Origin of the sequence: Paraburkholderia ginsengiterrae (assembly GCF_001645125.1) — a bacterium.
GTDB lineage: Bacteria > Pseudomonadota > Gammaproteobacteria > Burkholderiales > Burkholderiaceae > Paraburkholderia > Paraburkholderia ginsengiterrae.
The window spans coordinates 1-57,671 of the sequence record NZ_LXKA01000254.1 but is presented as its reverse complement, the minus strand read 5'-3'; the positions used below and the strand labels follow the sequence as shown (position 1 = coordinate 57,671).

47 protein-coding genes and 3 pseudogenes (1 of these 50 running past the window's edge) are annotated in these 57,671 nt (G+C 62.4%); 14 read left to right on the top strand and 36 right to left on the bottom strand.

Annotation, left to right across the window (positions count from 1 at the left end; genetic code table 11):
* The 17 genes and pseudogenes from A6V37_RS19520 to A6V37_RS19440 form a co-directional block, all read right to left on the bottom strand.
* Positions 1 to 950, bottom strand: partial view of a nucleoside hydrolase gene (locus A6V37_RS19520; protein ID WP_064267339.1) — the 5' portion only. The gene continues 16 nt to the left of window position 1, outside the view; 950 of the gene's 966 nt are visible here — the first part of the coding sequence; its start codon is at positions 948 to 950; its stop codon lies off the left edge, out of view.
* Positions 947 to 1,336 (bottom strand): cytidine deaminase, encoded by a 390-nt coding sequence (locus A6V37_RS19515; protein WP_064267340.1) that lies wholly within the window; start codon positions 1,334 to 1,336, stop codon positions 947 to 949. The genes A6V37_RS19520 and A6V37_RS19515 overlap by 4 nt, the downstream gene beginning before the upstream one ends.
* Before the next feature lie 15 nt (positions 1,337 to 1,351).
* A complete protein-coding gene (locus A6V37_RS19510; protein WP_064267341.1) occupies positions 1,352 to 2,629 on the bottom strand; it encodes a NupC/NupG family nucleoside CNT transporter in 1,278 nt (425 codons plus the stop codon).
* Between the two features lie 205 nt (positions 2,630 to 2,834).
* Entirely contained in the window at positions 2,835 to 4,022 is a 1,188-nt protein-coding gene (locus tag A6V37_RS19505; RefSeq protein ID WP_064286233.1) for a thiolase family protein, read from the bottom strand.
* Between the two features lie 45 nt (positions 4,023 to 4,067).
* Positions 4,068 to 5,501 (bottom strand): annotated as a pseudogene (locus A6V37_RS19500) (efflux transporter outer membrane subunit).
* Positions 5,502 to 5,511: 10 nt separating this feature from the next.
* Positions 5,512 to 7,083 carry a DHA2 family efflux MFS transporter permease subunit gene (locus A6V37_RS19495; protein WP_064286232.1) on the bottom strand — a complete coding sequence of 524 codons (1,572 nt, stop codon included), beginning with the start codon at positions 7,081 to 7,083 and terminating at the stop codon, positions 5,512 to 5,514.
* 7 nt (positions 7,084 to 7,090) lie between these two features.
* On the bottom strand, positions 7,091 to 8,191 hold the full coding sequence (locus A6V37_RS19490) for an HlyD family secretion protein (protein ID WP_207547608.1): 1,101 nt from the start codon (positions 8,189 to 8,191) through the stop codon (positions 7,091 to 7,093).
* 97 nt (positions 8,192 to 8,288) lie between these two features.
* Entirely contained in the window at positions 8,289 to 8,705 is a 417-nt protein-coding gene (locus A6V37_RS19485) for a MarR family winged helix-turn-helix transcriptional regulator (protein WP_064267345.1), read from the bottom strand.
* 81 nt (positions 8,706 to 8,786) lie between these two features.
* Positions 8,787 to 9,209, bottom strand: a complete 423-nt coding sequence (locus A6V37_RS19480; protein ID WP_064267346.1) for a MarR family winged helix-turn-helix transcriptional regulator — start codon at positions 9,207 to 9,209, stop codon at positions 8,787 to 8,789.
* A gap of 152 nt (positions 9,210 to 9,361) precedes the next feature.
* Positions 9,362 to 10,330, bottom strand: a complete 969-nt coding sequence (gene hutG / locus A6V37_RS19475) for a formimidoylglutamase (protein WP_064267347.1) — start codon at positions 10,328 to 10,330, stop codon at positions 9,362 to 9,364.
* Positions 10,327 to 11,103: an amino acid ABC transporter ATP-binding protein gene (locus A6V37_RS19470; protein WP_064267348.1), complete on the bottom strand. Its 777-nt coding sequence runs from the start codon at positions 11,101 to 11,103 to the stop codon at positions 10,327 to 10,329. The genes hutG and A6V37_RS19470 overlap by 4 nt, the downstream gene beginning before the upstream one ends.
* Entirely contained in the window at positions 11,100 to 11,768 is a 669-nt protein-coding gene (locus tag A6V37_RS19465) for an amino acid ABC transporter permease (RefSeq protein WP_064267349.1), read from the bottom strand. Before A6V37_RS19465 ends, A6V37_RS19470 begins: the two co-directional genes overlap by 4 nt.
* A 17-nt stretch (positions 11,769 to 11,785) precedes the next feature.
* The gene (locus A6V37_RS19460; protein WP_064267350.1) at positions 11,786 to 12,541 is read right to left on the bottom strand and encodes a transporter substrate-binding domain-containing protein; all 756 of its coding nucleotides are present in this window, start codon (positions 12,539 to 12,541) and stop codon (positions 11,786 to 11,788) included.
* Positions 12,542 to 12,618: 77 nt separating this feature from the next.
* Positions 12,619 to 13,368, bottom strand: coding sequence for an IclR family transcriptional regulator (locus A6V37_RS19455; protein WP_064267351.1), 750 nt, complete (start codon positions 13,366 to 13,368; stop codon positions 12,619 to 12,621).
* 189 nt (positions 13,369 to 13,557) lie between these two features.
* Positions 13,558 to 14,448 (bottom strand): transglutaminase family protein, encoded by an 891-nt coding sequence (locus tag A6V37_RS19450; protein ID WP_064267352.1) that lies wholly within the window; start codon positions 14,446 to 14,448, stop codon positions 13,558 to 13,560.
* Entirely contained in the window at positions 14,445 to 17,132 is a 2,688-nt protein-coding gene (locus A6V37_RS19445; protein WP_064286231.1) for a circularly permuted type 2 ATP-grasp protein, read from the bottom strand. Before A6V37_RS19445 ends, A6V37_RS19450 begins: the two co-directional genes overlap by 4 nt.
* Positions 17,133 to 17,171: 39 nt before the next feature.
* Positions 17,172 to 20,645, bottom strand: coding sequence for a transglutaminase family protein (locus A6V37_RS19440; protein ID WP_064286230.1), 3,474 nt, complete (start codon positions 20,643 to 20,645; stop codon positions 17,172 to 17,174).
* Between the two features lie 335 nt (positions 20,646 to 20,980).
* Between A6V37_RS19440 and A6V37_RS19435 the strand changes: the two genes are divergently transcribed.
* Together A6V37_RS19435 and A6V37_RS19430 are read left to right on the top strand one after the other, a co-directional pair.
* Positions 20,981 to 22,066 (top strand): zinc-binding metallopeptidase family protein, encoded by a 1,086-nt coding sequence (locus A6V37_RS19435; protein WP_064267355.1) that lies wholly within the window; start codon positions 20,981 to 20,983, stop codon positions 22,064 to 22,066.
* Between the two features lie 211 nt (positions 22,067 to 22,277).
* Positions 22,278 to 24,125 (top strand): adhesin, encoded by a 1,848-nt coding sequence (locus A6V37_RS19430; RefSeq protein WP_100249378.1) that lies wholly within the window; start codon positions 22,278 to 22,280, stop codon positions 24,123 to 24,125.
* 95 nt (positions 24,126 to 24,220) lie between these two features.
* On the opposite strand, the gene A6V37_RS19425 is transcribed toward A6V37_RS19430, so the two are convergent.
* The 3 genes from A6V37_RS19425 to A6V37_RS19415 form a co-directional block, all read right to left on the bottom strand.
* Positions 24,221 to 25,501 carry a DUF3443 domain-containing protein gene (locus A6V37_RS19425; protein WP_064267356.1) on the bottom strand — a complete coding sequence of 427 codons (1,281 nt, stop codon included), beginning with the start codon at positions 25,499 to 25,501 and terminating at the stop codon, positions 24,221 to 24,223.
* 11 nt (positions 25,502 to 25,512) lie between these two features.
* Entirely contained in the window at positions 25,513 to 25,935 is a 423-nt protein-coding gene (locus A6V37_RS19420) for a DUF2844 domain-containing protein (RefSeq protein ID WP_207547610.1), read from the bottom strand.
* Between the two features lie 621 nt (positions 25,936 to 26,556).
* On the bottom strand, positions 26,557 to 26,982 hold the full coding sequence (locus A6V37_RS19415; protein ID WP_064267358.1) for a phasin family protein: 426 nt from the start codon (positions 26,980 to 26,982) through the stop codon (positions 26,557 to 26,559).
* A gap of 314 nt (positions 26,983 to 27,296) precedes the next feature.
* Between A6V37_RS19415 and A6V37_RS19410 the strand changes: the two genes are divergently transcribed.
* Positions 27,297 to 27,737 carry a tetratricopeptide repeat protein gene (locus A6V37_RS19410; RefSeq protein ID WP_064267359.1) on the top strand — a complete coding sequence of 147 codons (441 nt, stop codon included), beginning with the start codon at positions 27,297 to 27,299 and terminating at the stop codon, positions 27,735 to 27,737.
* 719 nt (positions 27,738 to 28,456) lie between these two features.
* Complete coding sequence (locus tag A6V37_RS19405) at positions 28,457 to 29,224, top strand: DUF4410 domain-containing protein (RefSeq protein WP_064267452.1); 768 nt, start codon at positions 28,457 to 28,459, stop codon at positions 29,222 to 29,224.
* Between the two features lie 129 nt (positions 29,225 to 29,353).
* On the opposite strand, the pseudogene A6V37_RS19400 reads toward A6V37_RS19405, so the two are convergent.
* The 5 genes and pseudogenes from A6V37_RS19400 to A6V37_RS19380 all read right to left on the bottom strand — a co-directional run.
* Positions 29,354 to 29,587: pseudogene (locus A6V37_RS19400) on the bottom strand (AMP-binding enzyme); the annotation flags it as partial.
* Between the two features lie 62 nt (positions 29,588 to 29,649).
* Positions 29,650 to 31,470, bottom strand: a complete 1,821-nt coding sequence (locus tag A6V37_RS19395; RefSeq protein WP_064286229.1) for an alkyl sulfatase dimerization domain-containing protein — start codon at positions 31,468 to 31,470, stop codon at positions 29,650 to 29,652.
* Positions 31,467 to 33,083, bottom strand: coding sequence for a GMC family oxidoreductase (locus A6V37_RS19390; RefSeq protein ID WP_064267362.1), 1,617 nt, complete (start codon positions 33,081 to 33,083; stop codon positions 31,467 to 31,469). Before A6V37_RS19390 ends, A6V37_RS19395 begins: the two co-directional genes overlap by 4 nt.
* An 88-nt stretch (positions 33,084 to 33,171) precedes the next feature.
* Positions 33,172 to 33,849 (bottom strand): TetR/AcrR family transcriptional regulator, encoded by a 678-nt coding sequence (locus tag A6V37_RS19385; RefSeq protein ID WP_082904863.1) that lies wholly within the window; start codon positions 33,847 to 33,849, stop codon positions 33,172 to 33,174.
* Between the two features lie 184 nt (positions 33,850 to 34,033).
* Complete coding sequence (locus A6V37_RS19380) at positions 34,034 to 34,957, bottom strand: LysR family transcriptional regulator (protein WP_165614427.1); 924 nt, start codon at positions 34,955 to 34,957, stop codon at positions 34,034 to 34,036.
* Positions 34,958 to 35,149: 192 nt separating this feature from the next.
* Between A6V37_RS19380 and A6V37_RS19375 the strand changes: the two genes are divergently transcribed.
* Positions 35,150 to 36,472, top strand: coding sequence for an MFS transporter (locus tag A6V37_RS19375; protein ID WP_082902670.1), 1,323 nt, complete (start codon positions 35,150 to 35,152; stop codon positions 36,470 to 36,472).
* A 117-nt stretch (positions 36,473 to 36,589) separates the two neighbouring features.
* Here the strand turns inward: A6V37_RS19375 and A6V37_RS19370 are convergent, their stop codons facing one another.
* A complete protein-coding gene (locus A6V37_RS19370) occupies positions 36,590 to 37,009 on the bottom strand; it encodes a hypothetical protein (RefSeq protein WP_064267364.1) in 420 nt (139 codons plus the stop codon).
* A 162-nt stretch (positions 37,010 to 37,171) separates the two neighbouring features.
* Here A6V37_RS19370 and A6V37_RS19365 point away from each other — a divergent pair, with 162 nt between their 5' ends.
* Complete coding sequence (locus A6V37_RS19365; RefSeq protein ID WP_064267365.1) at positions 37,172 to 37,753, top strand: TetR/AcrR family transcriptional regulator; 582 nt, start codon at positions 37,172 to 37,174, stop codon at positions 37,751 to 37,753.
* Here A6V37_RS19365 and A6V37_RS19360 read toward each other — a convergent pair.
* On the bottom strand, positions 37,750 to 38,868 hold the full coding sequence (locus tag A6V37_RS19360; RefSeq protein WP_064286227.1) for a porin: 1,119 nt from the start codon (positions 38,866 to 38,868) through the stop codon (positions 37,750 to 37,752). The two genes, A6V37_RS19365 and A6V37_RS19360, sit on opposite strands and share 4 nt — an antisense overlap.
* Before the next feature lie 537 nt (positions 38,869 to 39,405).
* Positions 39,406 to 40,086 (bottom strand): TetR/AcrR family transcriptional regulator, encoded by a 681-nt coding sequence (locus A6V37_RS19355; RefSeq protein ID WP_064267367.1) that lies wholly within the window; start codon positions 40,084 to 40,086, stop codon positions 39,406 to 39,408.
* Between the two features lie 150 nt (positions 40,087 to 40,236).
* Here A6V37_RS19355 and A6V37_RS19350 point away from each other — a divergent pair, with 150 nt between their 5' ends.
* Complete coding sequence (locus A6V37_RS19350) at positions 40,237 to 41,670, top strand: coniferyl aldehyde dehydrogenase (protein WP_064286226.1); 1,434 nt, start codon at positions 40,237 to 40,239, stop codon at positions 41,668 to 41,670.
* 28 nt (positions 41,671 to 41,698) lie between these two features.
* Here A6V37_RS19350 and A6V37_RS19345 read toward each other — a convergent pair whose 3' ends face one another.
* Positions 41,699 to 42,937 carry an alpha-hydroxy acid oxidase gene (locus A6V37_RS19345; RefSeq protein WP_064267369.1) on the bottom strand — a complete coding sequence of 413 codons (1,239 nt, stop codon included), beginning with the start codon at positions 42,935 to 42,937 and terminating at the stop codon, positions 41,699 to 41,701.
* Positions 42,938 to 43,024: 87 nt separating this feature from the next.
* On the bottom strand, positions 43,025 to 43,957 hold the full coding sequence (gene glaH, locus A6V37_RS19340) for a glutarate dioxygenase GlaH (protein WP_064267370.1): 933 nt from the start codon (positions 43,955 to 43,957) through the stop codon (positions 43,025 to 43,027).
* Positions 43,958 to 44,055: 98 nt separating this feature from the next.
* Between glaH and A6V37_RS19335 the strand changes: the two genes are divergently transcribed.
* Positions 44,056 to 44,967: a LysR family transcriptional regulator gene (locus A6V37_RS19335; protein ID WP_064267371.1), complete on the top strand. Its 912-nt coding sequence runs from the start codon at positions 44,056 to 44,058 to the stop codon at positions 44,965 to 44,967.
* 174 nt (positions 44,968 to 45,141) lie between these two features.
* A complete protein-coding gene (locus tag A6V37_RS19330) occupies positions 45,142 to 46,200 on the top strand; it encodes a beta-keto acid cleavage family enzyme (protein ID WP_064286225.1) in 1,059 nt (352 codons plus the stop codon).
* A gap of 76 nt (positions 46,201 to 46,276) precedes the next feature.
* Here the strand turns inward: A6V37_RS19330 and A6V37_RS19325 are convergent, their stop codons facing one another.
* From A6V37_RS19325 to A6V37_RS19310, 4 genes are all read right to left on the bottom strand, one after another.
* Complete coding sequence (locus A6V37_RS19325; RefSeq protein ID WP_064267373.1) at positions 46,277 to 47,305, bottom strand: AraC family transcriptional regulator; 1,029 nt, start codon at positions 47,303 to 47,305, stop codon at positions 46,277 to 46,279.
* A gap of 12 nt (positions 47,306 to 47,317) precedes the next feature.
* Complete coding sequence (locus A6V37_RS19320; RefSeq protein ID WP_064267374.1) at positions 47,318 to 48,160, bottom strand: TauD/TfdA dioxygenase family protein; 843 nt, start codon at positions 48,158 to 48,160, stop codon at positions 47,318 to 47,320.
* A gap of 191 nt (positions 48,161 to 48,351) precedes the next feature.
* On the bottom strand, positions 48,352 to 48,726 hold the full coding sequence (locus A6V37_RS19315) for a BON domain-containing protein (RefSeq protein ID WP_064267375.1): 375 nt from the start codon (positions 48,724 to 48,726) through the stop codon (positions 48,352 to 48,354).
* Positions 48,727 to 48,747: 21 nt separating this feature from the next.
* Positions 48,748 to 49,872: a porin gene (locus A6V37_RS19310; protein ID WP_064267376.1), complete on the bottom strand. Its 1,125-nt coding sequence runs from the start codon at positions 49,870 to 49,872 to the stop codon at positions 48,748 to 48,750.
* Positions 49,873 to 50,093: 221 nt separating this feature from the next.
* Here A6V37_RS19310 and A6V37_RS19305 point away from each other — a divergent pair, with 221 nt between their 5' ends.
* A complete protein-coding gene (locus A6V37_RS19305; protein WP_064267377.1) occupies positions 50,094 to 51,128 on the top strand; it encodes an AraC family transcriptional regulator in 1,035 nt (344 codons plus the stop codon).
* 88 nt (positions 51,129 to 51,216) lie between these two features.
* Here the strand turns inward: A6V37_RS19305 and A6V37_RS19300 are convergent, their stop codons facing one another.
* Positions 51,217 to 52,188, bottom strand: coding sequence for a quinone oxidoreductase family protein (locus tag A6V37_RS19300; protein ID WP_064267378.1), 972 nt, complete (start codon positions 52,186 to 52,188; stop codon positions 51,217 to 51,219).
* Between the two features lie 43 nt (positions 52,189 to 52,231).
* Complete coding sequence (locus A6V37_RS19295) at positions 52,232 to 53,530, bottom strand: MFS transporter (RefSeq protein ID WP_064267379.1); 1,299 nt, start codon at positions 53,528 to 53,530, stop codon at positions 52,232 to 52,234.
* 249 nt (positions 53,531 to 53,779) lie between these two features.
* On the opposite strand from A6V37_RS19295, the gene A6V37_RS19290 reads away from it, so the two are divergent.
* The 4 genes and pseudogenes from A6V37_RS19290 to A6V37_RS40840 all read left to right on the top strand — a co-directional run.
* Positions 53,780 to 54,691, top strand: a complete 912-nt coding sequence (locus tag A6V37_RS19290; protein ID WP_064267380.1) for a LysR family transcriptional regulator — start codon at positions 53,780 to 53,782, stop codon at positions 54,689 to 54,691.
* 325 nt (positions 54,692 to 55,016) lie between these two features.
* Positions 55,017 to 56,198 (top strand): acetyl-CoA C-acyltransferase, encoded by a 1,182-nt coding sequence (locus A6V37_RS19285; protein ID WP_064267381.1) that lies wholly within the window; start codon positions 55,017 to 55,019, stop codon positions 56,196 to 56,198.
* Between the two features lie 28 nt (positions 56,199 to 56,226).
* The gene (locus tag A6V37_RS19280; protein WP_064267382.1) at positions 56,227 to 57,435 is read left to right on the top strand and encodes a CaiB/BaiF CoA transferase family protein; all 1,209 of its coding nucleotides are present in this window, start codon (positions 56,227 to 56,229) and stop codon (positions 57,433 to 57,435) included.
* 79 nt (positions 57,436 to 57,514) lie between these two features.
* Positions 57,515 to 57,671 (top strand): annotated as a pseudogene (locus tag A6V37_RS40840) (electron transfer flavoprotein subunit beta/FixA family protein); the annotation flags it as partial.

The window sequence follows — 57,671 nt, the reverse complement described above, 5'->3', positions numbered from 1 at the left end:
ATAGTGTGCTCGTAGAGCGCGAGCATGCCCGGCACGTCCACGTCCAGACAGACTTTGCATTCGGGCCGGCTATCCCAGTCCGGCGCGGGCACGGGCATGTCCGATGGCTTCTGAATGGTTTGGCCCACCGCGATTCCGTCGGTCAGCACGCGCACGGGGCCGCTGCGGGTCGTAAAGAGATGCGGTGCGAGCACATAGGCAACCGCCGACGAATCGTGCACGTAGATACCCGCAAGCTGCGCGCTTTGCTCGTGAAAAGCCTCGTAGTGGCGCGAGACGTCCCACACGAACCGGCCTGCCGCGCCGCCGCGATCCCGCAGCGTTGCCATATAGTCGCGGCTCATGATGGTGCGTTGCGTGACGTCGAGACCGACGATCACGACCGGCCAGGCCGCGCCGAACACGATATCGGCCGCATCCGGGTCGCACAGAATGTTAGCCTCCGCCGCGGGCGTGACGTTGCCGAGCACACCGTCCGTGCCGAACGCGCCGCCCATGAGCACCACCTGTTTGACGAGCGCAGCAATCTGCGGATCCTCGGCGAGCGCGAGAGCGAGGTTCGTGAGCGGCCCCACTGCGATCAGCGTGACTTCGCCGGGATGCGCGCGCACCGTGTCGACGATAAAGCGGTGGGCGGGGCGCGGGTCGAGCGCGGCCTGCTCCGTGATATCCAACGCGATATTGCCGAGCCCGTTGTCGCCGTGAATCCACGCGAGCGGCTCGGGCGCGGCGCGTTTGAGCGGCGCGGCCGCGCCCTGAGCGACCGGCACGCCCGCGGTGAACCGTCCGGCCAGATAGCGCGCGTTGCGCGTGGTCGTCTCGATGGTTGCGTTGCCGAATACGCTGGTTACACCCAGCAGTTCGATATCCGGATGCAGTGTCTGGAAAACCAGCGCCATGGCATCGTCCACACCGGGATCGGTGTCGTAAATGACCTTGTGCTTGCTCATAGGTAGAACGCGTCCGGCAGTTGTTCACGCGCGGTGGTGTCGCGCGTCGCGCCATGCAGATTGCCGAGGCGAATCGGCAAATCGGGGCCGCCCAGTTCGATGATCACCTGGCGGCACGCGCCGCACGGTGCAATCGGGCCGTCCGTATCGCCGATTACCGCGAGCGCGGCGAACTGGTCGCGCTGGTAGCCCGCGGCAATGGCGCTGAAAAACGCCGTCCGCTCCGCACAATTGCACAAGCCATACGAAGCATTCTCGACGTTGCAGCCGTCGAATACCTGCCCGTCTTTCGTCAGCAGCGCCGCGCCGACCTTGAATTTCGAATACGGCGCATAGGCCTTCTCTCGCGCCACGCCCGCGCGTTCCAACAGTTGTTCCATGGTCATACAACGATCCCCGATTCAGTTCAGCGTAAGGAACATGCCCGCAATCGTGGCGCTCATCAGGTTCGAGAGCGTCGCTGCAAGCACGACACGCAGGCCGTAGCGCGCAACCTCGGAGCGGCGTTCGGGCGCGACGGCGCTAAAGCCGCCCGTCAGCACCGCAATCGACGCAAAATTCGCGAAGCCGCACAATGCAAACGAGAGGATAGCAAGGGTGCGCGGATCGAGCACCTGCAAGCCGGCCGCGCTCACGCTCGCCGCGTCTTTCAGATACGGCGACAGCGACGCATAGGCGACGAACTCATTGAGAATGATCTTCTGCCCGAGGAAGTTGCCGGCGATCGCGGCTTCGTGCCACGGCACGCCGATCAGATACGCGAGCGGCGCGAACACGACGCCGAGCACCGATTGCATGGACAGTTGCGGATGGCCGAACCAGCCGCCAATACCGCCCACCACCCCGTTGAGCAGCGCAATCAGCCCGACGAACGCAATCAGCATCGCGCCGACCATCACGGCGATTTTCAGGCCCACCGTCGCGCCGGAACTCGCGGCCTCGATCACGTTGGCGGGGCGCTTCTCGTCGAAGTTGAGGTTCTCGAGATGCACGCGGCTCGACTCGGTGGTCGGGTGAATGATCTTCGCGAACAGCAGGCCGCCCGGCACCGCCATGAACGACGCAGCCAGCAGATATTCGATGCGCACGCCGAGCCCGGCGTAACCCGCCAGCACCGAGCCGGCCACCGCCGCCATGCCGCTCGACATCACGGCGAACAGTTCTGCGCCGGTCATGTCGCGCGTAAACGGTTTGACCACCGCGGGCATTTCGCTTTGACCGAGGAAGATCGTGGTGACCGCCGAAAACGATTCGATCTTCGACACGCCCAGCAGCTTCTGGAACACCGTGCCAAGCACGATCACGATCCAGCGCATAACGCCGATGTAGTACAGCACGGAGATCAGCGCCGTCACGAAGATGATGGCCGGCAGCACACGCACGGCGAACACGAATCCGCCGTCGCCGAAGACCTGGAACATCTTCGCCTGCACGAGGCCGCCGAACAGGAACTCGATGCCCGCGTTGCCGTAGCCGAGCACGTCATTGACGCCCGCCGCGGCGGCCGCGAGGATCGACTTGCCGACCGGCACGAAAAGAATGAATGCGCCGATACCGATCTGCGCCAGCAGCGCGCTGATTACGGTCCGTAAGCGGATGGCGCGGCGATTGGTTGAAAAGATGAAAGCGATGAGCAGCAGGACAGCAATACCGAGTGCGTTTCGTGCGATCAGTGCCATGTCTCGTGACGTTCTTGTGAAAGTGGTACTGATGCTAAACGAAACGGATGCTGGAGGAAAAACTTTAAATGCGAGATCGCGTTCGATTACCTGAGAATGCGCGACGTTTGATGCGCCGCGCATTGCGCCGCTTCAATCCATAACGATGCGGCAGGTGCACCGGCGTATTTCGCACGCCGATGCACCTGCCGCTTTTCCCCGATAGTTACAGCGTTTCCAGTGCCAGCGCGATCCCCTGCCCGCCGCCGATGCACAGCGTGACGATGCCGCGCTTCAGACCGTCGCGCCGCATCGAATGGATGAGCCGCGTGGTCAGCACGGCACCCGTTGCGCCGATGGGATGGCCGTGCGCAATCGCGCCGCCTTGCACGTTGATCAATTCTTCCGCGATGTTGAGACTGCGCGCAACGGCGAGAGGCACGGCCGCGAACGCTTCATTGATTTCGAAACGCTCGACATCGCTCAATTGCCAGCCGGCTCGCGCCAGCGCCATCTGCACGGCGGGCACCGGACCCAAGCCGAACATGCCGGGTTCCACCGCCGCGACACCATAGGCTACGAGCCGCGCCGCCGGCGCGATGCCGCGTGCTTCCGCGAAACCGCGCTCGGCCACCAGCATTGCCGCGGCGCCGGCGTTCAGGCCAGGGGCATTGCCGGCGGTAATCGTGCCATCCGGACGGAATGCCGGACGCAGTTTGGCCAGCGTTTCCACCGTCGTGTCGGGGCGCGGCTGTTCATCCCGCGTGAACTGCTGCGGACCCTTGCGGCTCGCGATTTCAACCGCGGCCAGTTCGGCGTCGAAATCGCCGCGCGCCTGCGCTTCCGCGAATCGCTGTTGCGAGCGGGCGGCCCAACGGTCCTGCGTTTCACGCGTGAGGTCGAATTGCGCCACGAGGTCTTCGGTATGCCAGCCGGAATGCTCGTTCGAGAACGCGTCGACGAGGCCATCGCGCAGCAGGCTGTCATGAATCTGCGCGTTGCCCATGCGGTAGCCCCAACGGCCGCCGTCGAGCAGATACGGCGCGCGGTCCATGTTCTCCATGCCGCCTGCCACGGCGGCATCGCCGAGACCCAGCAGGATTTCCTGCGCTGCCGAAGCGATGGCCTGAGCACCCGAGCCGCACACGCGATTGACCGTCAACGCCGGCACGGCCACCGGCACACCGCCGCCGATCGACGCCTGACGTGCGGGATTCATCTTGTTGCCGGCCTGAATCACATTGCCCATGACCACCGACGCCAGCGCGGCCCCGTCGAGACCGCTGCGCTTGAGCGTCTCACGCACGGCCACGGCGCCGAGTTCGGTCGCCGGTACTTCTTTCAGCGATCCGCCGAATGCGCCGACCGGTGTTCTCACCGGATTGCAGATCACTACTTCACGTGTACTCGCCATCACTTCTCTCCAGTTGGTTCATCACTGCCTTTGCCACGCCGTAGGTCAGTTATTCGCTGACAACGCCGTGGCCGTTTCAGGGACATCCCAGCCGCCGCCAAGCGACCGGTACAACGCGACCGCCGAGAGCGCATGCTCACGTTTGGCCTGATTCAACGATTCCGAGTCGAGCAGATACGCCTCCTGCGCGGCGAGCACGTCGAGGAAGCTCGACGCGCCGCCCTTGTAGAGTTCGGTCGACAGACGCAGCGCCTGGCTCGATGCATCGAGCGCACCGCCCAGACGCTGCACCTGAACCGCGCCGCTCACCAGATCGCTGCGGTTGTCTTCGATTTCCTTCAACGCCTGCAGCATGGTTTGCTGCAGGCCGAGTTGCGATTCGCGCATGCGGCTTTCGCTCGCGTCGATATTCGCGGTAATGCGGCCGGCATTGAAGATCGGACTCGTCGCGCTCAACGCTGCGCTAAAGAGATTGTCGGTAAGCGTCGGCAGGCCGAGGTAAGACGAAGCGAGCAGGCCATCGGCGAGATTGAGCTTGAACTGCGGATAGCGCTGCGCATTCGACACACCCACTTCCGCCGCGCGCTGTTCGACCGTGGCGTACGCCGTGCGCACGTCGGGCCGCTGCAATAGCGCTTCGGACGGCAGCGTCTGCGGCACGCTTTGTGCGGGCACCGGAATCTCACGCGCAGCGGTCAGCAGCAAACTGTCGACGCTCTCCGGCGTACGCCCCGAATACACCGCAATCAGACTCAATTGATGCTGCACGGCCGACTGCACGCGCGGAATCTACGCCTGCAAGTCTTCCAACTGGTTCTGCGCGCGAGCGACGTCGAGCTGCGTCGACAGTCCGTAATGCAATCGCTCCTGCGTGAGCTTCAGCGCGCGCGCGCGGATCTGCTCGTTGTCGTTGAGAATCTGCAGTTGCGATTGCGCCCAACGCAGATCGATATACGCCGCTGCGGTGTTGGCCGCGAGCGCGAGCCGCACCTCGTTCAAGGCCGACTGACGTCCCGACACTTGCGCCTGCGCGGCCAGTACGGCAAGACGCTCACCGCCGAATACATCGGGCGTCCAGCTTGCCGTCAAACCTGCTCCGGCCTGGCGCACATAGCCGAGCGGTGGCGGCGTGTTCTGACGCGAGTCGGACGCGGTTGCACTCGCGTTCAACTCGGGCAGCAAAGCCGCGTGATTCTGCGTGACGATATCCTGCGCCTGCTTGACGCGCTCCACCGCTGCCTGCACGTCGAGATTGCTGGTCAACACGGATTCGACCAGCTGATGCATCACCGGGTCGCCGAATTGGTCCCACCACGCGCGCGCATTCACGCTGTCCTGCGGTGCGTCGACGCTCCATGCCGCGGGTGCGACGGTTTTTACGGTCTGCGGCAAATCGGCATGCGTGGCCGGTTGCACCGCGCACGCCGCCAGCGTCAGCAACGCGGCGCTCGCCAGTACTTTCAGAAAAATCGGTTTCATGTTGAATTTCTCAATGAGCATCAGGCGGCGGCGCGGTGTTGCCAAACGGGCGCGAGAACAGCACGCTCAGCAAACCGACCAGGAAACAGAGCGACAGCGCGAAAAACGTGTCGGAGAATGTCAGCACGAGTGCTTCGCGCATCAACACCTCGTGCAACGCGCCGAGTCCGGCGCCGGCCGCGTTCAGCACGTCTCCGCCCACCGCCGCGAAATGCGCGCTCTGCTGCTGCAAGATCGATTCGACCACCGGACGGCCGGCGCTCAGGTGTTCATCGAGCCGCTCGTAGTGAAGGTTCAAACGGTCATTGAGCATCGTGCTGCTCACTGCAATGCCGATAGCGCCACCAAGATTGCGCATCAGGTTAAAAAGGCCGCTCGCCGATCGCAATCTCGACATCGGCAATGAGCCCAGCGCCATCGTCACAATGGGCGGAATGCAGAACTGCTGGCCGATGCCGCGCAACGCCTGCGGGATTAGCAACTCCTGCCAGCCCCACTGATTGGTCAGGGGTACATACAGATAGCAGCCGACGCCGAACAGCACCAGCCCGAACACCAGCAGCACCCGCATGTCGACGACGCGTGCGAGGAACGAATAGGCCACCATCGCGACCAATTGAAAACACCCGACCGACAACAGCGCCACACCGATCTGCAACGAATCGAAGCCGCGCACACGCGCCAGAAATACCGGCGTCAGGAACACTGCGCAGAAAATCCCGATCCCGGTAATGAACGACAGCAGACTGCCGATACCGAAGTTGCGGATCGCCATTGCGCGCAGATCGACGATCGGCTCTTTCGCGGTGAACGCATGCACGATGAACAGGAATCCGCAGATCGCCGCCACCCACGTGCAAGCGATGATCACGTCGTCGCCGAACCAGTTCTTGCGCGGTCCTTCCTCCAGCACGTATTCCAGGCAACCCAGAAAACCGGACATCAGCAGGATGCCGAGATAGTCGCCTTTTTTCAGCAATGACAGATCGACCTTGTCGAAGTGCACGTACTTCGGCACCAGCAGCGTGACGGCGGCGCCTGGCACCAGGTTCAGATAGAACAGCCAGTGCCACGACCATTGCGAGGTGATCCAGCCGCCTATCACGGGGCCGATGGTCGGAGCGAGCGTGGCGAGCGCGCTGATGGTCGTGGACGCGATCAGGCGCTCCTTGCCGGGAAACAGCACGAACGCCGTGGTGAACACCGTCGGGATCATCGCGGCGCCGAGCGCGCCCTGCAAACCGCGGAACAGGATCATCGAGTTGATGTCCCACGCCAAACCGCACAACATGCTGGTGATCGTAAAGCCGAGCGCGGAGAACGCGAACACCCAGCGCGTGGAGAACACGCGGGTGAGCCAGCCGGACATCGGAATCACCAGAATTTCCGCGATCAGATACGACGTCTGCACCCACGAGAGTTCGTCCTGGCTCGCGGACAGGCCGCCGCCGATGTCTCTGAGCGACGATGCCACGATCTGGATATCGAGCGTCGCCATGAAAAAGCCAAGGCACATCAGCGAAAAGGCGAAAACCTTGATGCGCTGTGGCAGGTCGGCGGGGTTGTCAAGGACTTCGGTCATGGTCGGTTTATCCGCGGGCCGGCGTGTTTTCGCCGTCGACATGAACTTTCACCGTGGCCGAGAGGCCCGGACGCAGCACGCCTTGCATGTCCTTCGGCACGTCGAGACGCACACGCACCGGCACGCGCTGCACGATCTTCGTGAAGTTGCCCGTGGCGTTTTCGGCGGGCAGCACGCTGAAAGTCGCACCGGTGGCGGGCGCGAGGCTTTCCACTACACCGCTGATGCGCTTGCTCGAAGCGTCGAGATCGACGTCGACCCGGTCACCGACGTGCATCTTCTTCAACTGGTCTTCCTTGAAGTTGGCGTCGATCCACAATCCGCTCGACGGCACCACGGTCAGCAGCGACACCCCCGTGTTCGCCAGCAGGCCGACCCGCGCGGTGCGATTGCCGACATAACCGTCGATCGGCGAGCGAATCGTCGTGTATTCGACGTTCAGCGCCGCGACGCGCTGGGCAGCCTGAGCCGTCGCAATGCGCGCCTCGGCGTCGCCGATCTGTGCGTCGAGCACCGCAATCTGGCGTTGCGCGGCAATCAGCGCGGCACTGCTGCGATCCACCGCGGCATGAGCCTTCGTCAGATCGGCGTCGGCGCGCTCGACCACCTGGTTCGATACCGCGTCGTCCTTCACCAGTTGACGGTAGCGCGTCTGATCGGCGGCGCTGCGCGTCAGTTCGGCGCCGGAGGCACGAACCTCCGCGGCCTGCTCGTTGATGGTGGCAAGCTGCAGGGACTTTTTCGCCTGCAACTCGGTCACCGCGGCCTGTGCGCTCTGCACTTCGGCGGTGGCCTGTGCGAGACGCGCGTCGTAGTCGCGCGCATCGAGCCGGATCAAGACCTGATTCGCGTGGACGAACTGGTTGTCCTGCACGAGCACGTCCGTAACGAAACCGTTCACCTTGGGCGCCATCACGGTGACATCGCCGCCTACGTACGCGTCGTCGGTCGTTTCGATGAAGCGGCCAACAAAGAACCAGTACGACGCCGCAAGCGCCAGCACGGCTAGGACCGAGATAATCGCGAGCTGCATCCAGGGCACGCGCCTTGCCGGTTTGGCAATATGCTCCGCGCTCGGCGGTGCGATAGTCGAAGGTGTAGTGGACATGATGTCTGTATGTGTGTATGCACTCGTTACGTTACAAAAAAAGCGCGTGATACTGCGGCGCCGATGCTTCGCTGCACGCGCAGCGTCAGATTCAGATTCAGTCCTGTGTGATGGCAAGCAACTCGCCACGCAGCGCGGCCGCGCGTTGCTTGCCGAAACGATGCTCGAACTCGGTTTGCGCCGCTTTCCAATGCTCACGGCTTGCCGCCAGCCGCGCTTCACCCGCGGCCGTGAGCGAAATCGACAGCGCCCGCACATCCGCGCCGCGCGCCTCGCTCAATACCAGACCATTGCGACGCAGCGGCTGGATCGTACGGACCAGCGTGGTGCGATCCATGCGCATGGCTTCCGCGATCTGCTTCATCGTCATCGGCCCGGTGCGGCTCAGCCGCCTGAGCAACGAAAATTGCGTAATGGTCAGTCCGACCTTCGCCAGATGGCGATCATAAAGTTGCGAGACATGACGGGCGGCCTGGCGGATGGCGAAGCAGTCGTCGTCGAAAAGTCCTTCCATTGCTGCGCTTCCTTACTCATTAGTGCATACGCACATCAAATGACGCATGTGTACCCGCCGAAACGGGCCTCTACACCTCAACTAAGCGGTAATGCTGAACAGCTCGGCGCGCAGCGTTTTGGCGCGCGCATGGCCGAACTTCTTCTCAAACTCATTCTGCGCGGCACGCCATGCGATTGCCGCCTGATCGAACGTCGCTTCGCCCTGATCCGTCAGACTGAACAGAAGCGTGCGGCTGTCATGCTCTGCCTGCTCCGCAACCACCAGACCGTCGCGCTGCAAGGGTTTCATGGCGCGAACCAGCGTGGTGCGCTCCATTACCATGGAATCCGCCAGATCCGCCATGGGCTGGTTCGGCGTGCGCGCGAGCTTGGCGAGAATCGTGAACTGCGCGGCCGTCAGCCCTACGGCGCCGAGATGGCGTTCGTAGATCTGCGTGACGCGACGCGCCGCCTGACGCAGCGCGAAGCAGTTACATTCGTCGTAAGAGAGAGGTCGGGTCATAAAACGCAGTCTATATGTGCATACGCACACTGTCAAGTTTATCTGCTTTTGGAGAGTGTATTACGAAATCTGCCGCAGGGAGGAACCCGGCCTGCTGGACCAATCCGGCGAGCCGGGCGTGTTTGCCGGTGGCGCAAAGCGCGCCGGCCTGGCTACAACAAACGGTAAGCCAGCCGGGCGGCCGCCATCGCGGTGCGCCTGTCCTGATCGAGTGAAGGATTGTACTCGGCGATATCCGCCACGCGCAGCTTGCCTGATTCGCGCACGCATCGCACCATCGCCTCGACCACCGACAACGGCACACCTAATGCCGCAGGCGCCGACACCCCTGGCGCCGTGGCAGCCGGCAGCACGTCGAGATCAATGGTCAGATAGACGTCGTCCACCGCCTCCAGCCACTGTTCAAGCTCGCGCAGGCGCTGCGGCAACTGGTTCTCCTGCATGTCTGCATCGAGCAGATAGCGCACGCCGAGCCGCTCGGCGTGCGCGAACAGCGAAGCTGTGTTACCCAGATCGCTGACACCGAAACAGATATAGTCGAACGGTACGCCTCGTTGCGCACAGTCGTTCGCAATCTGGTCAAACGGCGTGCCTGAGTTCGCCGGACGCTTCTGGCGCAAGTCGAAGTGCGCGTCGAAGTTGATGATCAGCAGCTTGCGCGACGTGGCCGATTCGGTCGCCCCAGCGGCCTCACCCGCCTGATGCAGACGCCAGCCGCTATAAGTGCCCCACGCCACCTCATGTCCGCCGCCAAAAACCAACGGACGGCCGCCGCTCGCCAGTACCTCGCTCACCACGTTGGCCAGTTCCAGCTGCGCGCTTTCGAGATCGCCGTCGTCGCACACCACGTCGCCCGCGTCGGTGAGCGACGCCATGTTGGCCTTGGCCGGCAAGCCCGCCAGCGCGCGCCGCAACTCCTTCGGTGCGTGTGCCGCGCCAACGCGGCCCTGATTGCGGCGCACGCCTTCATCTGATCCAAACCCGACGATCACCGGCGTTTCGCCTTGCAGCCGCTGCGCCGTGCCGAACGGCGCGACCTGATTGAAAATGCGCCGCGTGTCGCCGGGCTCGCCGTCGTCGGAACGGCCGGCCCACACCTTGTCATCGAATGGAACTCTCATGCGCGCGACAACACCGCCTGCAAGAATGCCCGCGTGCGCGGCTGCGAAGGCGCCGAGAAAATCTCGGCCGGCGGTCCCGCCTCGACGATCACGCCGCCGTCCATCACCACCACCACGTCGGCGACTTCTTTCGCGAAACCCATTTCGTGCGTGACGACCACCATCGTCATGCCCTCGCTGGCGAGCAGCTTCATGACCTGCAGCACCTCGCCGACGAGTTCCGGATCGAGCGCGGAGGTCGGTTCGTCGAACAGCATCACGCGCGGTTGCATGGCGAGCGCCCGGGCAATCGCCACCCGTTGCTTCTGCCCGCCTGAGAGGCTCGCCGGCATGACATGCGCCTTGTGCGCGAGCCCGACCTTTTCCAGCAACGCGAGCGCGGCCGCTTCGGCCTCTGCCTTGCTGGCGCCGCGCAGCATACGCGGCCCGACGGTGATGTTATGCAGCACCGACAGATGCGGAAACAGATTGAACGACTGAAACACCATGCCGACCTCGGTGCGCAGCGCATTCAGCGAACGCTCCTTGAGCATCGCGCCGTGATCGACCAGCCGATGCCCGCAGATATCGATCGTGCCGCCTTCGGCCTGCTCGAGGCCGTTGCAGCAGCGCAGGAACGTGCTCTTGCCCGAGCCGCTCGGCCCGATCACCACCACGACCTGCTGCGGCTGGATGTCGAAGTCGATGCCGTTGAGCACCGTATGCGAGCCGAACGATTTGGTCAGCCCGCGGATGCTGACAATAGGTCCATTACCATTGGCCACGGTATTCATTGCACCATCCCTCCTGCACGCAAACGGCGCTCGACACGATGCAGTGCGTAATTGGTCGCCTGCGTCAACACCAGATAGACCAGCGCAATCGCCAGATACACTTCGAGTGAACGGTACGACACGCTGATAATCTTCTGCCCTTCATGCATCAGATCGTCGATCGTCAGCAGCGACACCAGCGCGGAGTTCTTGATCAGCGCGATGAACTCGTTGCCAAGCGGCGGGATCATCCGAACGATGGCTTGCGGCAGAATAATCGCGCGCATGGCCTGCCCCGACGACATGCCGATCGAACGCGCCGCTTCCATCTGCCCGCGATCCACCGACTGGATCGCACCACGCACGATCTCCGACACGTAGGCCGCGGAATAGAAACCGAGCCCGAGCATGCCGCACACGAACGCCGGCAGCAGAATGCCGAATTGCGGCAAGCCGAAGAACAGGAGAAAGAGTTGCACGAGCAACGGCGTGCCGCGGAAGAACGTCAGATAGGCGGTACACAAGCCGTACACCACGCGCCGCTGCGGCGAGAGCCGGCCAATGCCGATCAACAGGCCAAGCAGACAGCTCAGCGCGAGCGAGGCGGCGGTCACTTCGACCGTCACCACCGCGCCATGCATGATGTCCGGCAAGCCGGCAATCACCGGCGAAAAATCGAGTTCCATTTGGTTTGCTCTGCCTATTATTGCGCGCTCGGACCAAACCACTTCTTGACGATCGCCGCATACGTGCCGTCGGCCTTGATCTTCGCGAGCGCGGTATTGAGCGCGGCTTTCAGTTGCGGCTCGTCCTTGCGCACGGCAATGCCGTAGGCTTCGGTCGTCAGCGGCTTTTCGAGCACGCGGAAACCGCCGCGCGTGCGCACGAGCTGATACGCGGCAGGCTTGCCGGTCACGGCGGCATCGGCGCGGCCAATGCCCACGAGGTCGAACATTTCCTGGTTCTTTTCCACTTCAACGCGATTGATCTGCGGGAAGTTGTCGCGCAGGAAGTTCACCGACTTCGTGCCCACCTGAACCGAGACTTTCTTGCCGTTCAACTCCGCGACCGACTTGATCGGCGAATCGGCCTTCACCAGTGCGACGAGGCCGCCCGCGTAATACGAGTCGGTGAAATCGACCACTTTCGCGCGCTCATCCGTGATGTAGATGCCGGAGATGGCGACATCGAAGCGATGCGCGATCAAGCCCGGAATCAGCCCTTTGAAGTCGATGTCGGTCCATTGCACGCGCTTGCCCATCGCCTTGGCGAGCGCATTCATCATGTCGACGTCGAAGCCGGTGTGCGCGCCGTTCTCGGTGTACTCCATCGGCGGGAAGGTGGCGTCGGTGGCGACGTTCAGCACGTCCGGCGTTTGTGCTGAAGCGGCGCCGGTGAATCCGGCGAAAGTCACTGCAAAGGTCACGCAGGCGAGAGACAACAGTCGTTGCAGTTTCATGGGGTAGCCTCCTTGTGGTTCGTTTGGCTGACTCAATTCGTTCGGAATCCGGATTGAATCAGTTTGGTCAAGTCCGTTCAATCGGTTTGCAAATGCTCGGAAATAGCGCGGGCCGTACGTAGCGTCCCGTCGATGAATTGGCTTTCGCGGCCGATAGCGCGCGTGGACGGCGCCATCAGCGTGATCGATGCGCTGCAGCCGGCGCCGCGTCCGCTGCGGTGAAAGATCGGGGCGCTCACGCCCCACACGCCAGGGTCCACCTCGCTGTCGCTGACGGCGTAACCCTGGGCGCGAATCTGTTCGAGTTCGGCTTCAATCGCGGCGCGGCCGGCCGGATCGTTGGCGAACACGTTATCGAGTACTTCGGTGCGTGCCTTGTCGGCCATGAAGGCGAGCAGCGATTTCGCCGACGCACCCGCCTTGAGCGGCACCGCGCGGCCCTTCTCGAATGAGCAGCGCAGCGAGTGCTGGCTGTCGACCATCTCGAGACACATGACCTGATGCTTGACAGCCACCACCAGCCCGATGCTTTCCTGCGAGGCGCGCGCGAGCTGCTGCATCTCGCTGCGGCTCGCTTCAACGAGCAGCGAGTTCACGTCGAAGCCGAGCGCAAGCTGCAAGCTGATCGGACCCGGTGCGTAATGTCCGGCGTTTTCCGCGACGAAACCCCAGCGCTTGAGCAAGGCGATCTGCCGGTACAACGTGCTTTGCGCGAGTCCGGTCACCGCCAGCAGATCCTTCACCGACATGGCCTTGCCGTGACTGGCAAGCGCCGCCAGCACCAGCAGTACCCGCTCAGCCCCTGTTACACCCTGTTCCGCATTCACGATGACACGACCCGCAACTAATCATGCGTTCAGCATGCCAGAACGTTCTCAAAATTCAAAAATTGAATTCTCGCTCAATGGGAATTGATGGAGAGGGTTTTCCCCGAGCCGGGATCAATGAACGTGCGGCGGCCGATGCGCGGCACGCCGCCGGCATTCGTCTGACTAGAAAAACACTTGCTGGAAGGCTTAAAGCGCAAGCACCGTGACGCCCACTTCCACCCGATGCGCGCCGCCGCCGAGAATCATGCCGCGCAGCAAGGACACGTCGCTGTAGTCGCGCCCAATGGCGAGCGTCACGTGGTCCGTATCGGCGAGCACGTCGTTGGTCGGGTCGAGATCGATCCAGCCACTGCCGGGACAATGCACCGACACCCACGCATGCGACGCGTCCGCGCCGATCAGACGCGGCTGGCCGGGCGGCGGATCGTTGCGCAGATAACCGCTCACATAGCGCGCCGGCAAACCCAGCGAGCGCAAACAGCCGATCATCACCTGCGCGAAGTCCTGGCAGACGCCGCTCTTCAATTCGAAGGCGCGCTCGGCAGGCGTGTCGAACATCGTCGCCGAAGGCTTGTACTCAAAGTCCGCATGAATGCGGTGCATCAGATCGATCGCGCCCGCGGCGACCGGTACGCCGGGCGGAAAGCTCGGTTCCGCATAGTCGCGCAGCGACGGGCGCGGCACGATGTTCGGCGACGCGAAACAGAACTCCACTTCGGGCCGGAACTTTCCACCGACGCTAAAGCGCAGCGCCTCGGCCAGTTCGTCCCATGCCGGGGTCGCGTCCGGGTCGAGGTCGGTCCAGCGCGGCGTGAGCGCCACGATGGTTTCGCTGACCAGTTGCAGGCGTTCGTGCGGCGCATCGAGCGCGAAATACAGCACATCGTTGCCGAACGCGTCGATACGGCTGTTCAGATACGAAGGCTCCGGCTCGATCTTCTCGCCGTGCGAGACCACACGCTGCCACGCGCAGGCGATCGGCCGGATCGTGGCGAGATGCTGCGCGGTTTCCACATACGTGGAGTAGTGATAGGTCGTGCGATGCGAAACGGACAGCACGGTCGGCGCGTGCTTCATGACCACACCTGCGAGGCAATCGTGCTGGCGTGACTGAAATAGCGCGCGCTGATTTCATGCGCGGCCGCGCCGGCATACGTGCCGATCTGATCGCATACCGCCATCAGATTGCCGTAGTCCTTGCTTTCGTCGACGGTGCACAGCGATTCGAGCGTCGGCAGAGAAGCGACGGGCGCCATCAGTTCGGCGAACGGACGATGCCGCGTACTGCCCGCCGCCACCGCGATCTCGTCGAGCTTTTTGCGCAACCGTTCGTACACGCCGTAAACGCCGCGCGGATTGGTCGGTTCGATCACGAGCAGGTCGAGCAAGGCAGGCACTTCGAAGCGGCCCGGATAGAGCGCGCGATAGGTCAGCGTGCTGTCGAACAGTTGCAGCAGCAGGTCGAATCCGGCGGGCGTGGCAAGCTGTCCGTGATCCGCGACGATGCGCAAAATGGAGGTCATGGCCGACACACGTTCGATGTGCCGTCCCACGAAAAGCAGCCGCCACGCTTCGTCGCGCGTCATGCGGTCGCCCTGGGCGCCGCTGATCGCCGATAGCTGCACCGACAGGTGTTCGAGCGCGTCCATCAGCGTGAGACGGTCGTAGCGTTCGCCGCAGCAATTCGTGGCGCCATTGGCGTTGCCGCTGCCGTTGCTGCGGTCGTTGCGATTGGTGCCGGCAATTCCGTTGCCCTCGCCTGGCGATGCCGCGCCGCCAACACCCGGAGCCGGCATCAACTCCTGCAACGCATCGCGGAAGTCGTTGCGGGCCGCGAGAATCATGCGCCAGTGATCGTTCGAGAGCCGCCCGCGCACTTCGCCGTTCGAGCGCGCCTGCGCGCTCAGATTCTGGCCGATGCTCGCAGTGCCGGTGCTCTCGCTCAGGTTCGCGACCAGCGCGCGCTCGAAGGCTTGCGGCGAATGCGGCGCGGACATGTCGCCGGACTGCACGAGGCCGCAGTACAGCGCAAGTTCGACCAGGGTCGGGAACATGGCCTCGGCATCGTTGCCTTCCAGCGAGCCGAGAATCAGGCGCAACAGGCGCACGTTGTTTTCGGCGCGTTCGCCGTAGCGTCCGGCCCAGAACAGGTTTTCCGCCGCACGGCTCGACACGGTGCGATGCTTGCGCGCGAGGTCGGCCGGCTGGATCGGCGAGGGCAGCAGCGTGAAGGTCGACGTCGGCTGGCTCGACAGCACCCACGTGTCGACGCTGCTGCCGCCGTACTGCATTGACACTGTGGCCTGGCGCTCCGCCGCCATGCGCGTGAAGCCGCCCGGCATGACATGCCAGCCGCCGCTGGCATCGGCAATCGCGTAGACGCGCAGTACCGAGGGGCGACGGCCAATCGTGCCTTCTTCGTAACGCGGCGTGCAGGAAAAGCGCAGCGCCTGCTGGATCGTGAAGGTGTCGGGCATCGCCTCGATGCGCTCACGCCACGCCGCCAGCCGCTGCCGGCCCTGCTCCACGCCGGGTGGCGCGTCGCGGGCGGCCACCGGCCATGTCGGCACGATGAACGCGTCGTCCATCCGCGCGAATGCGTGCCCGACCGCCGTCTGCCGGACGCACCACCACGTGGCCACGCTCGGCAGCACGAGATCTTCCTCGAGCAGCACTTCGGCGATGCCCGGCAGAAAACCGTGCAGCGCCGGCGATTCGACGAAGCCCGAGCCCGGCACGTTCGAGACGATCACATTGCCCGCGCGCATCACCTGCAGCAAACCGGGCACGCCGATGCTGGAATCGGCCCGCAGTTCGACCGGGTCGCAGAAGGCGTCGTCGAGACGGCGCAGCACCACGTGCACGCGTTCGAGACCGCCGAGTGTCTTCAGATAGAGCTTGTCGTCGCGAACGGTCAGGTCTTTGCCTTCGACCAGCGTGACGCCGAGATAGCGCGCGAGGAACACATGTTCGAAGTAGGTTTCGCTGAACGGCCCCGGCGTGAGCAAGGCGATATGCGGCGACCTGTCCGCCCCCTCGCTGTCATGCCGCATGGTGGCCTGCGCCGCCTGCACGAGCGTCGCGATCAGCTGCGAATAGGTCGGCGCGAGGCGGCTCACGCGCAAGGCGCGGAACGGATCCGCGAATAGCGCCGACACGATCAGGCGGTTTTCCAGCGCATACCCGAGACCGGACGGCGCCTCGGTGCGGTGCGCCATCACCGTCCAGTCGCCGCCGGGCGTGCGCGCCAGATCGACCGCGACCACCTGCAGGAATTGACCGCCAGGCGGCGTGTAGCCCTTCACCGGGCGCAGATAGCCGGGATGCCCGAACACCAGCGCGGGCGGCAATTGCCCGCGTTGCAGCAAGGTCTGCGGCCCGTAAACATCGGCGACGATCGCGTTGAGCAGATGCGCGCGCTGCGTCACGCCCCGCTCGATATGCGCCCACTCGGCCTCGCTGATCAGGAACGGCAGCAGGTCGAGCGCCCACGGCCGCGGCACGCCCTTATCGGCGTAGACGTTGTAGCTGATGTCGTTATCGCGAATCTGCTGCGCGAGCGATGCGCGGTGATCCTCGAGCCGCGCGATGCCGACGTCGCCGAGGCGCTCGAAAAACTCCCGCCATGGTTCGCGCAATGCGCCCGAGGCGTCGCGCAACTCGTCCCAGTGTCCCTCGTAGGCCGGCAAAAGGCGCAACAAGGACGAAGCGTCCGCGCGAGCCGCGGACGTTTCGAAGGGAAAAGTCGATTGGAAAGCCAAGGTTATGTCGTTTTAAGCGTGTGCAGCGTTTTAACAGTTTTACCAGTAGCGCAGGTCCAGCGTGAACGGAAACTCGAGACCGCGCTGCGGCTCATCGACCGTGAGCGGCCCCGGCGTATGTCCCGACGCGTAGAAACGCGCGCGCCGCCGGCTTTCAGCCTCGTAGGCGTTGACCGGGAAGGTGTCGTAACTGCGCCCGCCCGGATGAGCGACATGATACTGGCATCCGCCCACCGAGCGGGCAGTCCATGTATCGACCAGATCGAAAGTGAGTGGCGCGTCCACGCCGATGGTCGGATGCAGCGCCGACGGCTGCGACCACGCGCGAAAACGCACACCGGCCACATATTCGCTGACGCGGCCGGTCGGCTGCAACGGCACCGGCACCCCGTTGACGGTCACTACGTGGCGGTTGCCGTTCAGGCCCAGCGCGCGCACTTCGAGCCGTTCCACCGATGAATCCACGTAACGCACCGTGCCGCCCGGGGAGCCTTCCTCGCCCATCACGTGCCACGGTTCGAGGGCGCTGCGGATCGTCAGCTCGATGCCGTTCACCGAGACCTCGCCAACCAGCGGGAAACGGAATTCGAAGTGCGGCGCGAACCAGCTGCTGTCGAACGCGAAGCCCGCGCGGTTCAACTCGCCGAGCACGTCGTCGAAATCCATCTTGACGAAAGTGCCGAGCAGGAAGCGGTCGTGCAGTTCGGTGCCCCAACGCGTGAGCCGCTGCGTGTACGGCGTATGCCAGAAGCGCGCCACCAGCGCGCGCAGCAACAGTTGCTGCACGAGACTCATGCGCGCGTGCGGCGGCATTTCGAAACCGCGCAGTTCGAGCAGGCCGAGACGGCCGGTAGGACCATCGGGCGAATAGAGTTTGTCGATGCAGAACTCGGCGCGGTGCGTATTGCCCGTCACGTCGATCAGGATGTTGCGCAACGAGCGGTCGATCATCCAGGCCGGCAGGCTCGCGCTATCGCGGCCGCCGAGCAGGTCGATCTGCCGCTGCAATTCGCGCAACGCCACTTCGAGCTCATAGACCTGATCGTTGCGGGCTTCGTCGATCCGCGGCGCCTGGCTGGTCGGTCCGATGAACAGGCCCGAGAACAGGTACGACAGTGAAGGATGGTTGTGCCAGTACGCGAGCAGGCTGGCGAGCAGATCGGGGCGGCGCAGGAACGGGCTGTCGGCGGGTGTCGCGCCGCCGAGCACGAAGTGATTGCCGCCGCCGGTGCCGGTGTGCCGGCCGTCGGTCATGAACTTCTCGCTGCTGAGATAGCTTTCATGCGCCGACTGGTACAGATACTCCGTGTGATCGACCAGTTGATCCCAATTCGCCGCCGGGTGAATGTTCACTTCGATCACACCGGGGTCCGGCGTCACCTGCAACATTTTGAGGCGCGCATCGCGCGGCGGCGGATAGCCTTCGAGCACCACCTGCATGCGCAACTCGGCCGCCGTCGCTTCGACCGCCGCGAGCAGTTCGAGATAGTCGTCGAGTTCCGTGAGCGGCGGCATGAACACATGCAGCAGCGTGCGGCCGCTGCCGAACGCCGCCGTTTCGGCCTTCGGGCCGGCGGCGCGCTTGGGGTCGCGCGCTTCGACGCAAATCGCCGTGCGGATCGTTTCCTTCGACGATTGGCCGCGCGCCGGCGCCTCGCCGTCGCCACGCTGCGGCGCAAAGGCAAGCACGCCGGCGCCCGGCATGCCGCTCAGCAAGTCCGCCGCCGAGGAAGACAACGCCGCCGCCCGCCGTGCATCGGCCGGGCTCACCGTCTGCGGCGCGCCGTCGTATTGCAGGCGCAACTGTGCGGCCGATCGCAAGGGCACGGGCGGCGCGAACGGATCATGCGCGTGCTGATACGGGTAGTCGGTCTTCGACACCCAGGGCAGCGTGTCGAGCGGCAGGCGATAACCCATCGGCGAATCGCCCGGAATCAGATACATGCGCTCGTCGCGGAAGAACCAGCGGCCGCTGACCCACTTCGGCGACTGGTGCGGCACGTCGCGTTCGCGTGCGAGCGGCAGCACATAACCGGTTGCTTGCGAGAGGCCCGCGTCGAACACGCGACGCAGACGCACGCGCTCGAGTTCGTCGTCGAGCCGGGCGTCGAATGGATCGACGTTGACGGGCAGGCGGCGCTCGCGCCACAGGTAGTACCAGACGTCCTCGAAACCGGGCTGGATGCAGTCCGTGTCGAGCGCCAGTTTGGTCGCGAGATGCGCGATGAAACGCTGGGCGTCGGCGGCGGTGTAGTTGCCGGGCTCGCGTTCGTCGCCGAAGAGCGCCGGGTTGTGCCAGCACGGCTCGCCATCGGCGCGCCAGTACAGCGACATCGCCCAGCGCGGCAATTGCTCGCCGGGATACCACTTGCCCTGGCCGATATGCAGGAAGCCGTTCGCGCCGTAGCGCGAGCGCAGCTTGTCCATCAGCGCCACCGCGTAGCCGCGTTTGGTCGGGCCGAGCGCGTCGGTGTTCCATTCGGCGGCGTCGCGGTCGCGCACCGAGACGAAGGTCGGCTCGCCGCCCATGGTCAGGCGCACGTCCATGCCGGCGAGCTGCTGGTCGACCTGCGCGCCCATTTTGAGCACATCGGCCCATGCCTCCTCGCTATACGGCTTGGTGACGCGCGGCGTCTCCAGGATCCGTTCGATCGACATGGTGTGCGCGAACTCGACCTCGGACTCGTCGACGGCGCCGGAGATCGGCGCTGCACTGCCCGGCTCCGGCGTGCAGGCGACGGGGATATGCCCTTCTCCCGCCAGCAGGCCCGAAGTCGGATCGAAGCCGATCCAGCCGGCGCCCGGCAGGTACACCTCGCACCACGCGTGCAGGTCGGTGAAATCGACCTCCGTGCCGCTCGGGCCGTCGATGGATTTGACGTCGGGCGCAAGCTGCAGCAGGTAGCCGGACACGAAGCGCGCGGCGAGCCCCAATTGCCGCAAGGTCTCGACCAGCAGCCAGCCCGAGTCGCGGCACGAGCCCGAGGCGTTCACCAGCGTTTCCTCGGGCGTCTGCACCCCCGGCTCCATCCGGATCAGGTAGCGGATCTCATGTTGCAGCCGCTGATTCAGCGCGACGAGGAAGTCGGAGGTGCGAGCGGGCGTACGGTCGATACTCGCCACGAACTCGGCGAAGCGCGGCGTCATCGGCCGCTTGATGCGGTACGGGGCGAGCTCCAGCGCGAGGTCCGACGAATACTCGAAGGGGAATTGCTCGGCCGAGGGTTCTAGAAAGAAATCGAACGGGTTGTAGACCGCCATCTCGGCGATCAGATCCACCGTCACCTTGAATTCGCGGGTCTTCTCCGGGAATACGAGGCGCGCCTGATAGTTGGCGAAGGCGTCCTGCTGCCAGTTGACGAAGTGCTGGGCCGGCTCGACCCGCATGGAATACGACAGGATCGGGGTCCGGCAATGCGGCGCCGGCCGCAGACGCACGACCTGGGGCGACAGCGAAACCAGCCTGTCGTAGCGGTAATGTGTGACGTGATGCAACGCGACGCGTATGGACACACCGGACTCCTGGACGAAGGATGGCAGCCCGCCAAAAAGCAAGCTTCATGCCGTTGATTTAACCAGCGCGAAAAAAAACACGTGGACTGGAGCAACAGCCCGGATCACCGACCACTGCGAAGTGTGCCACGCTTGCCAAGCGTCCGGTCGATTGGACAGCGCGCGCTTTCACCGCCTGTTCCGCCTTTCCCGCCGCCACGCACCAAAGCGGCGCAGCGCCCGTGCACGATCATGCACGTAATGTGCGTTAAACCAGTGACGGCTGGCAAATGCGGCATGAAGATTGCGGAGGATGTACGCCTTTGACGGCCCCCCTCACCACCCAGGCACGATCAATGAAAACCTTCCATTGCAACCGCTGTTCGCACGTTGTGTTCTACGAAAACGTGCGCTGCGAACGCTGCGAGTCGTTGCTCGGCTATGTGCCCGAACTGGCGGAAATCAGCGCCTTTGAAGACGCCGGCAAAGGGCGCTGGCGCAGCCTGCACCCGGGTGCCGAAGGCGCGCTGTTTCGTCAATGCCACAACTACGCGGTCGAAAACGTCTGCAACTGGATGATCCCCGACGACTCGCCCAGCCCGCTGTGCCGCGCCTGCCAGCTGACCTGCACGATTCCGAATCTGGGGGTGCCGGACAACCGGCTCTACTGGTACCGGCTGGAAGTGGCCAAACGGCGCCTCCTGTACACGCTGGCCGGGTTCGGTTTCGACGTTCACTCGCGTGAGGCCGATCCGGAGCATGGCCTGGAGTTCGAGTTCCTCGAGGACAGCGACGACGGCTCGCCCGTCATGACCGGCCACGACAAGGGCCTCATCACGCTGAACATCGCTGAAGCGGACGACGCTCATCGCGAGAAAGTGCGCACCGCCATGGGCGAGCCCTACCGGACCCTGCTCGGCCACTTCCGCCACGAGACGGGCCACTACTACTTCAGCCAGTTGATCGCGAATAACCCGCGCTGGCTCGAGCCGTTCCGCAAGCTATTCGGCGACGAACGCGCCGACTACGGCGAGGCGCTGATCGCCCACTATCGCAACGGCGCGCCCGCCGATTGGCAGGCCTCGCATGTCAGCGCATATGCCGCGATGCATCCCCTGGAAGACTGGGCCGAGACGTGGGCGCATTACCTGCTGATCGTCGACGTGCTGGACACGTCCACCTCGTACGGCCTCGCGCTGCTGCCCGACGATCCGGGCGAACCGACGCTGACCGACCAGACGCCGGTGGAAGACGCGAGCTTCGAAAATCTGATGAAGCGGTGGTTTCCGCTCACGTACGCGTTGAACAGCCTGAACCGCAGCCTCGGCATGGCGGACGGCTATCCGTTCGCGCTGGCCGCGCCGGTGGTGGACAAGCTGCGCTTCGTGCATCGCGTGATCGCGCAGGCCGGCAAGCCTGGCCAAAAGCCTCTCTCAAAATAAGACTCCTCCTAGATTCATCCTGGTCGAATTCTTTGACAATTGTCTTCATTCGGCGAAACGCGGGAAGCGCAAGCGGTCCTCAGCCTGTTTGACGCACCCGCAACGACGCGTGGCGACCTGCCGCAGGTTACGCGCCGCACCGTTCGCCTCCCTGTCACTGACCATGACGCGCATGCAGACCGACGCATGCGGTTCACCAACGACCACGGCCATGAGTTCATCCTTCTCCCTCGATCGCTTCGAATCCCAGCTCCAGTCCCGCGACTACGACGCCGCCCACGAAGAATTCACCGCACTGCTCCTCAAACTTTCGAAAGACCGTGGCACGCTCGGCGACGAACGCTTTGCGCGGACCGATCCGAACGCTCCGGATAACGAACAATCGATGCAGACTTTGCAGCGCATTGCCGACGGATTCACGGCGCTCTTGTCGGCACCCGAATACACACTCCCGGCGAAAAAGATGAACGTCATGTTCTGGGGGCGGCCGTGGATCAATATGATCTTTGCGGTGACCTCGTATGGATCGACGGATCACATCGTCCGCACGCTTCTCGATCAAACGCAGGCTCGCCACGACAAAGCCGCCCACGATGCCATCACGCGCAAGCAGTTGGTGCTTTATACATCGGGCTCGCAATACGACATCGATTTCGACGCGCTTCACCGTTGCGACCCGGCGCTCGCCGCGAGCCTCGGCGTTTCGATCGTCAGCGCCGCTGTGCACATTACGCCTACCGCGCATGAAAAGCGCGAGCGGCTGCTCGAATGGCTGCCAGGCGCTCTGGACACTATTGAAGACCTCGACGATTTGCCGACGTCTGCCGTGTGCGGTGCCTACATGCACTGCAGCTATTCGACCTCTCCTGAGCGGCACGCAATCAAGCGCAGCATCAGCAAGTTAGTCCGCAAGAAGCTGGGAACACTAGGCCTGCTCGAGCATGAGGCCAAAGTCGCGCGAACCCGTGTGAAGGGCCGCAAGCCGGTGATGCTCGTGGTCCTCGAATGGTTCACAGGCGGCCACTCGATCTACCGGACCCATTCGCGCACCCTGCTCGCCGCGCGCAAGCATTTCGAAGTGGTCGCGTTCGGCGAGGCGCAGCATGTCGACGCAACGGGACGTGCGATTTTCGACTGCTTTATTGAGTTCGATCATCCGGAATACATTGGTGACTGCATCCGCCAGATCCAGGAATTCGCCACGCGTGAGAAGCCGGATGTGCTCTATATGCCGAGCGTCGGCATGTTCTCGCACACGATCTTTCTGTCGAATCTGCGCGTGGCTCCGCTGCAGATCGCGGGTCTCGGACACCCAGCCACCATGCACGCCGCTCACATGGACTACGTGAGCGTCGAAGACGATTTCGTCGGCGACCCGGCATGCTTCAGCGAGAAAATGCTGCGTTTGCCGAAAGACGGCCAACCGTACGTGCCGTCGAAATTGCTCACTGAGATCGTCCCATCTGTGCCGAAACGACGCGCGGTCGTCCATATCGCGGTGACGGCGAGTGCGATGAAAATCAACCCGAATTTTCTTGAGGCATGCAAAGCAATCTCACACACCGCTCGTGTGCCGGTGCGGTTTCATTTCATGACCGCCTGGCGCGAGGGCATGGATCTGGCGTACGTCAGAAAGTCGATTTACGCCACGCTGCCGCAATCGTACGTGGATGTGTACGGCTCGCTCAGCTATCCGACCTATCTGAAGATCCTCAACACGATGGACATGTTCATCAGTCCGTTCCCTTTCGGCAACACGAACGGCATTGTCGATTCGTTCACCATGGGTCTGCCCGGCGTCAACCTGTGCGGGCGAGAGGTCTTCGAGCATATCGACAGCGGCCTGTTCGAGCGCGCGGGGCTGCCCTCGTGGCTGACGGCTCACTCGACCGGCGAATACATTCAGGCCGCCGTGCGCCTCGCCGAACAGCACGAGGAACGCGAGGCGCTGCGTCAACGTTTGATCGATGAAAAAGCTGTCGAACGCATTTTCAAAGGACGGCCGGAAGTGTTTGGCCAAGGCGTGCTGAAATTGTTGAACGGTCTCGACACGATCTAGTCGGAAAACCGCGCCACATTGGCAAACGGGCCGCGCCGGAATATGTTCCAGCGCGGCCCGTTTTCACATCACGCGAGTTCGGTTGTTGCTGAAGCTCAATAGGCGACGTAAGGTCCGGTGCCGCCCGGCGTCGACTGCTGCTCGACAGCAGCGTACACATTGCGGCCATAGAAGAACGGCAATCCCCAGTCGAATATCGACGACCTGACGAAAGCCGGCCCCGCCAGCAGCGGCAGCGCGGAATCACCGCTGTATGTCTGCGAGATCGCGGAAGCGTTGCCGACACTGAAGCTCACGGCGCTCGTCGTTCCGTTCGCCCCCTGGATCATGGCGCTGAGTTGCTGGGTAGAAACCGGGCAGTAGTACGCACTGTTCGGGCTGGCGCATACCGGCAGTGCGCTCGTCTGGAAGAACAGGCCCGTCGAGCCGCTGTCCAGAATACTGCTCGAATACGTGGTGCCGTTCTGCACCGTCGTGAAGGTCCCGTTCGACGGACTCACGCCGATCACCTGCGCACTGCCCAGCGCGTTGTTGGCCTGCGTGCCGATGCCGAACACCAGTTGCCCGTTGACGGACTGCGCACCGCCGGAGACCGTCGGCAGGCTCAGCATCGAGCCGTTGTTGTCGGTAGCGAAGTACGGAATCGGATTGGCAACCTGAAGTGACTCAGCCATGGGAATCGACGTACACGGCGTAGCGTTGCAACCGTAGTACGTGCCGGCCAGCGCCTGCTGCACGCAATTCGCGCCGCAGTCGTGCTTGAACACCCCGATCCCGAGAATGCCATTGGCCTGCAGCGCGCCCGGCGTGTTGCGCGACGCGCCGACGCTCGCGCAATCCGACGGCAGCGACGCGTAGTTCGGGTCGATCACCTGAATCGGCAGTGAGGAAGCCTTTTCACCGGCAATCTGCAAATCGGCGAGCTTCACCGGCCCCCACGTGTAGCCGTCGAAGAACTGCATGCATTCGGCCACCTGATTGCCCGCAGCGTCCTTCTGTTGCGGCAGCGTCATGGAAGCCGGCAGTTGCGACGCGAACACGCGCACGCCCCACGAGCCGGTGTCGACCAGCACGTGAGCGATGGTTTGGCACTGCGTGGTGCCGGGCGCGCAAATCGTGATGCTGACGAACGGCATGTTCGGCACGTCGCTCACGCCGGAATCGACTGTTACGCGCACCGCGTTCGCGGCTAACGCCTGCGTCGAAGGCGCCGTATTGGTCACCGTGGGGCCGGCCGAGGTGCCGGTGGAGTTGCCGGAGTTGGCCGCGCTGCTGGAACCGCTGGAGCCGCCGCCACCCCCGCCGCCGCAGGCGCTGATCAGCAACGCGAGCAACGCCGCGCCCAGCAGGGTCTTGAACGAAGAGATATAACGCATGATCTGCTCCGTTATTGAATGACGCCGACATCGACGCCCGCGGGCACCGCTTGCGGCAAATAGGCATGGCCGGAGAACGCGCGCAAATGCCCGCCGGAGTAGACCACCAGCTCGTTGCTAGAGACCGCGAGCGGCGTGCCGCGGCGCGTCGCCACAGCGGCGACGTACGCATCGAACGAAACGCCGAGCATGGATTTCAGATCGGGCAGCGTCGGGCCTTCCCATGCGACACCGAACACGATGCCATTCGGCGCGACGTACTCGCGCACCTGCGTGCCGGACGGCAAGGTCATCAGGTGTACCGAATACGCGCTTTGCGTATTTGCCGAGTGTGCGACTGCGTGCAAGCGGAGCTGATCGCTGTCGATAGTGCTGGCGTTCTGGCCGAGTGTCGCGTGAGCGGCAAACGACAGCGCGCAGCTTGCCCCGAGCATGGCGCGGGCCATGCTTGAATAAAGCGTCGGTTTCAAGAGAATCCCTTCGAGGTGAACCGCTCGTGATCCGGCCTCGAGCCGATCACGAACGCAGAATTAGGGGCGCACGCCTGACCGGTGGAGCAGGTACCGTATTCACACTGGCTGGGCTGCGTGAATGCGTCTACGGAGTGGCGGCGCCAAACTTTAGTGGTCGCGACGAAGCGTGGCAATCGTTTGCGGATCGATTTAAACCATTTTTCGGCGCGCGGCCGTTCGAACCCGTTTGATATTTGAGGACCAGATCGCCAAATGACGGCGCTTGAGAGCAGGTTTTTGCTGCGCGGCTCGTTTAAAGCGAACAACCGTGCAAATTGTTGAGACCACAACCAAAAATTTTTTATGCGCGCCGCGTTGCACGGCCAATGTAAGTGATTGCTGAAAACGCCGCAGAAAAAGCCGGTTTTCCTCTGATAATAAGGCGCACCAGACGCATTATTCGTGTGAAGAGAAACGAGTGACGCGAAAGCGATCCGCGTGATAAAAAAATGCCGCGAATGATTCCATCATCATTCGCGGCATTGGTCTTTCAAACAAACGTATGCTTGACTCGAATCGAACGATTCAATGTGTCAGCAGCCGTTATTTCTTCTGCTGTTGCAGGAGCGATTTAAGCTCCTGGACATTTTCTTCTACGCGTTTTGCGATCACCGCATACGACTCGGCTTGCGTCTGATAGGCCGCTTGCGCCAACTGCTGCATGTCGGCCAGCGCCTTATGCAAGCTCTGCTGGATCAGATCAGCGGTGTTCGCCGTAGGCGCCGCGCCGCCCGCCGACAATTGGCCCGTCAGCGACTGCAATTCGCCGAGGGTCGCACGCAACATATCGGCCTGCTTCTGCGCCAGCGACTGCATGCCCTGGAAAGCCGTCTGATTTGCCTGAACCAGTGCTTCCATGTCCTTGCGTCGCGCTTCCATGATGGCGGGTACGTCGAAGCCGGGGAGCTTGAACTGCTCCAGCATTTTGGTGAAATCGCCAAACGGATTGGCGGCGTCAGGTCGGTTCATGCGACATCCTCCTTAACGGTTGAATACTTGCCGGCGGTGCATTGCCGCGTGACGTTGCCGTGACGCATGCACTGGCGGCCTCGCTTGCACTGTCCATCCCGCGGAGTCCGGCTGGTTGTGGGGTCGGACGGCACATCGGATCAATCATGCGCTATCCGCGCGCATTGCGCCAGTGGGCGCGCCCAGCCACACCGCACGCAAGACTCGGTAAGTTACGAAACAGCGTCAGTAACCCCGCGAATCGGCGTGTCGACTATCGTTGTGCTTGGGCTGGCGCACGGTGGCGCCGGCGCGGTTTCGATGGGAGCGAAATCATGACAAGAGCAATATTGAGCACGGCGCTGTGCGCCGTTCTGACCATGGCCGCGACGGCCGCGTTTGCACAGGAAGCGCCGCCGCCACCCGCGGCCGCGCGCACGCATAGCGAGGCGCAGCGTGACGACGGCCCGCCTGCGTTTCATGACCGGATGGGCCCGATTGGCCCCGGCTTCGCAGTCGTCAACGATCTGGAGCAGTTGCGCCGCCTGTATGCGATGAGCGGGCGTGAAAGCGAAATTATCGCCGTATATCACGAGGTGTTGAACAAAACGCAGGATCCCATGCTGCGTCACTACGTCTACGACGCGTTGGCTCGCGAGCAGTTGAAGCCTGCCAATCCCGACCAGGCGATCGCCACGCTGCGCACCAGTCTTTCAGAAGACCTTGCCGCATCGAACAAGCTGCCGCACGGCATGCCGCCGCCGTCTCAGCCGTAGTAAGTCCTCACGCTTTGATCCCGTGACACAAACGGCACCGCGGGATCACCTCGGCACTCACGCCGATACACGTCTGACGAGGGCGTTTTTCCGCCTGTCGACCGGGACCGAGAAACGAAGCCAGTTGGATCCACGATTGGAAGCGCTCCCGTCGACGAACCACGCCGCCGTTCATCGCGCTACGTTAGCTTTCCCACATTGCCGCGAGTCTGGCCACTTTTCATCTTCTGTCAGGTGATTAGGATGAGAGCACTGCAACGCTGGTGCCCAGGTGACATATGAGCTATCCACTGAATGTGGCTGTTGCCGCCGCCCTATTGATCTTCGTCATGACCTGCCTCGGCCAGCTCATCTTGCGCTGATACCGAATGCCCGTTATCCGGGCACACCGTTTCACGACTTCACACCACACCGGTGAGGTCGAATCTCCCGCGCACGCGCTCGCTTTCCTTGCCCATTCAAATGTTTTCGCCGCGCGCGAAAGGTCCACGCGACGGCGCGCCGCGCCGTGACATCGTGCGAAATAATTGTTGAATGGAGTTCGGAAAGGGACTCCCCCATACTTCGTTTCGCTGCCGGTGCGTACGAAACACGACGCATGAGATCAAGGGTGCTTCAGGTGCGATGCGTTTCGCCGATGATCAACGATCCTACGGTTGCCCGATCATCGGAAGAACCGTTCGAACATACCGGCCCTACGTGCCGACGACAGGATGATCATGTTGAACACAGTAAAGCTTTTCAAACAGAACGCAGCCCGTATTCTTTGCGTGACGATGGTTTGCGGCAGCGCGCTGTTGACCGGCTGCGCCGGCAGCAGCATCAAGAACGCAACCGAGGCGAGCGCGCCGGTTCAGGTGCGGCCGGACAATATCTACGTGTACACCTTCGACGCCAATCCGGATGACGTCAAACTGGACGGCGGCATGCTGCAGAAGATGAAGACCCACCTCGACGGTTCATCGGCGGCGCAACAGCAGGTCGCAGATGCGGACAAGGTACGCGAGCAGGTCGCCGATGAAATCGTGCATCAACTGCAATCGATGGGTCTGCGCGCGATTCGCTCGGACGTCCCCGCGCCTGCCGACCAGAACGTGCTGCTCGTGCAAGGCAGCTTCGACAAGATCGACTCGGGCAATCGCCGCCGCCGCATCCTGATCGGGCTCGGCGCGGGCAAGAGCCAGGTGAGCTCGTCGGTACAGATTCTGTATAAGCCGGCGGGCGGCACGCCGCGGCTGGTGCAAACCTTCACCGCCAACGCGGATAGCGGCAAAGCGCCTGGCATGGCCGAAACTGCCGGCGTGGGCGCGGCTGCCGGCGGCATTGCGACTGCGGCGGCGGTGGGCGGCGGCTTGCACGCCGTATCCGAAACCAAGCGGGCCGGCGTTTCATCGGATGCGAAGCGCCTCGCCGATGCAGTGGCCAAGCAGATCGGAGAGATTGGCGTGAGCGGCGGCTGGCTCTCGACGGAGCACACCAAAGGTTAATCGACGGCAAACGGTGTGATGCGGCAAAGCCGAGCGGCAAAGTGAGATTGAAGTCCACTTTGCCGCTCGGCTTTTTAGCCTTCGTATAGCGCAGCCGATTTGAATCGTGCCGCTGCGCCGCGTGCGCTTTCAGTTGTTCTGCCTGCTCGCGTTGCGGCTCAACTCCTCGTCACGCAGAACACGCCGCAAAATCTTGCCGACGTTCGTCTTTTTCAGTTCGGTGCGGAATTCAATGAGCTTCGGACGCTTGTAGCCGGTCAATTGGTCCTTGCAAAAAGCGAAGAGATCCGCTTCTGTGCGCGACGGATCCTTCTTCACCACGAACAGCTTGACTGCCTCGCCGGATAGCTCATCCGGCATGCCTGGCGGGGACGATTTCAGCCAGATCTTCTCCATCTGTATCTCCCGGGCCTCTCGATCGCGCTTTAGCGGGCGGCGAGTGCAGGCATGCGTTGCGGCGGCCGGTCAAAACAATCGAAGAAAGCGCGCAGCTGCACGAGCGTGCCCCGTTCGAGCGTCACGCTCCCATTCGCGAGGTTTGCCGGCAACTGGTTTGCCATATCGCCCAGCAACGAGTAGAGCGTGGCGGCATCGAGCGCGAGCTGGATATCGGTGGTCTCGGGTTGGCGCTCGTGAATCCGCAGCACGCCGCGTCGCAATTCGAGGCCATACGCCTCGTCACGGTCGCTAATGCGGAACGTCAACGTCATCTGCACATTGGCGCAACGCACGGGATCGACGCGCATGCTGAAACCCTGAAACAGATTGCGCAACGGCTGCGCACGCAGCACGTCCTGCGAAGCCAAAGCCGCAATCCCCCTGAACGGGAGATCGTCGTAGTCCCGCTCCAGTTCGCGCGCCGCGCTCAGGTACCAGTTGCGCCAATTGGTATTCACGGTGCGGTAGCCCAGTTCACGCAGCGCCGTGGCTTTGATGCCGCGGGCCGCGGCGTCGTCGACATCGAGGCGGACCAGCAGGGTTGCCAGTTCGGCGGCCCAGCGCCAGTCCTCCTGGTCCAGTGCCACTTGCGCCGCTTTCTGCACGACGCCCGTGCCGCCCATCATCTCGACCATGCGGCTCGTGCGCTCGCGTCGAGGCAAAGGATCAAGCGACGCTGGGTCGCCGTCGAACCAGCCCAGTTGTCCCGCATAGACCTGCCGCACGGAATGCTTGACCGTGCCGTAGTACTCGCCGAGCCAGGGATGTTCCGCGAGATGCGGCGGCAGCGCGGGAATCGCTTCGGCGAGTTCCTCCGGTGTCATGCCAAGATTGATGTGACGGATGGCCTGGTCGTGGATGAACTGAATCGCGTCGCGATGGACGGACAACACGTCTTCCACCGCCGCCGCGCCGGACACCGCGCGGCCGTGCGCCGGCACCATATGCGCGGCCTTGAAGCCGCGCATCATGTCGATGGTCTGATACCAGCGCACCGGATCGCGATAACGCGTGCCGCGCAGCGTATGCACATTCGCGAGACATTCGCCCTGGATCACTTCCGCCGACAGCAACACGCCGAGATCCGGCAGCCACATCACGATCTCGTCGTCGGCCTCCGAAGGCGCATAACGGAATTCGAAGCGCACGCCCGCCAGCACGATATCGAGCCGGTCGTCGAACACGCGGGTCGGCGCGAAAAAAGTTGCCGGCTCCGAGACCAGCACCGGTCCGATTCCCGCGTTGACCTTGCCGGTCGCGCCCGGCGGCAGGAGCGCGCCGAAGCTGTAGGCGGAGCGCGTGCCGAGAATCGGGCCGACCAGGTTCGCATTGTTGATCACGATGTCCATGAGCGAGCGATGCGCGATGATCTCGACGCGGTCTTCCTCGAGCGCGGCTTCGTCGACGAACGCGCGGACACCGCCCGTGTGATCCGTGTGATTGTGCGTGTAGACGACCGCCTTCACCGGCAGTTCGCGATGACGCGGATCGATTGAACAGAAGTCCTCATAGATTCGCCGCGCAGGCGTGACCGCCTCGGTCACGTCGACCACCACGATGCCGTCGTCACCGACCACGAAGATGATGTTCGCGAGCGCATACCCAACCGCGCAGTACACGCGCTCCGCGACACGGTAAATCCGTTGGGCCATGCGGCGCGAATGCTCGGTGAGTTTCGGCGGCACGGTCGGCGCCGCGATCGCATAGGCGAGGTTGACGCCGGCGTCGAAGGCGACGTCGAGCGGGTCGCCAACGTGAGGTGCGTCAAAAGCGGGATTGCGGCTCGGTGCCGGGCAACATGCGGTCATGCGACGTCTCCTTGACGAATCAGATCGACCGCCTTTTCGGCGATCATGATGGTTGGGGCATTCGTGTTGCCCCCTATTAGCGTAGGCATTACCGATGCGTCCACGACGCGCAGGCCCGCAACACCTCGCACGCGCAGACGGTCGTCCACGACGGCCAGCGGATCGGCGCCCATGCGGCAGGTGCCGACCGGGTGATAGATCGAATCAGCGCGGCTCCTGATCATTCGCTCCACGTCCTTGTCATCCATGCCGGAGAGATGGACCTCCTGCAGGCGATAGCACGCGAACGCAGACTGCCCCATGATGGATTGCGTCATGCGGTACCCGTCGATCAGCGTTTGAACATCTTCCTGCGCGGCGAGGAAGTTGGGATCGATGACGGGTGCCAACATCGGATCGGCGCCAGCCAGCGTGAGCCGGCCAACGGATTTGGGGCGCAGCACGCACACATGACAGCTCACGCCGTAGCGGCCGAAGTGGCGACGCCGGCCGTGGTCGTCCGAGAAGGCAATCAGGAAGTGAAACTGCACGTCCGGCCGCTCCAGATCCGCGCGCGTGCGTGCGAAGCCGCCGGCTTCCGCGAAGTTGGTGGTGAGCGCTCCGCGCCCATCGCGGCGCCACGCGCGCAGCATGCCGGGCACTCGCAATGCCTGCCCGAGCGTCAGACCGAACACGGAGTTATCGTGGGTCTTATAGAGCGAGATGTAATCGATATGGTCCCGCAGATTGCGACCCACGCCCGCCAGATGATGACGCACGGGTATGCCGTGGCGCTGCAATTCGTCGCCGGGACCGATTCCCGACAGCATCAGGATCTGTGGGCTCTGAAATGCGCCGGCGCACAACACGACTTCACGTCGGGCATGGATCGTAAAGTCGCCGGCGCTGCCGCGGCAGCGAACGCCAGCCGCGCGTGTACCGTCGAACATCAACTGCAGAGCCTGCGTATCGGTCCACACCGTCAGGTTATTGCGCGCCATGGCCGGCCGCAGATAGGCACGCGCGGTGCTATGCCTGATGCCGTCGCGCTGCGTGACGTGATACAGGCCGAATCCTTCCTGTTGACGTCCATTGAAATCGTCGTTGTACGGATAGCCCGCTTGCTGCGCCGCAGCCACAAATGCTTGCGCGGCGGGATTAGGATCGCGTAGCGCCGCAACGTTCAACGGGCCGCCGCATGCGTGCCAGTTGTCGCCGCCCCGCTCGAAATTTTCCGCGCGCCGGAAATACGGCAGAACGTCGTCATGCCCCCAACCGCGATTGCCAAGCGCCGCCCAGTCGTCGTAGTCCGAATGATGCCCGCGCGTGTAGATCATCGCGTTGATGAGACTGGACCCGCCAAGCCCGCGGCCTCGCGGCTGGTACCCGCGGCGTCCCAGCAGCCCGGCCTGAGGCACCGTTTCGAACGCCCAGTTGTACTTGCCGCGCCGCGGCACCACAGCGGCTAACGCGGCAGGGCAACGCACCAGCATGCTGTCGTCCGGCGGCCCGCTTTCGATCAGGCACACCGAGACGTCCGGCTGCTCCGAAAGACGCGCGGCCAGCACGCTGCCCGCCGAACCGCCTCCCACGATCACGTAATCGAATCCGGCTGGACGACTGTTGGTATCCATGTTTCTCCTGTCTCTCCCGTTCTCAGGTTTTCGGGTTCTTAATCAATAGAAATCGGAATTCCTATTCCTATTTTTGGGCAAAAAAATTTTAGTCAGACAAACTCAGGCATCGCCGAAACTGCGTTTGCAGGTACGGCCCGAGCCGGCGGCTGGTCAGCGACAATGGACCCGGATCGTTCAGCACGCTGTTGACGAGCAAGCCGATGATCAACTGCAGCGCCGCGCGCACTTCGAACTCGAGCACGGCAGGCTTGACCTTGCGGGCACGTTGCTCGAAGAGCGCGTTGACGAGGCGCGGCACGATCAGCTTCAGCACCTCGTTACTGGTTTCCTTGACCGGGTCCCAACTGGTCTTAAGTTGCGACGAACGCACGAGCGACGCGTGATAAAGGCCGCGATTGCGGCGGAACGCCCGCACGTAGAGCGAAGCCACGGCGTCGGCAAGCACGCATGCGTCATTCGAACCCCACGCCGGATCACGCTCGATGAGTTCATGCACATAGCTGAGACTCTCGGTCATCACCATGTCCTGCACGACCTCGAAGAACATGTCCTTGTTGTCGAAGCGCCGGTAGAACGCCCCGATCGACGTGCCGGCACGCTCGACAATGTCGCTGATCGACAGGTCGTCGAGATTGCCGCTCGTCTCGATCAGATCGCGCCCCGCCTGCAGCATTCTCGTGAGACCTTCCTGGCTGCGGGTCTGCCGCGGCTCCGTAAGAGCGGCCCGCCCATACTCGCGTTTGCGTGTTCCAGTCGTAGTCATACGATGCTTGAGGTTTCGTGTTGCGACATGTTCAGGACCCTACCCGCGCCGTTCGACTCGAACCGGGCAGAAAGATCGGGACCGCGAAAATCGGAATTCAGATTCCGAATCGTGTACGATTGACACTGTCTTGTCAACCAGACTCGGGGAAAGTCCCATGCGAGCGATTCCGCCGAAGGCTATTTCAGGCCGTGCGATTCGCTTCGTTCATCAATTGCCCGGTCAGTTCGAGCGCGGAGCTTGCTGCAGGCGAAGGCGTGCGCTCCGCCAGATACACGAGCGCAAAGTCGAGGCTCAGCCGCATCGGATTGGTAATGGGTATGCGCGCGAGGCGGCCCGCCTCGATATCGGCGCGCACCGACGAAGCCGTGGCGAAAAACACGGCGTCGGTCTGCGCAACGACGTCTTTCAGCACCGAGACGTCGTTGCATTCGACCTGCAACGGAATCTGCTCATGCGCGCGAATCTTGAGCAGCCGATGCAGCGCGTCTTTCATGAACGCAGGCAGGGGCACCGTGACTAGCGGAAAATCGCGCAGCGCCGAGATCGGCACCGCATCGCGCTGCACGAGCGGATGGCCCGCCCGGGCAAACCAGCCCCCCTCGTGCCGCGCCAAGCGCTGCAAGGTGATATCCGGCGTCACGGACTGCAGACGGCGGTCGGTAACCAGAAAGTCGATCTGCTCGGCGCGCAGCTTGCCGAGCAGCGCCTCGCCTTCGCCCAACTCAACCGACATCTTGATCTTGGGAAAACGCCGCGAGAACTCGATCAGCAAATCGGGCAAGAGCACGACGGCCACATAAGGGCCGAGACCAATGCGCACTTCACCGAATTCGTACGCCTTCAGCAATTCGACGTCGCGCAGCAAGCACCGCGCCTCGAACAATACGCGCCGTGCCCGGCCCACGAGGAGGCTCCCTGCGGCAGTCATCGCGACGCCGCGTGCCGCGCGGTCGAAGAGCTTGATGTCCAGTTCTTCTTCGAGTGTCTGGATGCTGCGGCTCAATGCGGACTGGCTAAGATGCACCCGCTCGGCGGCCCGCGCAAAGCTGCCTTCTTCGGCGAGCGCGATCAGGTGAGTGAGCCGGCGCGAATTGATCTCATGCATGTTTTGCAAGCTCCCCATGTGAAGAATGCGCTTGAAGAAGCCGTTTATACCACGTCAAATGCGTGAAAATCGACAACCCGGCATCCCGAATAGCCGCGGGACCACTGGCATTGAACTCTCATTCTCCCAATCCAATGCTGCCGTACACTATTTTTTCGTTGCGATTGCAACGAATGCTTTGAGGAGTGTTGAATGCTTGAAACAGAAAGTTCCGGCTTCACGACCGCCGCCCACACGGCACCGGTAAATCGCACACAGCATCGCCGGTGGGCCGTTGTTGCGACGTTGTTCCTGTTCATGGCGATCAACTTCGCCGACAAGGCCGTGCTCGGACTCGTCGCGGTCCCGCTCATGCACGACATGCAGTTGTCCCCAAGCCAGTTCGGGTTGGTGGGGAGCGCGTTCTTCCTGCTGTTTTCGCTCTCCGGCATTGCGACCGGCGTCGTATCCGACCGCTGCAACATGAAATGGCTCATGGCCGCCCTTGCGCTGACATGGGCCGTTGCGCAACTTCCGCTCGGCTGGCCAACCACCTTCGCGATTCTGCTGCTCTGCCGGATTCTGCTGGGCGCGGGTGAAGGTCCGGCATCGCCACTCGCATTGCATGTTGTCTACACCTGGTTCGACGATCGCGAGCGCCACCTTCCAACGACCATCGTGCAGCAAGGCGCGACAGTAGGCGTCATTGTGTCGGGGCCGCTTCTCACCGCCATCTCGGAGCGCTGGAACTGGCACGCACCCTTTCTCGCACTGGGTGTCATCGGCTTCGCCTGGATGGTTTTATGGCTGGGTGTCGGTGGCACAAGCAATCATCGCCACGTTAGCGGCGAGGTGCCGGCGACGAGACAGGCGGTCACCACGCACAGCCAGCCGCCAATTCGCTACCTGAGTTTTCTCACCGACCGCACCATCATCGGCGTGATGCTGCAAAGTTTCGTCGGCTACGCGGTGATCACCATCGGCTTCACCTGGACACCGGCTTATCTGCGACTCGGACTCGACTTGCCGGCAACTCAGGCCGGCTGGCTGTTTGCTTTGCAAGTCGCCACGCAAATACCCGTGGGCATTGCGCTCGCGCTGTTCTCGCACTGGCTGCTCGAACGCGGAGTGCCTTCCCGGTTTGCGCGCGGCGCGCTGATCAGCGGCGCCTGCGTCGTGGCCGGCCTTGCATATGGCCTGCTTTATCTGGGTGTGCCACCTGCCGTCAAGATTGCCTTGATGGCCATCGCCAGTTCGCTGGCTATACAAACCTTCTCATTCGGACCCATGCTCGTCGCCGAGGTTGCGCCGGCGGAACGCCGGGGCGCGCTGCTCGCGATCACCAATTCAATCGTGACGATGGCAGGTTTGATGGGGCCGGTGGCCATGGGCACGCTGATTGGCTCACACCATGGCGCGCACGGCTATGAACTGGGTTTTGCGGCAACGGGCACGCTGTTGCTGCTGACTGGCGCGGCGGGTTTTGCCCTGCTCGATCCGCAATGTTCTATCCGCCGTCTGCAAAGCATGCGCTAGACGCGGCAACCGCGGTCCCGACGCGTTTCCGTCGGGACGTGTACCGTTTCCGTGTTTCGTGATCCGAAAATCAAGCGGTTCCCCAGCTCGCCTTGCGAGGGGGAGCCGCTTTCGTGTTTATCCGGCGCTCGCGAGTTCCGCTCCGATCTCGGCATTGGTCATCGCTTTGCCTTTGAAATTCCACGCCCCGTCGACCGCATGCACCACATTAATAAAGATCCTGTCTTTCGGTTGCCGGCCGCCGGACATGTCATGAATGATGCAGGTCGCTTCGGCGAAGTATCCCTCCTGCACCTTGCGATCCGTGAATGCAAAAGACGGCACCTTCCATTCGACAAAAACCACCGGCGTTTCGTCCATACCCGTAAAGGTATGGTCCTTGCTCAGAACATGGATCGAGCCGACAACGTTGGACGTCATGAGCTTGTTGCCAGTCAGTCCGTGCCATTTGAGCATGGCCTCGGATAACCGCCTGTAAGCGGCCTTTTCCTGGCCCGCCGGCAAAACACCTTCGGTAAGTGTGAGAGTCAAGGGCACGATCTTCTCCTTTCGTGTGAGCTCACGATCGCGGAGTGCACGTTGCACACGGCAACATGAGCGTGATATAACGATCATTATGTAACGATCGCGATTCAATCGTAGGATAGCGATCGTTATCCTGTCAAGGACAATCTACGCCCGCATTCAAAGGGGGATCACATGCGATACAAGGCAGGCCACAAGGAAGAGGCACGGGACCGGATTCTCGACGCCGCAGGGCGTGGGTTCCGGCGCCTCGGTTTCGGCGGCATCGGTGTGGACGGTCTCGCCAAGGAGGCCGGCGTCACCTCAGGTGCGTTCTATGGGCACTTCCCGTCAAAGGCAGAGGCGTTCAAGGCTGCGGCCGTCGCCGGTCTGGTTCAGTTGCGCGAAGCCATCGGACAATTGCGCGCGAACGAGGGCGACGCGTGGCTCGGCAAGTTCGTCGAGTTTTACATGAGCGTGAGACGCACCTGCGAGCTTGGCGAGAGCTGCGCGTTGCAGAGCCTGACTCCCGAAGTGGCGCGCGCCGGCGACGAAACGAAAGCAGCGTACGAGGTCGAGTTGCTTGGCGTCGTCGAGGCGGTTGCACAGGGTTTGCCCAACGGCACGCTGTCCGTGCGGCGCAAGACAGCGTGGGCGATCCTCTCGATTCTTTCAGGTGGCGTCTCGATCGCGCGTTCAGCCGCAGACCCGAAGACTGGGGCACAGATCGCGGCAGGCATCAAAGACGCGGTAATGACGCTGGTCGACAAGCGCTAGAACAGATGCCGCAGCCCCAGTGACAAACCCAGCTGCGTACCCTTCTGCGCCGTCCCGACGGCCTGAATGCCTTGCAGCTGCGCGCCGATCAGATCGCCGTTGTATTGCGCATAGTCCGCCTCGAGATAGACATCCGTGCGCTTGGACAGGTTGTAATCGGCGACCAATTGATACTGCCATGCCGCCCCGTCCTTTGCCCGCGTTTTGCCGTCTTGCAGCGTGCGCCAGATATTCGCGGCGAAATGCCATGCGGGGCCGAACTGCTGCGTGATGCCGCCCATGATCATGCGGCGCCGCGCAAAGTCCGTGTACTTGAGCGCAGTCAGACCCGCCGAGGTAAACGGTCCATTGGCGAAGTTCGAGAAGCCTGTGTCGTTCTGGTTGACGATGTAGCCGAGCGCGAAACGCGTCTTGTCCCAGTAGTATGAGCCGCCAAACGTCCACGCTTTCGAAGTGGCGCCGTTAATCGAATCCTTCGACTGCTCGTAGGCGCCGCCGAAATTGATCGGGCCGCCCGCGGGCGCATACGCGGCCGCCGCGACGAGCTGGCTGCCATACGCCTGATGGTCGGGCGAAGTGCCGCCGAATGCGTAGCCCGCGGCGAACATTACGTCGTGGAAATGTGCCTGATACTGAACCTGGTTGCTGGTCCAGATCCCCCCGCTCAGCGTGACTTCCGGCTGGAAAGTGAAATCATACGGAATCCACGGATTGCTTCCATACCCGCCGATCGTGATGCCCTCGATCATCACGTTATATTGCCGCCCCAGCACAATCTGGCCGTACGAGTTGGACCGCACACCAACCTGTGCTTCATTGAAGAACGGCAGGTAAGTATCGCTTTGGCCGTTATTGATGAAGAAGCGATTCTCGAGCTTGAAGAACGTCGACCAGCCGCCGCCCAATTGCTCTTCGCCTTTAATGCCCCACCGGCTTTCCGACATGCCGCCGTTGGCGAGCTGGATTTTCGAATCGCCGGCCTTGGTGGTGTTGGTCAGATACCGGATGCTTTCGTCAACAACCCCGTACAACGTCACGCTTGACTGCGCGTGTGCTCCCTGACAAACGACCAGCGTCGGCAGCAACACGTGAGTCAATTTCTTCCACTTCTTCATATTGTCTCCTCTTTCTGATTTCCGTTTTTCCCGGATGCGGTTAGATCAAGTTGAAATGTGCATCCGGTCGCAGGCACAGGCGCGCCGCTCGTTACGATTCGCGCAATCGCGCTAGCGGAGCCCAGTAGGTCGTCAATATGAAGTCAAGGCGATCAAGAAATACAGTGCATTCTTCTCATTGGAAGATTGCAGAATGCGTATACCTTCGTGGCGGTGTATCGAGAGATGGTCCCGCTCTAAAGCGGCGGTTCGGCATCATGCCGAGAGATGGCTCGGCACCTCTCTATCGCGCAGATCCGCCGCTGCAAGCGGCGTTCAGGCGGAACGCGATCCGCCGGCGAACACAATGGTCACTGGATTATTTGGAATCCAAAGCATACTCGCGAATCCGGCAAACGACCTTCGCCGAATTCGGGACAGGCACACGCTTATGAAGTGTGTATAAGGGGAAACACTGCTGCGTATGCCACCGTGCCTGGTGAAGCGCACGTTGTCGGCGTACGACACAACTTGCCGTGGCGGGAGAGCGATACCCAATCAGGTTGACCGGGCCCGTCTTTTAACCGGTGCGGCCTTATGCGACGAATCTTCCGCTGTGCCGGACTGCAGCCAGTTGACGAACAACTCGCGTGCCGGCGCGAGATAGTGGGCGATGGGTTCGGTGCGTCCATTGGCGTACCAATGGCAATAGCAGCCGTGGAACACCGCGAGCAGGACGCGCGCCATTTCGGGTGACAACGGCCTCGCGGACGTCGCGTTGCCGTCCACCAGCGCGCGCACATGCCCCTCCCAGCCGTCGCGGATATGCTCACGCACTGCCTGAGGCAAGTTATCCGAAAACAGCAAAGCGAGCACCACCCCTTTGGCTTCGGGATTGCGGGTGAAGTATTCGGCCACCTCGTCGAAAAGCCGGTCGATGCGTTGCGCGGGCGACAGACGCGCCACGTTCTCCGGTTGCAGGTCGATTTCGATTTCCTGGAACAGGCTGATCGCGGCTTCCGCCAGCAGCATCTCCTTGCTTCCAAAATGCCATAGCAGGCTGCTCTTCGCCACCTCGGCCGCCGCGGAAATTTTGTCGAGCGTCACCCCGGTATATCCGAGCTCGCCGATCAGTCCTTTGGTCAGTTCGATCACGCGCTTGCGCGTTTCCACACCGCGGCGGTTTTTGGCAACAGGTTCGGCAATCGTCTTGGCGGCGCGAGGTTTAACGGATTTCATCTATCGATTATCTGGGCGTCGAATTCCAATGGACGGGCAGGTGTTCGTCCTGGAACTTACCCTGGAACGCCCGTCGATGCTTGACAGTGTACCCGTTCAGCACGCAAACTTTATTGTACTGACCGTTCAGAACAATTTTTGGATATCGAAATGGAACTCAACCTGCCTGAGGAAGCACGGGTCGGCGAGCGGCTCGCCAACCTGCTGACCCGTCAGCGTGCGGCTTTCGCCGCACATCCCTATCCATCTCTGGACGATCGTCGTACCGCGCTGCGCCGCCTTCGCCAGGGCATCCGGCAACACGCACGAGCGCTGGCGGAAGCCGCGGCCCTCGATTTCAGCGCTCGCGCACACGCTGAGACCATGACGGTCGATGTGCTGCCCTCCGTGCTGCACATCAACCATTTGCTGCGCCACCTGGGGCGCTGGATGAAACCGTCGCGCCGCAGTCCCGAGCGAGTGTTCGCCGGCAACCGCGCCTACGTGATGTATCAGCCCAAGGGGGTGGTCGGAATCGTGGTGCCGTGGAATTTCCCGATCTATCTGGCACTGGGACCGCTGGCTACCGCGCTTGCAGCCGGCAACCGATGCCTGATCAAGACGTCCGAGTTCGCGCCGAATACATCACGTGCCCTGGTCCGTTTGCTGGCCGGCTGTTTCGGCGACGACGAGGTCGCGGTGGTGGAAGGCGACGCCGACGTGGCGCGCAGCTTTACAGCACTGCCGTTCGATCACCTCGTGTTTACCGGCTCACCGGAGGTGGGCCGTCACGTGATGCGCGCTGCTGCGGACAATTTGACGCCGGTCACGCTGGAACTGGGCGGCAAATCGCCCGCTATCGTCTCGCGCAACGCCGACCTGCGAGCGGCGGCAACCCGTGTTGCCCACGGCAAGACCGTCAATGCCGGGCAGATTTGCGTGGCGCCCGACTACGCACTCGTGCCGCAAGAACACGCCGAAACCTTCGCGGCGGAAATTGTCGCAACGTGTGCGCGCTTCTTCCCGCCGGGTAGCGACGACTACACCGCCGTCATCCATGAGCGCGTCTACCAGCGGCAGCAGTCGCTGCTTGACGACGCGCGCGCTCGCGGCGCGCGCGTGATCTCGTGCCCGATGCCATCCGGCGGCCGGCGCCTGCCGTTGCATATCGTATTGGACGTGACCGCGGAGATGCGAATTGCGCAAGAAGAAATCTTCGGGCCGATTCTGCCGGTATTCACCTATCGCGACTTCAACGAGGTCGTCGATCATGTGAATGCCGGAACGCGGCCGCTGGCCTTGTACTACTTCGGCCGGGACAAGGCTGAAGGCGACACGCTGCTGCACCGCACGCATGCGGGCGGCGTGACCTTCAACGACTGGGGATGGCACGTCGTCAATCACGACCTGCCTTTTGGCGGCATCGGCACGTCGGGCATGGGCAACTATCACGGAGCCGAAGGGTTCCGCGAGTTGTCGCATGGCAAGGCAGTCTTTGTCGAACGCAGCTGGTTTCCGGTGCGGGTGTTCCACCCGCCCTATGGGGGTTTGGTGCAGCGGTTATCGCATCGCCTGTTCCTTGGGAAGGATCAGCACGCGGAATAGCACCCTCGGTTCATGCCGCGACGGGATTTCAGGCGAAGCACTCGTCTGTCACCTCCGCGATCGACCTGACACCGAGCATCGCCATGTCCCGATCGACCTCATCGCGCAGCAGCGTTATCGCGTGGCTCACGCCTCGCTCGCCACCAACCGCGGCCGCATACATGAACGGACGCCCCGCGAAAACAAACTGCGCACCGAGGGCGAGCGCCTTGATCACATCGGTGCCACGGCGTATTCCTCCGTCCAGCATGACGGTGGTTTGATGCCCAACGGCCTCGACAATACGAGGCAGCATCAGCAACGGCGCTTGCGCACCATCAAGCTGCCGCCCACCGTGATTGGAGACGATGATGCCGTCCGCGCCCGCGGCGACCGCACGGCGAGCATCGTCTTCGTGAAGAATGCCTTTGATGACCAGCTTGCCGTGCCATCGACTGCGAATCAGCTCGATGTGACTCCAGTTCAGATGATCCCGGCCTGTCGTGTCGCGAATTGCCGATCCGGACAACATCGGCGCGCCCCGCTCCGCGAAGGAGTTTTCGAAGTGCGGCATTCCGTGTAGCGCCAGGGTCTTCAGGAAGGTGCCGAACAGCCATCGCGGCCGCATCAATCCGTCAAGAGCCAGGCGGAACGAGGGCCTCAGCGGCATGGAGAACCCCGTTTTCACGTTGTTCTCGCGATTGGCCCAGACCGGTATGTCGACCGTGACGACCAAGGTTTCGAAGCCAGCCTTGGCAATTCGTTCGATAAGCGGCTCCAACATCCCCGCACGCCCCGGCATATAGACCTGGAACCATGTGCCCGGAGCCGCATCGTGAACCTCCTCCATCGAAATCAGGGATGTGCCACTCATGATTGCCGGAATCCCGGCTTGCGATGCCGCTCTCGCGAGCACGATATCGCCCCGGTAAGCCGAGATTGCACTGATGCCAACGGGCGCGATCCCGAACGGCGACGCATAAATCCGGCCGAACAGCGTCGTGGTCTGCTCCCTCGCGGAAACGTCGACCATCACGCGCGATCTGAAACGGTACTGATCGAAAGCGCTGCGGTTCGCGCGAAGCGATACGTTGTCTTCCGCTGCTCCCGCTATGTAACCGAAGAGAGGACGCGGCAGATGCCCGCGTGCGGCTTGCTCGAAGTCGTCGATCGACAGGATCTTCTGCATCCGCGACGGAACGCCGTCCCGGCGGCCATAGGCCGCTTTCGATGCTTCGCGATGCGGTACGGAAGCCGGAACGCGTGCCGGCGTGGTAGATGAGGACATGTCGATTCCAGCAGTACGTTTCCCAGTTGATAGATGCAACGCCAATCGCCGGCATGAGAGCGGACCGCAGGCCCGCCTTCACATCGGTCAACTCTCGAACGTTCCGCGTTGCCGCATCAATTCCCTTTGCAATCCTTCGTTTTCCTCAAATGGAGCGCGGCCGTGCAGGTAGAAGTAATTGTTCAGGATGACCAGGTCACCCACCGGCAGCGTCACTTCCTTCGTTCCCGACGAATTCTCCATGGAGTTCGAGAGCGCGTACAGATACGCGGCTTCCGCATTGTTTTGGGGCTGAACGAATTGATCGATGAACGATATCGACAAGCCGAACTCGCTTTCGAAGAGCACCGGCCGCTCGACTCTATCGCTGACGTTCTTTGAACCCGGCGCCTTGTAGAGAAACGGTTGCGTGCCGAGCGGATGGGTCCTGAACTGGTCTATCTCTTCCCAATCGTCCAGATGAAGAAACCGCGATTCACCACCTTTCGCATTCTTCTCGGCGAACTTCATCATGAGGAGCCAGTCGGTCGCCTCGGTCACGAAGGTGCCGTCCGTGTGCATCGTGAATAGCCGATACGCTTGCCGGAGATACGAATCGCTCGAGTCCGTGTGCTTGACATTGAAGCGTGCGTAGAACGTGCCGGACATCGAGTCGTGATTGCTCGGCCCGAGAATATGGCCCACTGCCGTGCCGAATCGCACGAAGTCGTCCGCATCTTCCGTGATGCCTTGCAAACCGAGCGTCAGGCCGCCGTGATTGCGATCCTTCAAGGTCTCAACGAGCGTGGCCGCAAACTCGCGTCCGACGTGACGGACAAGGATTTCGGCCAGATGAAACCGCATGAACGGCACATATTCCAGGTTCTGGACGTCGATGTGGCGCGCGTCTTCTAGAAATCGGGCGAGCGCCGTGCGATCAACGGTCACATGGACGATGCGGTGATGGTCAGGGCGCGAAGACACGGAGAAACCAGGCGTGCTCGGCGTAGACAAGTGGCGGGCTTCGGCGGATGCGTTCATGGCAGGTCTCCGATAACAGGAGACTCAATTTGAGCGCAGAACACTGATATCATCCAGATACCTATCCTGATTTTTTGTTCGAGATTTGAGATCAAAGAATGATCGAATCCAGGCAACTGAAATTCTTCATCACGGTCGTCGAGGACCTTCACTTCAGCCGGGCGGCGGATCGGCTAGGCGTTGCGCAGTCTGCTGTCAGCACCCAGATTCAGCGCCTGGAACGGCAAGTCGGGGCGAAGCTGATCAATCGAAAAAACAGACAGCCCGTCACGCTGACCGATGCGGGGCTTCTGTTTTATGAAGAGGCCGTCGCCGCGCTTCGGCATGTGGAACGCGCCGAAGAAGTGGGCAGGCTGGCGGCCCAGGGCATTTATGGCATCGTCACGCTCGGTTTCGTAGCGTCGGGCGTCACCACCGGAATCATGTCGCAAATGCTCGGCGCCTTTCGGTACGACCATCAAGACGTCAAGCTCAATGTGCTCGCCATGGCAACGCCTCGTCAGCTGGAGGCGCTTGCCAGTGGAGAAATAGACGTGGGCATCGTGCGTTCGAGAAGGCAGTACGCTTCGGGGATCAGCGCTTCCGTGATACACAGCGAAAGGCTGCTGGTGGCGATGTCCGACAACCATCCGCTGGCAGGCAAGCGGAATCTGCGCGCAGCGGACCTTGGCGGCCAGACATTCATCGTGCCGCAATTCAATGAGACGGAAGGCTTCTCCGCAACGCTTGCGCGCCTCTCCGCCGCGGGCGGGTTCGTCATCTCGTCTGAATACCGCGTCAACGACTTTATCTCCGCCGTCAGCCTGGCGGCTGCCGGGTACGGCATTGTCGTCGCGCCGGAATCCATTCGCGTCTTCCATCAACCCGGTGTGGTGTGCCTGAATATCAGGGATTTCAGCGAAGAGGTTCAACTAGCCCTGGTGTATCGCACGCGCGAGCAGTCGCGGGCAGTGAAGAGTTTCATTAAGTCTGCGCTCGGCACGATCTCCCCTTCACGGCAACGCGGTTAGCACAACTGGTTTTCCTGCGTGCGTGAGCATGCGTCGCCACGCTTCGACGGTGGCGGTGCCGGCCTTTTGCCCCAAATAAGCAAGTGGTTGTCCCAGATTAGCAAGCGGGCATTGCAGAGGCTCCAGATACTCAAGGGACTGCATGGACCGCAGTCTTTCCCCTGGAGAACCACCATGAATTTTCTCGACGGCCACCTCTTCCCCGAGAACCAGCAGCCCCTGATCATCACGGCAGCGCCTTATGCCCCCGGCTGGTTGCCCGACGACTTTCCCGAAGATATTCCGGTCACGATGGACGCCCAGATCCAGAAGGCGGTCGACTGCTACCAAGCCGGCGCCACCGTATTGCATCTGCACGTGCGCGAATTGGACGGCAAGGGCAGCAAGCGCCTGTCCAAGTTCAATGAACTGAGCGCCGGCGTGCGCCGCGCGGTGCCCGAGATGATCATCCAGGTTGGCGGCTCGATCTCGTTCGCGCCTGAAAACGAAGGGCAAGCCGCCAAATGGCTGTCCGACGACACGCGCCACATGCTGGCCGACCTAGATCCGACACCGGACCAGGTCACCGTCACCGTCAACACCTCGCAAATGAACGTCACCGACCAGGCGGAAGATGCGGACTTCAAGGGCACCTCGCGCGAGAACGCCGCCATGTTCAACGCCTACAAGGAAATGACGGTGCCCGCACAACCGGGATGGGTGGAGGAACACGTCCGCCGCCTGACGGCCAGGGGCATTCAAAGTGCGTTCCAGTGCTACAACCTCAACAGCTTCGAGTCGGTGGAACGGCTGATGCGCCGCGGCTTCTACAAAGGCCCGCTGGTTATGAACTGGGTGGCGATTGCCGGCGGCATGGATACGCCCAGCGTCTACAGTCTCGCCAACTTCATTCGCGCCGTGCCCGACGGTGCGGTGGTGACGGTGGAAAGCAACGTCCGCAACGTGCTGCCGGTGAACATGATGGGGATTGCGATGGGGCTGCACGTGCGCTGCGGCACTGAAGATTGCCTGTGGAACCAGACCCGCACGGAAAAGATGAGCACTGTGAAGCAGATCGAACAACTGGTCCGCATTTCACGCGAATTCGGCCGCGAAATCGCCACCGCGCAACAGGCACGAGAAATTTCAAAGATCGGCGTGTTTTACGACACGGTGGAGGAATCCCTGCAAGCCAACGGCTTCGCACCGAACCGCAACGGTGGCAACCAGGGCTTCCTGCGCAAGACGGCCTGAGCGAGAGCCGGATAGTTCACGGCCCGAGGTCCGGGCCGTGAACGCGGACACAACACGGCAATACACAGTGTCCTGTTCAACCCGCCAAAGCGTTCTGGCAAGCTGCCTGTTTGCGCCAGTGAGAAACACTGCAACCAAAGGCGGCGCGGAACCAGTGGCTGAAACTGCTATGCGCGGAAAAGCCCAGCAGCCCGGCCACCTCGCCAACTGGCAGGTCGCTCTCCTGCAGATGACGCACCGCCAGTTCACAGCGCACCTGATTGAGCACGGCCGAGAACGTGACGCCCTCGGCGCTGAGGTAGCGGTGCAGCGTGCGACGATCGACACGCAGATGCCGCGCCACCTGCTCGGCCGTGCAGCGTCCGCCCGGAAGCAGGGCCAGGATCAGATCCCGGCACGATTCCCGGACGCCTTCCTCACGATAACGCAGGGCTGCCTCCAGATAATCCCGTGCGAAGCGCGCGGCCCCCGGATTGTCCGGCGTACGCGGCATCTGCAGATCGGCTGCCGTACAAACCAGGCCGTTGAAGGACTGGTTAAACATCGGCGCGATGCCGAAGAAAGCCCGGTACGGCGCAATGTCGACCGGATGGCGGTGTGTGAAGCAAACTTGCTGCGGCCGCCACTGCGGACCGATCAACTCACGCAGAATGCGAAATTTCACGGCGACCGCCAACTCCATCGCTTGACGTGTTGCGAGCCCAGGACTGGGCAGCAATTCTTCGCGGATGATCACGGCCTGTCCCGCATCCTCGATGCGAGTGATCAGCGTGGCACTCAACAGTTTCAGATAGCGGGACAACGTGTCGAGCGCCTTGCGCGGGGTCGGCTCCTCCTTCAGCACGAGGCTGATGGGTCCCAGGTTGGAGAAGGTACGCCGCGCCGCCAGCCGCAGCGCGAAGTCCTCGACCCCAGTGGCGCGCGCGCTCACTTCGAGCACTTCGCGCACGAGGTGGCTGGGAATGAGCGTCTCCGGATTCTCGAGCAGCCGTGCAGACAACCCCACGTCTCTCAAGAAGACATAGGGATCGCGGCCGAGCGACTGCACCAGCTCGACGTAGCCGTTCAGGCTGGCGCTACGAATCAGTTGACCAACGTGTTGCATCGCGTGAAGCGCTCAGAAAGGCCGCTCGCCCTTGATCGTGGCGCGCTCCATCCGGCGCGGCGCCGGCCAGTAATCGCTCACCGCATAATGCTGCGTCGCCACGTTGTCCCAGATCGCCACGCTGTTCGGCTGCCAGCGGAAGCGCACCTGGTACTCCGGAATCGCGGCCTGACTGATCAGGTAATTCAACAGCAAGCTCGCCCCCGGCGTCTTGTCCTGCCCGAAACGTACGTTCTCCGGCGTATGGTAGTTAATGAAGTGCGTCGAAAACGGCCCCACGTACAGGATCTTCTCCTCCGTCTCCGGGTGAGTTCTGACTACCGGATGATCCACCAGCGGGTTCTTCCTCACCAGTTCCTCGCGCTCCTCCTGCGTCAGAACCGCGCCGAAGGAATGCTCGATCCCGTGCTTGGCACGCAGGCCCGCAATCTTGCTCTTGATTTCCTCGGGCAGGTTCCGGTACGCCTCCACCATATTCACCCAGATGGTGTCGCCCCCCACCTCCGGGCACGAAATGCAGCGCAGCACCGCGCCCTTGGGCGGATTGGCCCGCCACGAAGCATCACTGTGATAGGTGTTTTCGAAGTGATCCCGCTTCTCGCTCTTGTAGATCTCGATCAGGCCAGGGTGTCCGGGTACGGTGTTCGCAACGGGGTGGTCTTCCAACTCGCCAAAACAGCTGGCGAACGCAACATGGTCGGCACGCGTCATGTCCTGGTCGCGGAAAAACAGCACCCGGTGCTTCAGCAGCAGCGCCCTGATCTCGGCAAACAGTGTTTTGTCTCGTGCGACATCGGCGAGATTCACGCCGGTGAGTTCGGCACCAATCGAACATGTCAAAGGGTTGATTTTCATGGTGAGCTTTCCTTGCGTATTTGAGGCCGACGCGCGACCGTATCGACCTTCGGATGCGGGGTAGTTCGGAGGCGTTAGCAGCATCTGTTGACCTGCTACTGATTATCGGCACCAGGCCATTCACCCGCTTGACCCATCGCGCCAAAATTTGTCTTTAGGGGCGCTGTCATGCAGGACAGCACCGGCTGTTGCTATTCGCCGAGCGGACGCTGCATCGAGAGCCTGTTTGCGACAAACGTCACGCCGGGCACGCCTTTCGCGATCGCTACCACTGCGTCGATCTGCGACGCCTCCGTGACCGTACCGTTGAGCGTTATGGCGCCGTTTCTCGCTACGACGCTAATGTTCCCGGCGTCAATCTCCTTATGCTTTGCGAGTTCGGCGTACACCCTGCGGCTCAGCGCGCGATTTGCTTTTCTCATCTCTCGCGCTGTCGGCGTGCCGGACGCCGCTACGGCCGGTGCCGTCGATGCCTCCACCGTCGCGCCGCCCTGCGCCCATGCGCTGAACGAAGTCGCCACAAGCAGCGCGCCAATGGCAAAGGAAAAAAACCGTTGGTTGGTCATTGTCAGCTCCGGTTCGCGAGGTCAGAAGGTGTGTCGAATGCCGATCATCGCGGCCGTGGTCGAAGCGCCTGGCGCGACGGGTGCGCCATACGTTATGGTCTGATTCATCGTGCCGCGGTTTGCGACGTACCCGACCTGTGCGTAAACCAGCGTGCGCTTTGACAGACCGTATTCCGCACCGAGCGCGTATTCGCTCGAATGATTCGCCGAATTGTTCCGGTCTTTCAGGTAGTAGTAGCCGGACGTGACTCTGAGGAACGGATTGAACTGGTAACCAAGGCCGCCCGAAATAATTTCGTAGTCGGCGTGATTCGTGTTCGCCGGATTTCTACCGATACCGTAGGAGGCCGAAACAGACAGGCCGTGGAATGTGTACTTCGCGCCGAAGTAGTAGAAGCGATTGTTGTCGACACCGGTCGCGGGCGTGGTTGCAGACAGATTCGTATCGTGTCCGTTGTAGTAGACCGCGGCAAGATTGAGGCCATAGTTCGAATACCTTAGTACAGCCGATTCGCGCGTGACGCCCTGAATCTGCCCCGGCACGCCGCCAGGCGCATATTCCAGCGCGACCGACGCGCCGTAGAACCTAGGCGTCTGATAGACGATCGCATTGCTGTCGTACAGCGCGCCGATCGGCACGCTCGTGTTCGTGCCGGACCAGCCGGCGGCCTGGTTCACCCCGAGCCAGGCACCCAGAATGCTGCCGAAGTACTGTGCCGCGCGAACGTCGGTTTCGGCCATGGCGTGGATCATGGGTGCGTACTGCCGGCCCGCGTCGATCGTGCCGAACGGCCCCGATATGCCTATCGTCGTCTGTTGATTGAAGATCGCGGTGCCACCCGTCGTGTCGGAGAGACCGAGCTTGCCGTTGCCGCTGTTGAACACGCCCTGCAACCTGAAGTTCACCTTATAGCCGCCGCCGATGTCCTCAGTCCCCTTCATGCCCCAGAAGCTGGAGTAAATGCCGGCGTCCTTCAAACCGTAGACATGTCCGCCGTTTTTCGCGGCCGGCGAGAAAGTCGCGGCCGACGTGCTCTGGTAAAACAGGCCAGTATCGATGGCGCCATACAGAAGCACCGACGATTGCGCGTGCGCCGCGCCGGCCATGACAGCGAGTACAGCCACACTGCTCCACTTCAGCTTCATTGCGTCTCCTCCGCTTATTGTGGTGACCGGTCGGGAATCGGCCCACTGTTGAAATGGATTGTGTGAAAAGTGCGGACCTTGCGCTTGATCCTGCACGCCAGAATCTGACGCTTCGCGACAGAGAATCAAAGCCGCGGGCGAGTTCGGCGTAATGGTTACTCCTCAGAGACGCCTCGGGATTCCTGCGATATGTTCATTGACCAGCTCCCCACAGTGACATCATGGCCATCCTGGTTCGCAGTGCATCCCTGATCAAGTATTCCGACATTGCCCGCTCGGCCGGTATCGATCCGGTTCGCGTAGTGCAAGACGCCGGGCTCGATCCGGCCTGCCTGTACGCGCCCGATTTGCGCATTCCGGAGTCGGCCCTGGCGCGGGTATTCGAGGCATCGGCCAAGTCGTCCGAACTCCAGTCGCTTGGCGTGCGCATCGGCGAATCGTGGCGTTTGTCCGACTTTGGCGCGCTGAGCCTGTATCTCCAGCATCAACCCACACTGCGGCACGTGCTCGCGGAAATCGAGCAATACCGGCACCTGCTTAGCGATTCCGTGTCGATTCGAGTGGCGGATTTCCCGGACATTGCGGTGATGCATATCGTCCTCGTCACAGGACGTCCGGATCCGGGGCGGGAGGTCGTCGAACTCACTGTCGGGGCGGTCTTCAGTCTTATCCGGAGCATCCTGGGCCCGCAATGGAAGCCGCGCGGCGTCTACTTCGCCCACAGGGCGCCCGACAGCCTTCGCGTCCACCGGCCGTTCTTTGGTCCGAAAGTCGAGTTCGGCTGTGATTTCGACGCCATCGTGCTGGCCCAGCATGAGCTCGATCGCCCCAATCCTCTCGCCGACGCGGCACTCGCGCGCTACGCGAAGGAACTCCTCGACCTTCGGCCGAGAGCGAGGCGCGACTCGATCGCCGATGACGTTCGGCGGGCGATGCACACTCTCCTGCCGCAAGGACATGGCGCCATTGAACAGGTGGGACAGCGCCTCGGGCTCACGCCGCGCACCCTGCAGCGGCAACTCGAACAAGCGGGCGAAAGCTTCTCCGCGCTGATGAACGAGGTGCGCCGCGAACTGGCGGTGCGTTATCTCAGCAATCGCCGCTATACGGTCTCCGAAGTCGCGGACCTCGTGGGCTTTTCCGAAATCAGTGCGTTTTCGCGCTGGTTCAGCACTGAATTCGGTAAGCCGCCAACGCGCTGGAGAAGTGATTTTTCGAGTGATCCCGTCGATACGCTTCTCAGCGGGAAACACTGAAGTTTGCAGGCACCTGGCCTCGGCATAATGCCGGCATGCATCGGCACGGGGCGGTCCTCTGAAACCAGTTGACCGCCAGAGCCCACGTTTATGGCACCAGCACCGTCGAGCCTGTCGTCTTGCGCGATTCAAGCGCGCGGTGCGCATCGGCGGCTTCGGCGAGCGCGAATGTCTGCCCCGGCTCACCCTTGATCTTGCCCGCCAGCACAAGATCGAATAGCTCGCGCGCCATCTCCAGCATGTGCGAGCGTGGTGTTGCGTAGTGCGCCATGGCCGGGCGCGTCACCCAGATCGATCCCTTGCGGGCAAGCACACGCGTATCGATGAGCACCGGCCCCGAACTCGTGCCATTGCTGACCAGCGCACCGCGCACCTGCAAGCTGTCTAGCGAGGCTTCGAGCGTGTCCTTGCCGACCGAATCAAACACGACTTCCACGCCTTTACCACCGGTCAGCTCGCGTACACGTTTGGCGATGTTTTCGCGCGAACTCACGATGACGTGGGTGCAGCCATGCGCTTTCGCCACTTCGGCCTTCTCGTCGGTACTGACGGTGCCGATCATCGTGACACCCAACGCACGTGCCCACTGGCAAGCAATCAATCCTACGCCGCCTGCTGCTGCATGGTACAGAATGGTCTCGCCGCCCTTGAGCGGATAAACCTGGCGAAACAGGTACTGCGCCGTCATGCCCTTCATGATCAGCGTCGCCGCAGTCCTGTCGGTCACACCATCGGGCAGCGGAATCAGCACGTCGGCGGGCATCACGCGTACTTCTGAATACGCACCCTGCGGACCGAGCAGATAACCCACCCGATCGCCCACCTTGATGTCGGTCACACCCTCGCCGACGGCTTCGATCACGCCCACCGCATCCGAGCCCAAACCATTGGGCAGCTCGAGCGGATATTGGCCGGTGCGAAAGTAGATGTCGATGAAATTGACCGCCACATACGTGTGCCGCACCCGGACCTGGCCAGGTCCGGGGTCGCCAACCTGAACCGTTTCCAGCCGCAGGACTTCTGCACCACCCACCTCATGAAAACGAATCGCTTTTGCCATGCTGGAGAATCTCCTTGATGAGATATGGAATATCGTCACGCCATCAGGCAACACGCGTCAGATCGCGTGCATAGCTGCGCTTGCCGATGACAAACGCAGTGGCCGAAACGAGACTGACAAGCGGCATGAACTGCAATGCGCCGAGCAAGCCGATGCGGTCCGCGACGAATCCTGTAAAGAACGGCCCTGGCGCGGTGCCGAGCAGGTTGTAGGTAATCGTGAGAAGCGCGAATGCCGATGCGTGAATCGAGCGTGAAGTGAGATTGGCCACCATTGCGCCACCCGGCCCGTTCGTCCCGGACGTAATGAACATCGCCACACCAATCAGCGCGAGTTGCAGCGCGCCTGGCGCGAGCCGGAAAGCGACCATGAGTAACGTGAAGACCGTGAGGCAATAGAGGAATGCCGCGTCCCACTTCCTCACCGGCCGCGCTTTGCTGACCTTGTCGGCAAGCAGGCCACAGGCGATCATGCCGATGCCCGAAAGCAGCACGAATGCGGCGGCCGACATCGCCGCGCGGCCCGGAGCCATCGCGTAATAGCGGTTCAGATAGCTCGGCATCCACGCCCACAACGAGGCGGTGCAGAAGAGTTGCAGCCCGCTGCCGAGATACGCGCAAACGAGCGACCTGGACGAAGCGAGCCCGCGTATCAGGCCACGCAATGTGTCCCTGATGCCAGGCGCGGCAGCAGCGTGGCTCGCCTTCGACGCCTGATGGCGCGCCAGCCGCGCGTCCGTCACCACCAGCCGAAAGACGACGACCAGCAGGATTCCGAAAGACCCCATCGCGGCGAACGACCAAGGCCACCCGAGATGAACGGCAACCGCGCCGCCAAACGCCATGCCGATCATCGAGCCGAACGACGCGCCTGCCGTAAAAGCGCCGATAAGCGTCGCTCGCAGGTGTACCGGAAAAATGCTCAGCAAGACCGCGGGCGCCACCGCGCCATAAGCGGCCTCACCAATGCCGACGAGCGCGCGGGCAACGAGCATTTCCCCGAAACTTGTCGACAAGGCGCAGCCCAGCGTGGCGAGGCTCCACAGCGCCGACATCAGGATGATGCTTTTGACGTGTCCCCAACGCCCCGCCAGCAGCGACAGCGGGAGGGTCAGAATGCCGACCAGCAGCGCCACGACGCTATTGAGCGAACCCAGTTGAGTGTCCGACAGATGCCAGGCCGACTTGAGCAGCGGAAACACCGCCGTCAGCACCTGCCGCGACATGTAATCGGACATCACGAGACCCAGGGTCAGCGCAAAGACGACCCACGGATACACCGGCAACTTTTCTCCTAGCGTGACGGTGGCCCCTCGCCCGCCGTCAAATTCGTGCATCCTCATGCATGTCTCCTTCATCTCTTGTGTGTACTCGTGCACTTCTGCCGGCATTGGCGGGCGGACTGGCTCCCGCAGATCAATTCTATGGGTTCGCGGGACGCCCGATTTAGCAATGCGTGACACCGGCTTGTCTTTGGATGCCACATCCGGGGTTGATGAGACTCGTCCCGCTCCCTGCACATCGCCGGATCCATGTTGCGTCGTGCGCGAGATCGTGTTACTAAACACCCGCCCTGTGCTCGAAGAATATCTATGGACCTGAACCTGATCGGCCTGTTCGTCGAGATCGTGGAATCGCGCAGCCTCAGCGCGGCCGCGCGAAAACTCGGCATGACGCGCGCCAATGTGAGTCAGCGCCTGAAACTGCTCGAACGCGAGACCGGTGCGCAATTGCTGCGCCGCTCAACGCGCAGCTTTGAACTGACGCAGGCCGGGCGCACCTTGTTCGACAGCGGCCAGCGGATACTGGAAGAGCTCAACACGGCTCGCGCGTCGATCGACAGTCTCGGCCAGACGCTCCGCGGCCGCGTGCGAATCAGCGTGCCGACCGGCTTCGGCAGAATGTTTGTCGGCTCGAAATTGCTCGAGTTCGCCCGCGCGCATCCGGGTATCGCGCTAACCGTTACGTTCGACAACCTGATCGAAGACCTGATCGCGTCTGAAGTGGACGTCGCGGTCAGAATCCTCTCCACACCTCCGCTCGACTACGTCGCGCGCCATATCTGCCCGATCGACTGGACCCTGTGCGCGTCAGCCGATTTTTTGCGCGAGCACGGACCGGTTACGCATCCAGCCGACCTCGAAAAACATCAGCTGATCGGCTCACCCTATAGCCGCGAACGCGCGTCCGTCGAACTCAGGCACCGGCAGAATGACGCGGATGTCCACACCATTACCGTGCCGCCCACCCTGCAATCGACGGATTACCCCTTTCTCACGGACGCGGTTCGCGCGGGCATGGGCATCGGCGTGCTGCCGGTCTATGTGATGCATGTGCCGATGAACCAGGATTTGCAGCCGATCCTGCCCGAGTATCGCGTTGTCGGACGGCAAAGCACGCTGTACATCGTCACGTTGCCCAACCGCTATCCGTCACCCGCGACGCAAGCGCTGATCGATTTCCTGCGCGACGAAATCCTCGAACTCGCGAAGACATGGGCTTGATGTAGCAGGCCCGGCCGGGGTCCGCCTTCGGGGTTCTCTCGCCCTCATTGTCAATCTACGATTAACAGTCCGTCAATTCGCAATGGGATTGTCAAGACATTTAAGTCATTAAACAATGTGGCGATAGAAAGGTCAGTACATGGAGACAAGACAACGCAGGATACCGAACTAACTGCACGGCGAGACTATCGATGTCCAGATGCGCTGCACGAGGTTCGTCGCCGCGGTCCCTCACTCGCCCGTCAACGCACGCACTGCGGACGTCACCCGCCTCCATCAAGCCGCGCGAGCGGCTCAGTCAATTCATCCTCTCAGGACTCAGACCATGCGCGAAGCCGTTATTGTTTCCACCGCACGCACGCCGATGACCAAGGCGCATCGCGGCGAATTCAACATCACGCACGGCCCGACGCTCGCTTCGTTCGCCATGCGCGCCGCGGTTGACCGCTCGGGCGTCGACCCGGAACTCATTGAAGACGCGATCCTCGGCTGCGGCTATCCCGAGGGCATTACCGGCCGCAACGTCGCGCGCCAGACGGTGATCCGCTCGGGGCTGCCGCTCTCGATTGCCGGCACCACCGTCAACCGCTTCTGCGCATCGGGCCTGCAGGCGATCGCGATGGCCGCGGGCCGCATCGTCGTCGATGGCGCACCGGCAATGATCGCGGGCGGCGTGGAAAGCATCTCCGGCATCCGCACGCGCGACGACGCCGCGAGCGACCTCGACCCGTGGCTCGTCGAACACAAGCCGGCGCTCTACCTCGCGATGATCGACACCGCTGATATCGTCGCGCAACGCTACGGCATCAGCCGCGAAGCGCAGGACCGCTTTTCCGCCGGCAGCCAGCGCAAGACCGAGGAAGCGCAGCTCACGGGCCGCTTCGCCGACGAGATCGTACCGGTCACCACGACGATGGCCGTCACCGACAAAGAAACCGGCACACTCAGCCACCGCGAAGTCACGATTTCAGCTGACAACTGCAATCGCCGTGGCACCACTTACGAAGCACTCGCAAAGCTCGCTCCCGTCAAGGGACCGGAGAAATTCATCACGGCGGGCAACGCATCGCAACTATCCGACGGCGCATCGGCGTGCGTGATGATGGAAGCACAGGAAGCCCAGCGCCGCAACCTCGCTCCGCTCGGCGCATTCCGCGGCCTTGCGGTGGCGGGTTGCGAGCCAGACGAAATGGGTATTGGCCCGGTGTACGCCGTACCGAAGCTGCTCGCGCGCCACGGGCTCACGATCGACGATATCGGCCTGTGGGAACTCAATGAGGCATTTGCCTCGCAGGCCATCTACTGCCAGCAGCAACTTGGCATTCCTGATGAGCGCTTGAACGTCAACGGCGGCGCGATCTCCATCGGCCACCCGTTCGGTATGACGGGCGCACGCCTAGCCGGACACGTCCTGCTCGAAGGCCGCCGCCGTGGCGTGAAGTACGCGGTCGTCACGATGTGCATCTCCGGCGGCATGGGTGCCGCCGGTCTGTTCGAAATCTACTGAACGAAGCCCCTGACTATCCGGACGAATCATGTCGAATCAGAATTCTTCACTGCCGCTTGCGGGCGTACGCGTTCTCGATCTCTCCCGTGTGCTCGCGGGCCCGTGGTGCGCGATGGTGCTTGGCGATCTCGGTGCAGAAGTCATCAAGGTCGAACACCCGCAGCGCGGCGACGATACACGTGACTGGGGTTTGCGCGTCGGCCCGACCGCGACGTCCTACTTCAACAGCGCGAACCGCAACAAGCACTCGGTAACGATCGATCTGCAAACCGCCGAAGGCCAGCAGATCGCTCGGGATCTCGCACGGCAAAGCGACGTGGTAATCCAGAACTTCAAGTTCGGCGGTGCGGAAAAGCTGGGACTCGGCTATGAACAACTGAAACAGGATCACCCGGGGCTGATCTACTGCTCGATCTCCGGGTATGACCGTGCCGGCCCGGAAGCCGCGCGCCCCGGCTACGATCTCGTGGTGCAGGGCGAAGCCGGGCTGATGGCACTCAACGGTGAAGCCACTCAGCCTCCGCTGAAATTCGGCGTCGCCGCAGTCGATCTCTTCACCGGCATGTACTCGGCCCAGGGCGTGCTCGCGGCGCTGTACGAGCGCCAGCAAACCGGCAAGGGCCGCCACATCGAAATGGCGCTTTTCGATTGCGGCCTGATGATCACGTCGTACTACGGTCTGGAAGCGCTGATCAGGGGTGAAGACTCGCTGCGCTACGGCAATGCACATCCATCGATCGTGCCGTATGGCGTGTTCAACGCGGAAGACGGACCGCTCGTCATCACGGTCGGCAACAACAGGCAGTTCGAGCGCTTCTGCCGGGAGGTGATTGAGCGTCCCGACCTCGCCGACGACGACCGCTTTCGAACGAATCTTGGCCGCGCGGAAAATCGTGCGGTGCTGGTGCCGGAACTCGATCGGGAAATCGGGCGGCGCCAGCGCCGGGTTTTGATCGAGCGTCTGACCGAGGCCGGCATTCCGTGTGGCGAAGTGCTCGGTCTACACGAGGCGCTGACGTCCAGGCGAGCCATCGACGCGGGACTCGTGACCACGCACGTCCATCCGGAGGCCGGCAGCGCCCAAGTGCTCGCACCGCCCTATCGCATCGACGGATCGCGTCCGCCGGTGCGGCGAGCGCCGCCGCAACTCGGCGAAGACACGCGGGACGTGCTGCACTCGCTGCTCGGATTGTCCGACGAACAAATCTCACGGCTGAAGGTAGAGGGCGTCGTTTGATGCATGGCGGCCAGTCGATCATCGTTCGTCGACAGCGCACAGGTCGTGCGGGCACGATCAAACACATTGAGGAAACTGTATGAAGATTCTTGTTCCTGTTAAACGGGTAGTCGATTACAACGTGAAAGTCCGGGTGAAATCGGACGGCACGGGCGTCGATATCGCCAACGTGAAGATGTCGATGAATCCGTTCGACGAAATCGCGGTGGAAGAAGCGGTGCGTCTGCGCGAAGCGG

Excerpts from the sequence above, each read along its gene's own strand:
- A6V37_RS19355 (WP_064267367.1), bottom strand. The coding sequence starts at position 40,086 with ATGAAATCCGTTAAACCTCGCGCCGCCAAGACGATTGCCGAACCTGTT.
- A6V37_RS19375 (WP_082902670.1), top strand. The coding sequence starts at position 35,150 with ATGCTTGAAACAGAAAGTTCCGGCTTCACGACCGCCGCCCACACGGCA.
- A6V37_RS19395 (WP_064286229.1), bottom strand. The coding sequence starts at position 31,470 with ATGACCGCATGTTGCCCGGCACCGAGCCGCAATCCCGCTTTTGACGCA.
- A6V37_RS19425 (WP_064267356.1), bottom strand. The coding sequence starts at position 25,501 with ATGCGTTATATCTCTTCGTTCAAGACCCTGCTGGGCGCGGCGTTGCTC.
- A6V37_RS19420 (WP_207547610.1), bottom strand. The coding sequence starts at position 25,935 with ATGCTCGGGGCAAGCTGCGCGCTGTCGTTTGCCGCTCACGCGACACTC.
- A6V37_RS19490 (WP_207547608.1), bottom strand. The coding sequence starts at position 8,191 with ATGTCCACTACACCTTCGACTATCGCACCGCCGAGCGCGGAGCATATT.
- A6V37_RS19310 (WP_064267376.1), bottom strand. The coding sequence starts at position 49,872 with ATGAAGCTGAAGTGGAGCAGTGTGGCTGTACTCGCTGTCATGGCCGGC.
- A6V37_RS19290 (WP_064267380.1), top strand. The coding sequence starts at position 53,780 with ATGGACCTGAACCTGATCGGCCTGTTCGTCGAGATCGTGGAATCGCGC.
- A6V37_RS19390 (WP_064267362.1), bottom strand. The coding sequence starts at position 33,083 with ATGGATACCAACAGTCGTCCAGCCGGATTCGATTACGTGATCGTGGGA.
- A6V37_RS19460 (WP_064267350.1), bottom strand. The coding sequence starts at position 12,541 with ATGAAACTGCAACGACTGTTGTCTCTCGCCTGCGTGACCTTTGCAGTG.
- A6V37_RS19335 (WP_064267371.1), top strand. The coding sequence starts at position 44,056 with ATGATCGAATCCAGGCAACTGAAATTCTTCATCACGGTCGTCGAGGAC.
- A6V37_RS19345 (WP_064267369.1), bottom strand. The coding sequence starts at position 42,937 with ATGTCCTCATCTACCACGCCGGCACGCGTTCCGGCTTCCGTACCGCAT.
- A6V37_RS19280 (WP_064267382.1), top strand. The coding sequence starts at position 56,227 with ATGTCGAATCAGAATTCTTCACTGCCGCTTGCGGGCGTACGCGTTCTC.
- A6V37_RS19415 (WP_064267358.1), bottom strand. The coding sequence starts at position 26,982 with ATGAACCGACCTGACGCCGCCAATCCGTTTGGCGATTTCACCAAAATG.
- A6V37_RS19435 (WP_064267355.1), top strand. The coding sequence starts at position 20,981 with ATGAAAACCTTCCATTGCAACCGCTGTTCGCACGTTGTGTTCTACGAA.
- A6V37_RS19315 (WP_064267375.1), bottom strand. The coding sequence starts at position 48,726 with ATGACCAACCAACGGTTTTTTTCCTTTGCCATTGGCGCGCTGCTTGTG.
- A6V37_RS19330 (WP_064286225.1), top strand. The coding sequence starts at position 45,142 with ATGAATTTTCTCGACGGCCACCTCTTCCCCGAGAACCAGCAGCCCCTG.
- A6V37_RS19505 (WP_064286233.1), bottom strand. The coding sequence starts at position 4,022 with ATGGCGAGTACACGTGAAGTAGTGATCTGCAATCCGGTGAGAACACCG.
- A6V37_RS19515 (WP_064267340.1), bottom strand. The coding sequence starts at position 1,336 with ATGACCATGGAACAACTGTTGGAACGCGCGGGCGTGGCGCGAGAGAAG.
- A6V37_RS19405 (WP_064267452.1), top strand. The coding sequence starts at position 28,457 with ATGTTGAACACAGTAAAGCTTTTCAAACAGAACGCAGCCCGTATTCTT.
- A6V37_RS19385 (WP_082904863.1), bottom strand. The coding sequence starts at position 33,849 with ATGACTACGACTGGAACACGCAAACGCGAGTATGGGCGGGCCGCTCTT.
- A6V37_RS19510 (WP_064267341.1), bottom strand. The coding sequence starts at position 2,629 with ATGGCACTGATCGCACGAAACGCACTCGGTATTGCTGTCCTGCTGCTC.
- A6V37_RS19380 (WP_165614427.1), bottom strand. The coding sequence starts at position 34,957 with ATGCATGAGATCAATTCGCGCCGGCTCACTCACCTGATCGCGCTCGCC.
- A6V37_RS19495 (WP_064286232.1), bottom strand. The coding sequence starts at position 7,083 with ATGACCGAAGTCCTTGACAACCCCGCCGACCTGCCACAGCGCATCAAG.
- A6V37_RS19430 (WP_100249378.1), top strand. The coding sequence starts at position 22,278 with ATGAGTTCATCCTTCTCCCTCGATCGCTTCGAATCCCAGCTCCAGTCC.
- A6V37_RS19320 (WP_064267374.1), bottom strand. The coding sequence starts at position 48,160 with ATGAAAATCAACCCTTTGACATGTTCGATTGGTGCCGAACTCACCGGC.
- hutG (WP_064267347.1), bottom strand. The coding sequence starts at position 10,330 with ATGAGAGTTCCATTCGATGACAAGGTGTGGGCCGGCCGTTCCGACGAC.
- A6V37_RS19410 (WP_064267359.1), top strand. The coding sequence starts at position 27,297 with ATGACAAGAGCAATATTGAGCACGGCGCTGTGCGCCGTTCTGACCATG.
- A6V37_RS19450 (WP_064267352.1), bottom strand. The coding sequence starts at position 14,448 with ATGAAGCACGCGCCGACCGTGCTGTCCGTTTCGCATCGCACGACCTAT.
- A6V37_RS19325 (WP_064267373.1), bottom strand. The coding sequence starts at position 47,305 with ATGCAACACGTTGGTCAACTGATTCGTAGCGCCAGCCTGAACGGCTAC.
- A6V37_RS19295 (WP_064267379.1), bottom strand. The coding sequence starts at position 53,530 with ATGAGGATGCACGAATTTGACGGCGGGCGAGGGGCCACCGTCACGCTA.
- A6V37_RS19485 (WP_064267345.1), bottom strand. The coding sequence starts at position 8,705 with ATGGAAGGACTTTTCGACGACGACTGCTTCGCCATCCGCCAGGCCGCC.
- A6V37_RS19360 (WP_064286227.1), bottom strand. The coding sequence starts at position 38,868 with ATGAAGAAGTGGAAGAAATTGACTCACGTGTTGCTGCCGACGCTGGTC.
- A6V37_RS19480 (WP_064267346.1), bottom strand. The coding sequence starts at position 9,209 with ATGACCCGACCTCTCTCTTACGACGAATGTAACTGCTTCGCGCTGCGT.
- glaH (WP_064267370.1), bottom strand. The coding sequence starts at position 43,957 with ATGAACGCATCCGCCGAAGCCCGCCACTTGTCTACGCCGAGCACGCCT.
- A6V37_RS19465 (WP_064267349.1), bottom strand. The coding sequence starts at position 11,768 with ATGGAACTCGATTTTTCGCCGGTGATTGCCGGCTTGCCGGACATCATG.
- A6V37_RS19350 (WP_064286226.1), top strand. The coding sequence starts at position 40,237 with ATGGAACTCAACCTGCCTGAGGAAGCACGGGTCGGCGAGCGGCTCGCC.
- A6V37_RS19285 (WP_064267381.1), top strand. The coding sequence starts at position 55,017 with ATGCGCGAAGCCGTTATTGTTTCCACCGCACGCACGCCGATGACCAAG.
- A6V37_RS19365 (WP_064267365.1), top strand. The coding sequence starts at position 37,172 with ATGCGATACAAGGCAGGCCACAAGGAAGAGGCACGGGACCGGATTCTC.
- A6V37_RS19305 (WP_064267377.1), top strand. The coding sequence starts at position 50,094 with ATGGCCATCCTGGTTCGCAGTGCATCCCTGATCAAGTATTCCGACATT.
- A6V37_RS19300 (WP_064267378.1), bottom strand. The coding sequence starts at position 52,188 with ATGGCAAAAGCGATTCGTTTTCATGAGGTGGGTGGTGCAGAAGTCCTG.
- A6V37_RS19470 (WP_064267348.1), bottom strand. The coding sequence starts at position 11,103 with ATGAATACCGTGGCCAATGGTAATGGACCTATTGTCAGCATCCGCGGG.